The sequence below is a fragment of the Streptomyces sp. NBC_01446 genome (genome assembly GCF_026340095.1).
GTDB lineage: Bacteria > Actinomycetota > Actinomycetes > Streptomycetales > Streptomycetaceae > Streptomyces > Streptomyces aureus.
In genome coordinates this window covers 909,124-964,555 of the sequence record NZ_JAPEPO010000002.1, presented here as the reverse complement: position 1 = coordinate 964,555, position 55,432 = coordinate 909,124, and the positions used below count along the sequence as shown (strand labels likewise).

General features: G+C 69.4%; 56 protein-coding genes and 2 pseudogenes (2 of these 58 running past the window's edge). 25 read left to right on the top strand and 33 right to left on the bottom strand.

Annotation, left to right across the window (positions count from 1 at the left end; all coding sequences use genetic code 11):
• A protein-coding gene (locus OG456_RS42095; protein WP_266570771.1) for an NADP-dependent oxidoreductase crosses the window boundary here: on the bottom strand, window positions 1–266 show its beginning. The gene continues 667 nt to the left of window position 1, outside the view; 266 of the gene's 933 nt are visible here — the first part of the coding sequence; the start codon lies at window positions 264–266; its stop codon lies off the left edge, out of view.
• Between the two features lie 198 nt (window positions 267–464).
• Between OG456_RS42095 and OG456_RS42090 the strand changes: the two genes are divergently transcribed.
• Entirely contained in the window at window positions 465–1,406 is a 942-nt protein-coding gene (locus tag OG456_RS42090) for a GlxA family transcriptional regulator (protein WP_266570351.1), read from the top strand.
• A gap of 253 nt (window positions 1,407–1,659) precedes the next feature.
• Window positions 1,660–1,812, top strand: coding sequence for a hypothetical protein (locus OG456_RS42085; protein ID WP_266570350.1), 153 nt, complete (start codon window positions 1,660–1,662; stop codon window positions 1,810–1,812).
• Between the two features lie 24 nt (window positions 1,813–1,836).
• Here the strand turns inward: OG456_RS42085 and OG456_RS42080 are convergent, their stop codons facing one another.
• The 3 genes from OG456_RS42080 to OG456_RS42070 form a co-directional block, all read right to left on the bottom strand.
• On the bottom strand, window positions 1,837–2,592 hold the full coding sequence (locus tag OG456_RS42080; RefSeq protein ID WP_266570349.1) for a dienelactone hydrolase family protein: 756 nt from the start codon (window positions 2,590–2,592) through the stop codon (window positions 1,837–1,839).
• Window positions 2,593–2,605: 13 nt separating this feature from the next.
• Window positions 2,606–2,890 (bottom strand): hypothetical protein, encoded by a 285-nt coding sequence (locus tag OG456_RS42075; RefSeq protein WP_266570348.1) that lies wholly within the window; start codon window positions 2,888–2,890, stop codon window positions 2,606–2,608.
• Window positions 2,891–3,201: 311 nt separating this feature from the next.
• Window positions 3,202–4,656: a chlorohydrolase family protein gene (locus tag OG456_RS42070; protein WP_266570347.1), complete on the bottom strand. Its 1,455-nt coding sequence runs from the start codon at window positions 4,654–4,656 to the stop codon at window positions 3,202–3,204.
• A 352-nt stretch (window positions 4,657–5,008) separates the two neighbouring features.
• On the opposite strand from OG456_RS42070, the gene OG456_RS42065 reads away from it, so the two are divergent.
• From OG456_RS42065 to OG456_RS42040, 6 genes are all read left to right on the top strand, one after another.
• On the top strand, window positions 5,009–6,025 hold the full coding sequence (locus OG456_RS42065; protein ID WP_266570346.1) for an ABC transporter permease: 1,017 nt from the start codon (window positions 5,009–5,011) through the stop codon (window positions 6,023–6,025).
• 119 nt (window positions 6,026–6,144) lie between these two features.
• Window positions 6,145–7,863: an ABC transporter substrate-binding protein gene (locus OG456_RS42060; protein ID WP_266570345.1), complete on the top strand. Its 1,719-nt coding sequence runs from the start codon at window positions 6,145–6,147 to the stop codon at window positions 7,861–7,863.
• Between the two features lie 62 nt (window positions 7,864–7,925).
• Window positions 7,926–8,927, top strand: a complete 1,002-nt coding sequence (locus OG456_RS42055; RefSeq protein ID WP_266570344.1) for an ABC transporter permease — start codon at window positions 7,926–7,928, stop codon at window positions 8,925–8,927.
• Entirely contained in the window at window positions 8,927–9,943 is a 1,017-nt protein-coding gene (locus OG456_RS42050) for an ABC transporter ATP-binding protein (RefSeq protein ID WP_266570343.1), read from the top strand. The genes OG456_RS42055 and OG456_RS42050 overlap by 1 nt, the downstream gene beginning before the upstream one ends.
• Window positions 9,940–10,944 carry an ABC transporter ATP-binding protein gene (locus OG456_RS42045; RefSeq protein ID WP_266570342.1) on the top strand — a complete coding sequence of 335 codons (1,005 nt, stop codon included), beginning with the start codon at window positions 9,940–9,942 and terminating at the stop codon, window positions 10,942–10,944. The genes OG456_RS42050 and OG456_RS42045 overlap by 4 nt, the downstream gene beginning before the upstream one ends.
• A 73-nt stretch (window positions 10,945–11,017) precedes the next feature.
• Window positions 11,018–12,229 (top strand): amidohydrolase, encoded by a 1,212-nt coding sequence (locus OG456_RS42040; protein WP_266570770.1) that lies wholly within the window; start codon window positions 11,018–11,020, stop codon window positions 12,227–12,229.
• A 215-nt stretch (window positions 12,230–12,444) separates the two neighbouring features.
• Here OG456_RS42040 and OG456_RS42035 read toward each other — a convergent pair whose 3' ends face one another.
• The 4 genes from OG456_RS42035 to OG456_RS42020 all read right to left on the bottom strand — a co-directional run bounded on the left by OG456_RS42035 (window position 12,445) and on the right by OG456_RS42020 (window position 15,197).
• The gene (locus OG456_RS42035; protein WP_266570341.1) at window positions 12,445–13,083 is read right to left on the bottom strand and encodes a GntR family transcriptional regulator; all 639 of its coding nucleotides are present in this window, start codon (window positions 13,081–13,083) and stop codon (window positions 12,445–12,447) included.
• A 63-nt stretch (window positions 13,084–13,146) separates the two neighbouring features.
• The gene (locus OG456_RS42030) at window positions 13,147–13,845 is read right to left on the bottom strand and encodes an alpha/beta hydrolase (protein WP_266570340.1); all 699 of its coding nucleotides are present in this window, start codon (window positions 13,843–13,845) and stop codon (window positions 13,147–13,149) included.
• A 126-nt stretch (window positions 13,846–13,971) separates the two neighbouring features.
• A complete protein-coding gene (locus OG456_RS42025; protein WP_266570339.1) occupies window positions 13,972–14,520 on the bottom strand; it encodes a hypothetical protein in 549 nt (182 codons plus the stop codon).
• 359 nt (window positions 14,521–14,879) lie between these two features.
• Entirely contained in the window at window positions 14,880–15,197 is a 318-nt protein-coding gene (locus OG456_RS42020) for a hypothetical protein (RefSeq protein ID WP_266570338.1), read from the bottom strand.
• Here OG456_RS42020 and OG456_RS42015 point away from each other — a divergent pair.
• On the top strand, window positions 15,174–15,911 hold the full coding sequence (locus OG456_RS42015; RefSeq protein WP_266570337.1) for a bifunctional 2-polyprenyl-6-hydroxyphenol methylase/3-demethylubiquinol 3-O-methyltransferase UbiG: 738 nt from the start codon (window positions 15,174–15,176) through the stop codon (window positions 15,909–15,911). The genes OG456_RS42020 and OG456_RS42015 overlap by 24 nt on opposite strands.
• 65 nt (window positions 15,912–15,976) lie before the next feature.
• Here OG456_RS42015 and OG456_RS42010 read toward each other — a convergent pair whose 3' ends face one another.
• Complete coding sequence (locus OG456_RS42010; RefSeq protein WP_266570336.1) at window positions 15,977–16,174, bottom strand: hypothetical protein; 198 nt, start codon at window positions 16,172–16,174, stop codon at window positions 15,977–15,979.
• A gap of 106 nt (window positions 16,175–16,280) precedes the next feature.
• Between OG456_RS42010 and OG456_RS42005 the strand changes: the two genes are divergently transcribed.
• The 3 genes from OG456_RS42005 to OG456_RS41995 all read left to right on the top strand — a co-directional run bounded on the left by OG456_RS42005 (window position 16,281) and on the right by OG456_RS41995 (window position 18,362).
• Window positions 16,281–16,523 carry a hypothetical protein gene (locus OG456_RS42005; protein WP_266570335.1) on the top strand — a complete coding sequence of 81 codons (243 nt, stop codon included), beginning with the start codon at window positions 16,281–16,283 and terminating at the stop codon, window positions 16,521–16,523.
• 56 nt (window positions 16,524–16,579) lie between these two features.
• The gene (locus OG456_RS42000) at window positions 16,580–17,353 is read left to right on the top strand and encodes a type 1 glutamine amidotransferase (protein ID WP_266570334.1); all 774 of its coding nucleotides are present in this window, start codon (window positions 16,580–16,582) and stop codon (window positions 17,351–17,353) included.
• Window positions 17,354–17,573: 220 nt separating this feature from the next.
• Window positions 17,574–18,362, top strand: a complete 789-nt coding sequence (locus OG456_RS41995) for an SDR family NAD(P)-dependent oxidoreductase (protein ID WP_266570333.1) — start codon at window positions 17,574–17,576, stop codon at window positions 18,360–18,362.
• Window positions 18,363–18,412: 50 nt separating this feature from the next.
• Here OG456_RS41995 and OG456_RS41990 read toward each other — a convergent pair.
• Window positions 18,413–19,144, bottom strand: a pseudogene (locus OG456_RS41990) (hypothetical protein); the annotation flags it as partial.
• 435 nt (window positions 19,145–19,579) lie between these two features.
• Between OG456_RS41990 and OG456_RS41985 the strand changes: the two are divergent.
• Entirely contained in the window at window positions 19,580–20,173 is a 594-nt protein-coding gene (locus OG456_RS41985; RefSeq protein WP_266570332.1) for a DinB family protein, read from the top strand.
• A gap of 46 nt (window positions 20,174–20,219) precedes the next feature.
• On the opposite strand, the gene OG456_RS41980 is transcribed toward OG456_RS41985, so the two are convergent.
• The gene (locus OG456_RS41980) at window positions 20,220–20,999 is read right to left on the bottom strand and encodes an SDR family NAD(P)-dependent oxidoreductase (RefSeq protein WP_266570331.1); all 780 of its coding nucleotides are present in this window, start codon (window positions 20,997–20,999) and stop codon (window positions 20,220–20,222) included.
• Window positions 21,000–21,008: 9 nt separating this feature from the next.
• The gene (gene cpt / locus OG456_RS41975) at window positions 21,009–21,590 is read right to left on the bottom strand and encodes a chloramphenicol phosphotransferase CPT (protein ID WP_266570330.1); all 582 of its coding nucleotides are present in this window, start codon (window positions 21,588–21,590) and stop codon (window positions 21,009–21,011) included.
• Window positions 21,591–21,828: 238 nt separating this feature from the next.
• Between cpt and OG456_RS41970 the strand changes: the two genes are divergently transcribed.
• Together OG456_RS41970 and OG456_RS41965 are read left to right on the top strand one after the other, a co-directional pair.
• Window positions 21,829–22,923, top strand: a complete 1,095-nt coding sequence (locus OG456_RS41970; protein WP_266570329.1) for a MerR family transcriptional regulator — start codon at window positions 21,829–21,831, stop codon at window positions 22,921–22,923.
• A gap of 539 nt (window positions 22,924–23,462) precedes the next feature.
• Window positions 23,463–24,104, top strand: coding sequence for a DUF4232 domain-containing protein (locus OG456_RS41965; protein WP_266570328.1), 642 nt, complete (start codon window positions 23,463–23,465; stop codon window positions 24,102–24,104).
• 21 nt (window positions 24,105–24,125) lie between these two features.
• Here OG456_RS41965 and OG456_RS41960 read toward each other — a convergent pair whose 3' ends face one another.
• Window positions 24,126–24,308: a hypothetical protein gene (locus OG456_RS41960; RefSeq protein ID WP_266570327.1), complete on the bottom strand. Its 183-nt coding sequence runs from the start codon at window positions 24,306–24,308 to the stop codon at window positions 24,126–24,128.
• Between OG456_RS41960 and OG456_RS50940 the strand changes: the two genes are divergently transcribed.
• On the top strand, window positions 24,231–24,449 hold the full coding sequence (locus OG456_RS50940) for a DUF3556 domain-containing protein (RefSeq protein WP_354006146.1): 219 nt from the start codon (window positions 24,231–24,233) through the stop codon (window positions 24,447–24,449). The two genes, OG456_RS41960 and OG456_RS50940, sit on opposite strands and share 78 nt — an antisense overlap.
• Window positions 24,446–25,873 carry an NAD(P)/FAD-dependent oxidoreductase gene (locus tag OG456_RS41950; protein ID WP_266570325.1) on the top strand — a complete coding sequence of 476 codons (1,428 nt, stop codon included), beginning with the start codon at window positions 24,446–24,448 and terminating at the stop codon, window positions 25,871–25,873. Before OG456_RS50940 ends, OG456_RS41950 begins: the two co-directional genes overlap by 4 nt.
• A gap of 123 nt (window positions 25,874–25,996) precedes the next feature.
• Here the strand turns inward: OG456_RS41950 and OG456_RS41945 are convergent, their stop codons facing one another.
• The 3 genes from OG456_RS41945 to OG456_RS41935 all read right to left on the bottom strand — a co-directional run bounded on the left by OG456_RS41945 (window position 25,997) and on the right by OG456_RS41935 (window position 31,103).
• A complete protein-coding gene (locus tag OG456_RS41945; RefSeq protein WP_266570769.1) occupies window positions 25,997–28,267 on the bottom strand; it encodes an FdhF/YdeP family oxidoreductase in 2,271 nt (756 codons plus the stop codon).
• 283 nt (window positions 28,268–28,550) lie between these two features.
• Window positions 28,551–29,552 (bottom strand): cytochrome d ubiquinol oxidase subunit II, encoded by a 1,002-nt coding sequence (gene cydB, locus OG456_RS41940; protein ID WP_266570324.1) that lies wholly within the window; start codon window positions 29,550–29,552, stop codon window positions 28,551–28,553.
• A 12-nt stretch (window positions 29,553–29,564) separates the two neighbouring features.
• Entirely contained in the window at window positions 29,565–31,103 is a 1,539-nt protein-coding gene (locus OG456_RS41935; protein WP_266570323.1) for a cytochrome ubiquinol oxidase subunit I, read from the bottom strand.
• A 201-nt stretch (window positions 31,104–31,304) separates the two neighbouring features.
• On the opposite strand from OG456_RS41935, the gene OG456_RS41930 reads away from it, so the two are divergent.
• Window positions 31,305–31,523: a DUF1918 domain-containing protein gene (locus OG456_RS41930; RefSeq protein WP_266570322.1), complete on the top strand. Its 219-nt coding sequence runs from the start codon at window positions 31,305–31,307 to the stop codon at window positions 31,521–31,523.
• A 75-nt stretch (window positions 31,524–31,598) separates the two neighbouring features.
• Here OG456_RS41930 and OG456_RS41925 read toward each other — a convergent pair whose 3' ends face one another.
• A complete protein-coding gene (locus OG456_RS41925) occupies window positions 31,599–32,780 on the bottom strand; it encodes a hypothetical protein (protein WP_266570321.1) in 1,182 nt (393 codons plus the stop codon).
• A gap of 199 nt (window positions 32,781–32,979) precedes the next feature.
• Here OG456_RS41925 and OG456_RS41920 point away from each other — a divergent pair, with 199 nt between their 5' ends.
• The gene (locus OG456_RS41920) at window positions 32,980–33,159 is read left to right on the top strand and encodes a hypothetical protein (protein WP_266570320.1); all 180 of its coding nucleotides are present in this window, start codon (window positions 32,980–32,982) and stop codon (window positions 33,157–33,159) included.
• A gap of 28 nt (window positions 33,160–33,187) precedes the next feature.
• Here the strand turns inward: OG456_RS41920 and OG456_RS41915 are convergent, their stop codons facing one another.
• The 4 genes and pseudogenes from OG456_RS41915 to OG456_RS41900 form a co-directional block, all read right to left on the bottom strand.
• On the bottom strand, window positions 33,188–33,565 hold the full coding sequence (locus OG456_RS41915) for an NUDIX hydrolase (RefSeq protein WP_266570319.1): 378 nt from the start codon (window positions 33,563–33,565) through the stop codon (window positions 33,188–33,190).
• Window positions 33,566–33,689: 124 nt separating this feature from the next.
• Window positions 33,690–34,565 carry a geranyl diphosphate 2-C-methyltransferase gene (locus OG456_RS41910; RefSeq protein ID WP_266570318.1) on the bottom strand — a complete coding sequence of 292 codons (876 nt, stop codon included), beginning with the start codon at window positions 34,563–34,565 and terminating at the stop codon, window positions 33,690–33,692.
• 106 nt (window positions 34,566–34,671) lie between these two features.
• A pseudogene (locus OG456_RS41905) lies at window positions 34,672–34,791 on the bottom strand (cyclase); the annotation flags it as partial.
• Between the two features lie 326 nt (window positions 34,792–35,117).
• Window positions 35,118–35,666, bottom strand: coding sequence for a GNAT family N-acetyltransferase (locus OG456_RS41900; RefSeq protein ID WP_266570317.1), 549 nt, complete (start codon window positions 35,664–35,666; stop codon window positions 35,118–35,120).
• Window positions 35,667–35,715: 49 nt separating this feature from the next.
• Here OG456_RS41900 and OG456_RS41895 point away from each other — a divergent pair, with 49 nt between their 5' ends.
• On the top strand, window positions 35,716–36,306 hold the full coding sequence (locus OG456_RS41895; RefSeq protein ID WP_266570316.1) for a TetR/AcrR family transcriptional regulator: 591 nt from the start codon (window positions 35,716–35,718) through the stop codon (window positions 36,304–36,306).
• 15 nt (window positions 36,307–36,321) lie between these two features.
• Here the strand turns inward: OG456_RS41895 and OG456_RS41890 are convergent, their stop codons facing one another.
• The 7 genes from OG456_RS41890 to OG456_RS41860 all read right to left on the bottom strand — a co-directional run bounded on the left by OG456_RS41890 (window position 36,322) and on the right by OG456_RS41860 (window position 43,973).
• Window positions 36,322–37,308, bottom strand: a complete 987-nt coding sequence (locus OG456_RS41890) for a LacI family DNA-binding transcriptional regulator (RefSeq protein WP_266570315.1) — start codon at window positions 37,306–37,308, stop codon at window positions 36,322–36,324.
• Between the two features lie 196 nt (window positions 37,309–37,504).
• A complete protein-coding gene (locus tag OG456_RS41885) occupies window positions 37,505–38,296 on the bottom strand; it encodes an ABC transporter ATP-binding protein (protein WP_266570314.1) in 792 nt (263 codons plus the stop codon).
• Window positions 38,293–39,336 carry an ABC transporter ATP-binding protein gene (locus tag OG456_RS41880; RefSeq protein WP_323136444.1) on the bottom strand — a complete coding sequence of 348 codons (1,044 nt, stop codon included), beginning with the start codon at window positions 39,334–39,336 and terminating at the stop codon, window positions 38,293–38,295. The genes OG456_RS41885 and OG456_RS41880 overlap by 4 nt, the downstream gene beginning before the upstream one ends.
• Window positions 39,333–40,199, bottom strand: coding sequence for an ABC transporter permease (locus OG456_RS41875; RefSeq protein ID WP_266570313.1), 867 nt, complete (start codon window positions 40,197–40,199; stop codon window positions 39,333–39,335). Before OG456_RS41875 ends, OG456_RS41880 begins: the two co-directional genes overlap by 4 nt.
• The gene (locus OG456_RS41870) at window positions 40,196–41,128 is read right to left on the bottom strand and encodes an ABC transporter permease (protein WP_266570312.1); all 933 of its coding nucleotides are present in this window, start codon (window positions 41,126–41,128) and stop codon (window positions 40,196–40,198) included. The genes OG456_RS41875 and OG456_RS41870 overlap by 4 nt, the downstream gene beginning before the upstream one ends.
• On the bottom strand, window positions 41,125–42,741 hold the full coding sequence (locus tag OG456_RS41865; protein ID WP_266570311.1) for an ABC transporter substrate-binding protein: 1,617 nt from the start codon (window positions 42,739–42,741) through the stop codon (window positions 41,125–41,127). The genes OG456_RS41870 and OG456_RS41865 overlap by 4 nt, the downstream gene beginning before the upstream one ends.
• Window positions 42,738–43,973, bottom strand: coding sequence for an amidohydrolase family protein (locus OG456_RS41860; RefSeq protein WP_266570310.1), 1,236 nt, complete (start codon window positions 43,971–43,973; stop codon window positions 42,738–42,740). The genes OG456_RS41865 and OG456_RS41860 overlap by 4 nt, the downstream gene beginning before the upstream one ends.
• 78 nt (window positions 43,974–44,051) lie before the next feature.
• On the opposite strand from OG456_RS41860, the gene OG456_RS41855 reads away from it, so the two are divergent.
• Both OG456_RS41855 and OG456_RS41850 read left to right on the top strand, forming a co-directional pair.
• Window positions 44,052–44,738 carry a FadR/GntR family transcriptional regulator gene (locus OG456_RS41855; protein WP_266570309.1) on the top strand — a complete coding sequence of 229 codons (687 nt, stop codon included), beginning with the start codon at window positions 44,052–44,054 and terminating at the stop codon, window positions 44,736–44,738.
• A gap of 85 nt (window positions 44,739–44,823) precedes the next feature.
• Window positions 44,824–45,477 carry a GntR family transcriptional regulator gene (locus tag OG456_RS41850; RefSeq protein ID WP_116504812.1) on the top strand — a complete coding sequence of 218 codons (654 nt, stop codon included), beginning with the start codon at window positions 44,824–44,826 and terminating at the stop codon, window positions 45,475–45,477.
• Between the two features lie 20 nt (window positions 45,478–45,497).
• Here OG456_RS41850 and OG456_RS41845 read toward each other — a convergent pair whose 3' ends face one another.
• The 4 genes from OG456_RS41845 to OG456_RS41830 are packed head-to-tail and all read right to left on the bottom strand — an operon-like array spanning window position 45,498 to window position 50,755.
• The gene (locus OG456_RS41845) at window positions 45,498–46,814 is read right to left on the bottom strand and encodes a cytosine permease (RefSeq protein ID WP_266570308.1); all 1,317 of its coding nucleotides are present in this window, start codon (window positions 46,812–46,814) and stop codon (window positions 45,498–45,500) included.
• Window positions 46,815–46,845: 31 nt separating this feature from the next.
• Window positions 46,846–48,273, bottom strand: coding sequence for a DUF1116 domain-containing protein (locus OG456_RS41840; protein WP_266570307.1), 1,428 nt, complete (start codon window positions 48,271–48,273; stop codon window positions 46,846–46,848).
• Window positions 48,270–49,820, bottom strand: coding sequence for an acyl-CoA synthetase FdrA (gene fdrA / locus OG456_RS41835; protein ID WP_266570306.1), 1,551 nt, complete (start codon window positions 49,818–49,820; stop codon window positions 48,270–48,272). The genes OG456_RS41840 and fdrA overlap by 4 nt, the downstream gene beginning before the upstream one ends.
• Window positions 49,817–50,755 carry a DUF2877 domain-containing protein gene (locus OG456_RS41830; RefSeq protein ID WP_266570305.1) on the bottom strand — a complete coding sequence of 313 codons (939 nt, stop codon included), beginning with the start codon at window positions 50,753–50,755 and terminating at the stop codon, window positions 49,817–49,819. The genes fdrA and OG456_RS41830 overlap by 4 nt, the downstream gene beginning before the upstream one ends.
• 113 nt (window positions 50,756–50,868) lie before the next feature.
• Between OG456_RS41830 and OG456_RS41825 the strand changes: the two genes are divergently transcribed.
• Entirely contained in the window at window positions 50,869–51,798 is a 930-nt protein-coding gene (locus OG456_RS41825; RefSeq protein ID WP_266570304.1) for a carbamate kinase, read from the top strand.
• A 69-nt stretch (window positions 51,799–51,867) separates the two neighbouring features.
• On the opposite strand, the gene OG456_RS41820 is transcribed toward OG456_RS41825, so the two are convergent.
• A complete protein-coding gene (locus tag OG456_RS41820) occupies window positions 51,868–53,376 on the bottom strand; it encodes an MFS transporter (RefSeq protein ID WP_266570303.1) in 1,509 nt (502 codons plus the stop codon).
• A 314-nt stretch (window positions 53,377–53,690) separates the two neighbouring features.
• On the opposite strand from OG456_RS41820, the gene OG456_RS41815 reads away from it, so the two are divergent.
• On the top strand, window positions 53,691–55,181 hold the full coding sequence (locus OG456_RS41815; protein ID WP_266570302.1) for an NCS1 family nucleobase:cation symporter-1: 1,491 nt from the start codon (window positions 53,691–53,693) through the stop codon (window positions 55,179–55,181).
• A gap of 63 nt (window positions 55,182–55,244) precedes the next feature.
• A protein-coding gene (locus tag OG456_RS41810; RefSeq protein ID WP_266570301.1) for an aspartate/glutamate racemase family protein crosses the window boundary here: on the top strand, window positions 55,245–55,432 show its start. The gene runs 538 nt beyond the window's last position; 188 of the gene's 726 nt are visible here — the first part of the coding sequence; the start codon lies at window positions 55,245–55,247; its stop codon lies beyond the right edge, outside the window.

The window sequence follows — 55,432 nt, the reverse complement described above, 5'->3', positions numbered from 1 at the left end:
GGCAGCATGCCGAACACCTCGTCGCCCGGCTTGAACAGGGTCACACCGAGACCCGTCTCCTCGACGACGCCGGACACGTCCCAGCCCAGGACGAACGGCGGTTCGCCGAGGAAGATGCCGTGCGCCCGGTGCTTCCAGTCGGTCGGGTTGACGCCTGCGGCATGGACCCTGACAAGGATCTCGCTCAGTCCCGGCGCCGGGCGTTCGCGCTCGACCTCCTTCAGTACCTCGGGGCCGCCGAGGGTGTCCTGGCTGATGGCCCGCATGGTGGGTACGGCGGGCGTGACGGGCGTGGTGGATGCGATGGGTGCGGTGCTCTCTGAAGTGCTCACGGCTCCAGCGTGCCGTGGCCGATCGCCCGAGAAAATGGCATGACTGCCACCATTCGATAGAATCGTGCCATGAGTGGTGGCAGGGATGGCAGGGATGGCAGTGGCGTCGGTGGAGTCGGCGATCCTGGCGGTGTGCACAGGGTCGTGGTGCTGGCGCTCGACGGGGTGCACCCGTTCGAGCTGGGCATTCCGCGGCGGATCTTCGGTGCCGCGGACGGCCGGTACGAGATCCGCACCTGCAGTGTCGACGGGGGCCCGGTGCGCACGGACGCGGACTTCCTGATCACCGTCGAGCACGGCCCCGAAGCGCTGGCCGAGGCCGACACCGTGGTGATCCCGCCGGTCGACGAGTACCCGCCCAACGAGGCCGTGCTCCCGGGTCCGGTGGCCGCCGCGCTCGCGCACATCCCGCCCGGCACTCGCATCATGTCCATCTGCACCGGCGCCTTCGTCCTCGCCGCGGCCGGTCTGCTCGACGGCCGCCGGGCGACCACGCACTGGTACCTGGCCGACCGATTCCGACGCCTGTTTCCAAAGGTGAAGCTCGACCCCGATGTCCTCTTCGTCGAGGACGGCGACATCCTCACCTCGGCCGGTGCCGGAGCCGGTGTGGATGTCTGCCTCCACGTCGTACGCCAGGACCACGGCGCCGCCGTGGCCAACCATGTGGCGCGTAAGTGTGTGGTGCCGCCCTGGCGCGAAGGCGGTCAGGCGCAGTACATCGAGCAGCCCGTTCCCGAGGCGTCCGTCGCCGGTACGGCCGCCACCAGGGAGTGGGCACTCGACCACCTCGACCTGCCGCTGACGCTGGCCGAGCTCGCGGACCATGCGCAGATGAGTCTGCGGACGTTCGCCCGCCGGTTCCATGACGAGGCCGGGATGAGCCCCGGCCGGTGGCTCACCCAGCAGCGGGTTGCGAGGGCGCGTCATCTGCTGGAGTCCAGCGATCTGCCGGTGGACCGGATCGCCGGTGAAGTGGGCTTCGCCACGGCCGCGTCACTGCGACAGCATCTGCACGCCGCGATCGGCGTCTCACCGCTGGCGTACCGGCGCACGTTCCAGGCGGCGCGTTAGGTGTAGTGCCCCGGTGCGTTGATCTGGCCGGCCGGATGAGGCCTCGCGCGGTCATCGCCATGGAAGACGACACGGCAGGTGTGCCGGGTGCCGGTGCGTCAGGCGTGGCAGGTGCGTTGGGCAGCGGCGCGTCAGGATCGGGGGTGCGCAGCCAGGAGGAGGTCAGGCCCTGGCCGCGGTCACGGGAACAACCGTCCTGTTCGTCACGCACTCCGCCCAGGAAGCCCTCCTGCTCGGCTCCCGCGTCCTCGTCATGGCGGAGGCCCAGGGCCGTGTGATCGGCGAGGTGACGGTTCCGCTCCCGCGCGAGACGGCCACGGACGTGGCCGCACTGCGCGGAGACCCCAGCTTCGCGGCGCTGCGCGCCGAACTCGCCGAGGTCACACGCAGGACGGTCCCGGTCTGAAGGTCCCAGTCGCTCGACGCAGAATCAGAGGCTGCGGCCCAACAGGTCGAGCAGCGCGCTCCAGTGCCGTTCCGCGGCCTCGGCGTCGAACCGGTTGGTGTCCGCCATGGTGAAGCCGTGGTGGGCGCCCGTGTAGACCTCGGAGTGGTGGCGGACGCCCGCCGCGCTGAGCGCCTTGTCGAGGCGTTCGATCTGCTCGGGCGGCATGGACGGGTCCTCGTCGGCGTGGCCGAAGCAGAGCTCCGCGGTGATCCGGCCGGCGAGGAGGTGGGGGCTCGTGGGGTCGTCGGTGGCCAGGCCCGCGCCGTGGAAGCCGGCCGCCGCCGCGACCCTCTCGGGATGGCTGCCCGCGGTGAGCAGGGCCAGGCGGGCGCCCAGGCAGTAACCGGTGACGCCGACGGGTCCGGCGGCGGCCGCGGGGGAGTCGGCCAGCCACGACAGGAAGGCGGCGGAGTCGCGTGCCACCGCGTCCGCGGTCAGGTCGCCCATGAGGGGGACGATCTGCTCGAACAGCGCCGGCCGCTCGGCGTCGGTGATGAAGTCGGGCAGCGTCACGACCGGCGCCCGGCCGTGACGGTAGAACACGTTGGGGACGAGCACGGTGTAGCCGGCCGCCGCGAGACGGTCGGCCATCGCCCTGAGCTGGGGGCGCAGCCCGAAGGCATCCATGTAGAGCAGGACGGCCGGGTGGGCGGCGTCGTCGTCGGGGTGGGCGAGATAGGCGTCGGCAGTGCCGTCCCCGGTGGGGATCTCGACAGTCGTGCTGCGTGTGGCGGTCATGACGTGCAGTCTGTCAGGGAGTTGCCTGGGGGATCTCCTCCAGGCCGAGTCGGTACCAGTCGTTGTCCGACAGGACGTGCAAGTCCGGGCCCCGGCCGATCACTTGTGTGTGCTTCGGTAGGGGCCGACCGTTCGGCAGCACGATCCGGTACTCGTCCGTGATGCGGAGGTCTTTGCTGTCGAGGGTGCCCACGGACAGCCGGTCGTGGTGTGGTCCGTAGCCGCCGAGCAGCGCGACGCGTGAGTCCTTGACGGCGAGAGCCGTCGCTCCAGCGACGCTGTTGCGCCAGGACGCCACCGCGCCGTCACGGACGCGGACGATCGGGAAGTCCGTGTAGTAACCGCCCCTCCGGCGCTGGTCGTCGCGGCCGCGAGCCCGGGGAGTTCACGGGGCTTCGACCACAACGCAATGACCTGTGCGTCCGGACCGACAGACGCCGCGACCTGCTTCTCACCGGCTACGCCCGCGATGAGGGCGTGATGCCGGAGCTCCAGCGTGGGCAGCCGCAACATGGCAGCCCGGCTCTCCTTGTCCTCGTTCATCCCCACACCCCACCACGGGGCCGCGTGCCGCGCCAGCGACTATCGACGGGGGTGGGGCCAAGTGCCCTACCCCCGCGGAAACACCGGAGGGAAGAGTTCGTCCACCGGGCGACGGCGGTGGTCCCGCTCCGGATACGCCGCGCGCATGACGTCGAACAGCTCCTGCCCGGCGCGCCTCAGGGCGGGGAGGTCGACGCCGGGGATCGAGCCGTCGCGCATGACGACCTTGCCCGCGACCATCGTCAGGACCGCGTCGCGCGCGGTGCCGTTGAGTACGAGGGTGCGCAGCGGATCCTCGGTGACGCCCATGCGGAAGTCGTCGAGGGCGAACGCCGCGAGGTCGGCGGTGGCCCCCGCGGCCAGGCGGCCCAGGTCCGGCCGGTGCAGCGCCCTCGCGCCACCGGTCCAGAGCGCTTCGAAGTAGCCGGCGAGGTGGCCCTGGCCCAGGTCACCGGCCTGGATCTTGGCGACCTGGGTGCCCACGTCGATGCCGCGGATCAGGTCCGGCGGGAAGGAGTCCGTGCCGAGACACAGGTTCACTCCCTGCGCCCGGTAGGCGCCGAACGTGTGCAGGTTGTGGGCGTACCGGGCGTTGGTCAGCGGGCAGTGCACGATCGACACACCCGCGTCGGCGAGCACCGCGACATCTCCGGTGTCGGCTCCGAGCACTTCCGGGTGTACGTCCAGCACCACTCCGTGCGGCACGATCAGCCGGTCCGACAACAGCCCTGATTCGGCGATGAGTTGAAGCGGCGTACGCCCGTAGGTGTGCTGGATGAAGTCGCGCTCGGACATGCCCTGCAAGGCGTGCAGGCGTACCAGCGCGCCGCGTTCGTGTGCGGCCCGGGCGATGTCGCGCAGGAGGTCCGGGGTGAGTGTCTCGATCCGGCAGGGGAGCAGGACCCCGGTCACCAGCGGGTCGGCCAGTTGCGAGGCGTGGTCCAGGAAGCGCAGCGCGTCGGCAAGGCCGCGCCGGCCCGCCTCCTCGTCGAACTGCACGGTGCGCTTTCCGTCCGCGCCGATCACGTTGACGCCGGACCGGAACGACGGCCCGAGGAAGGCACGCAGACCCAGCTTCGTGGACACCTCGGCCATGGCCACGAAGTCCTCGAACGTCTCGGCCCAGTCGCTGTGCACCTCGGAGGCGATCGGCATGTAGCTGGTGACGCCGTGCAGGGCGAGCTGGGTCAGCGCGTACTCGCGCACCGTGCGCCGTTGCGCCGCGTCGAACACCGCCCGGGGCGCGGCGAAGTGGTCCGCCGACCAGGTGAAGCCCGAGGCCAGGTCCGGGGACGCCCAGGAGTCCAGGATCAGGTGGTCGATGTCGGTGAGGGCATCGAGGTCGACGAGGCCGGGAGTGATCACCGCGTCACCGAGGTCGATGTGTTCGTCGGCCTGGTGGCGGGCGAGTTCGGTGCGCGCACCCACGTCGACGATCGTGTCGCCGTCGATCAGCACGGCTCCGTCGGCGATCTCCACGTGCGAGATTCCGTCGTGGGCGATCACCCAGGAAGCGGTCACCAAGGTTCTCATCGACATCCCTCTCAGATTTGGTACACCAAGTAGGCGAACCAGTCACCGAAGTCGCGGGGCGCGGGTGGCTGCGCCGCACCGTCGCGCGGGTTGCCGGCGTCGGCCTCGCGCCACGCTCCGCATGACCATAACCCGCCGATGACAAGGGAAGTGAGACTGATTTGTGGGCTGCACAGCAGTGCTGCACCGGATGTCACATCACCCTGGTGGAAACCGTGATTCTTGGTATACCGTTCCGGCCACCCACACCCCCGAGCACCGAAGGATCGACGTGCCGGATCCGCATGAGTCGACGAGTCGAACGCGCCGCGCCAGCGCGCCGAAGCCCTCCGAAGGGCAGGTGGCCACCCTGCCTTCACCGGAGCCCGAGGCCGCACCAACCGAGCGCGAGCCGACCGCCGAGATCGCCACCGCGCGATCGCTGCTCGGCACGGCATGGCTTCGCATTCGGCGCAGCCGGATCGCCGTCGCCGCGCTGATCGTCGTGGCCCTGATGGTGCTGTTCGCCGTCCTGGCCCCGGTGTTGGTGGCCATCGAGGGCTCCGACCCGTTCAGCGCCCGGACCGGGCCCGAGTTCCTGGACGACTTCGACACGCCGGGCCTGCCGCTGTCGTACTACCGCTTTCCGTCCGGCGAGCACTGGCTCGGTCTCGAACCAGGGCTCGGGCGCGACATCTTCGCGCGCATGGCCTACGGCGCGAGGATCTCCCTCACCATCGCGCTGCTGTCGACCGTGGTGTCGGTGGTCCTGGGTACCGTGCTCGGCGCGGCCGCCGGATACTTCGGCGGCAAGGTCGACATGGTGATCAGCCGCGTGATGGACCTGTTCCTGGCCTTCCCGCACCTGCTGCTCGTCCTGTCGCTGACCCCGATCCTCCAGTCCCGGCTGCGGGGCACCTCCCTCGACTCGGGCAGCCTCGTGCCGATCGCCTCACTGGTGATCATCCTCGGCTTCTTCGGCTGGGCGTACCTGGCGAGAGTCGTGCGTGGCCAGGTGCTCTCGATCCGGCAGCAGGAGTTCGTCGAGGCCGCGCAGGCCTACGGTGCCTCCCACCGGAGCATCATCTTCCGGCAGATCATCCCGAACGTCATGGGGGTCGTGCTGGTCTACGCGACCATGATGATCCCCACCAACATCACCGCGGAGGCGGCCCTCTCGTTCCTCGGCGTCGGGGTCAAGGACCCCACGCCCTCCTGGGGCCAGATGCTCAACGCGGCCCAGTCGGGGAACTGGTACCTCTCCGATCCGTGGTTCCTGGCCGTCCCGGCCGGCGCACTGGTGATCACCGTGCTCGCCTTCAACCTGCTCGGCGACGCGGTCCGGGACGCCCTCGACCCCAAGTCCTCCCGAAGCTGATCCACCCACCTCTGAGCCTTTGCCCCACCTCTGAGCCTTTGCCCCACCTCTCATCCTTCGCTCCACCTCGGATCGGCCCAAGACGTGCGCCATCCGTTTCCCGTCCGCAAGGAGACGCAGTGAACAGAAGCACCAAGGCGGCGCTCGCCCTGACGGTGAGTGCCGGGCTGGCCCTCACCGCCTGCGGCGGCCCCAAGCCCACCCCCGGTGACGGAGCCGGAGCCAAGGCGGACGCCTACGCGCCGGTGACCGTCGGGAAGGGCTACGCCACCAAGGGCGGGAACATCAACGTCCTGATGTCCTCGGACTTCCAGACCCTGGACCCCGGCAACAGCAACTACGTCCAGACCGCCAACGTCGGGCAGCTGTACTACCGCACCCTGACCATGGCCAAGGAGACCGCCGGCCGGCCGCCGACCATCGTGCCGGACCTGGCCACCGACCTGGGCAAGGCCTCCGCCGACGGCCTCACCTGGACCTACACCCTCAAGAAGGGGCTGAAGTTCGAGGACGGCACACCGATCACCAGCAAGGCCGTCAAGTACGGCGTCGAGCGCACCTACGCCCGCGACGTCTACACCCAGGCACCGCAGGAGCTGAACTCGGCCCTGGCCGACGACGGCTACAAGGGCCCGTACGCCGGCGGCGACTTCAAGGCGATCGACACCCCGAACGACCACACCGTCGTCTTCCACCTCAAGCAGCCGTTCGCCGAGTTCCCCGCGCTGGTGTCGCGGTCGAACACGGCGCCGGTGCCGAAGGACAAGGACACCAAGCTCGACTACACCAATCATCCGGTCTCCTCGGGCCCGTACAAGATCAAGTCGTACGACCGCGGACGCTCGATGAAGCTGGTGCGCAACGACCGGTGGGACCCGGCCACCGACCCCAACAGGCCCGCCCTGCCTGACACGTTCACCTTCACGCTGTCCACCGCCCAGGCCACCATCAGCCAGCAGCTGCTCGCCGACTCGGACCCGACGGCGATCACGCTGGACAGCAACGGCGGACTGCAGGCGTCCGACGCGGCCGAGCTCAACGACCCCAAGGTCAAGAAGCGCACCGCGGCCGGTCTGCTGGGCTGCACGGACGTGCTCGACTTCAACACCGAGACCATCAAGGACCCCGACGTCCGCAAGGCGATGGCGCTCTCCATCGACCGCGGCTCCATCCAGGTCCAGTACGGCGGCGCACGCTTCGGCAAGGTGGCCCAGTCGTACATCAACCCCGCCCAGCGCGGTTACGTCGCACAGCACACCGACCTGGACCCCGCGGGCAAGCCGAAGCTGGACGAGGCCAAGAAGCTCCTGAAGGGCAAGAAGGTCCCCAAGAAGCTGGTCTACGGCTACGCGGACACCAACGCCCGCTACAAGAACGTCGGCACCGTGCTCCAGCAGAATTTCAAGAAGCTCGGCATCGACCTGCAACTGCGCCCGATCCCGGCCGCCAACTACTACACCGTGCTGGCCGGTGACCAGATGCCGGACATCGCCCGCAGCGGCTGGTGCGGCGGCGCGGACAGCGGTTCGGTGCGCACCACCGTCGACCCGAACGTGGGGCCGAGCCTGGACGGCAAGACCTACGGCTTCTCCAACATCCCGCGCTTCCACGACCCGAAGATCGCCCGCGCCATGTACGAGCTCCGCGGCACCAACGGGACCAGTGAGGAACTGGGCAAGAAGTGGGCCACCCTCTTCGACCGGACCATGCAGGCCTACCCGCTCGTCCCGCTGGTGCGCAGCTACACCAGCAGCGTGGTCGGCTCCAAGGTCCGAGGCGCCCAGATGGGTTACTTCTTCGGCGCCATAGACCTGTCGATCGTCGGCGCCGAGCACTGACGCACGCCGCACAAGAGAGGTAATCGAACGGTGAGTTCATCCCGAGCCGGCAGGTCGCACCCATGACCAGTTTCCTGATGCGGCGCTTCGTCGCGATGATCGTGCTCTTGTTTGTCATCAGCTTCGTGACGTTCAGTCTGTTCCAGCTCGGCCCCGCGGACCCGGCCGCGGCGGCCTGCGGTCAGGAGTGCACACCGCAGCGCATCGCCGAGGCCCGGATCGCGCTCGGGATGGACAAGCCGTTCCTCACCCAGTACTTCACGTACATGTCGGGGCTCGTGAGCAGCCACACCGTCGGCGCGCCCGGCGCCGAGACCCTGTGCAACTGGCCGTGCCTGGGCAAGTCGTTCCAGACCAACGAGGACGTCACCACGATCATCGGCCGGGCCCTGCCGTACACACTGTCGGTGGCCAGCGGTGCGATCGTGCTGTGGACCGTCGCCGGTGTCGGCCTCGGCCTGCTCGCGGCGCTGCGCAAGGGCCGGTTCGCCGACAAGCTGATCGTCGGCGGCGCCTCCGTCGGCGTATCGCTGCCCATTCCGGTGACGGGCCTGTTGCTGCTGCTCCTGTTCGTCAGCACGCTGGACCTGCTGCCGTTCACCACCAACGAGATAGCCACTCCGTTCGACGCGGCGGGTCCCGGCGGCTGGTTCCTGAACTACCTGCTGCCCTGGGTGGCGCTGGCCGTGCTGTTCAGCGCGCAGTACATCCGGGTCACCCGCAGCAACATGCTGGAGACCTTCGGCGAGGACTTCATGCGCACCGCCCGCGCGAAGGGACTGTCCCGGCGGAACATCGTGTTCAAGCACGGCGCGCGGGCCGGCATCACTCCGGTCGTCACCATGCTCGGCCTCGACATCGGCGGCCTGCTGGGCGGAGCCGTACTCACGGAGCAGATCTTCTCGGTGCCGGGTGTCGGATTCACCGCGGTGCACGCCGCACAGTCCGGTGACCTGCCGGTCACCATGGCCATCACCATGATGGCCGCGTTCTTCATCATTGTCGCCAACGTCGTGGTCGACATCGCCTACGCGGTGATCGACCCGCGAGTGAGGGTCGCCTGATGACCACGCCCGAAGCCGCCGCGCCCATGCTGGCCATCCGCGATCTACGGGTGAGCTTCCCGACCGACGACGGTGTGGTGCACGCCGTCAACGGGATGGACCTGACGCTGGCGCGCGGGGAAACCGTCGGAATCGTCGGCGAATCCGGCTCCGGCAAGACCGTCACGAGCCAGGCGTTGATGGGTCTGCTCAAGGACACCGCAGCCGAGGTCACCGGACAGATCCTCCTCGACGGACAGGATCTCAACACGCTCACCGAGACGCGGATGCGCGCCTACCGCGGCAAGAAGATCGCGATGATCTTCCAGGACCCGCTGTCGGCCATGCACCCCTTCTACCCCGTCGGTGCCCAGATCGCCGAGGCCTACCGGGTGCACAACGACGTCTCCAAGAAGGCCGCGGCGCAGGTCGCCGTCGACATGCTCGGCCGCGTCGGGATCCCCGACCCCAAGCGCCGCTGTGCCGCCTACCCGCACGAGTTCTCCGGCGGCATGCGCCAGCGCGCGATGATCGCCATGGCGCTCGTCTGCGAACCCGAGCTGCTGATCGCCGACGAACCCACCACCGCCCTCGACGTCACCGTGCAGGCCCAGATCCTCGACCTGCTCAACGAACTGCAGGACGAGACCGGGACCTCCGTGATCCTGGTGACCCACGACCTCGGCGTGGTCGCCGAGGTGTGTCACCAGGTCGTGGTGATGTACGGCGGGGAGTGCGTGGAGCAGGCGACCGTCGCGAAGCTCTTCGAGGACCCCCGACACCCCTACACCCAGGGGCTGCTGGCCTCGATGCCGTCGCTGGCGCAGCGGTCCGAACGGCTCAACCCCATCCCGGGCTTCCCGCCGTCGCTGTTGGCGCTGCCCAACGGCTGCCTCTTCGCCGACCGCTGTCCGAAGACACACCTGGTACCCGACGACGCCTGCGGTACGCGCCGCCCGACACTGACCGGCCTTGACGGGCACCCGTCGCGGTGCCACCTCGAGACGCTGCAACCGACCGGAGAGGTGGCCCGATGACGCCGCTGCTGGAGGTCACCGACCTGACCAAGCACTTCCCGACCCGCTCCCGTGGCTTCAGGCCCGGCGGCGGTGGGATCAAGGCCGTGGACGGCGTCAGCTTCTCCGTCGACGCCGGACAGACCCTCGGCCTGGTGGGGGAGTCCGGCTGTGGCAAGTCGACCACCGGCCGTCTGCTCATGCGCCTCCTCGAGCCGACGTCCGGGAGCGTCCGGCTCGACGGCCGGGAGATCGCCGAGCTGCGTTCCTCGGAACTCCAGGAGTACCGGCGCCGGGTGCAGATGGTGTTCCAGAACCCGTCGTCGTCGCTGAACCCACGCCAGTCCGTGGGCAGCGCGATCGCCGCACCGCTCCTCGCCCAGCGGATCACACCGGCCGGCGGCGTCAAGGCCAAGGTGCGGGACCTGATGGACCGGGTGGGACTGCGCCCCGACCACTACAACCGCTTCCCGCACGAGTTCTCCGGAGGCCAGAAACAGCGCGTGGGCATCGCACGGGCGCTCGCCCTGGACCCGCAACTCATCATCTGCGACGAACCGGTGTCCGCGCTGGACGTGTCGGTCCAGGCGCAGGTCATCAACCTCCTCGAGGACATCCAGCGGGACACCGGAGTGGCCTACCTCTTCATCGCCCACGACCTGTCCGTGGTCCAGCACTTCGCCGACCGCATCGCGGTGATGTACCTCGGCAAGATCATGGAATACGGCGACACCCCCCGGGTCTTCGGCGCTCCGGAACATCCCTACACGCGGGCGCTCCTGTCCGCCGTACCGCAGCCCGACCCGGCGGCGGACCGCAGCGGGCGGATCCGGCTGAAGGGCGATCTGCCCAGCCCGGCCGACCCGCCGCGCGGCTGCGTGTTCCAGTCCCGGTGCCCCGTGCATACGCAACTGGACCCGCAGCGGCGCCGGTTGTGCTCGGAGAGCGTGCCGAGCGGCGACATCGCCTGCCACCACGCCGACGTCGCGGCCGAGATGCTGGCCACGACGACATCCCGGTAATCCGGTCCCTGTCCACACGAACAGCAGCACCGCGCAACAAAGCACCACAAAGCACAGTAGAGAGGTGACAGCAGTGTTGATCCGTCACGTCCGTCCGTGGGGTGGCGAGCGCAGCGACGTCGTCCTGGCCGGCGACCGCATCGCGGCGATCCGCCCGCACGACCCGGCCGCGCAGCCGTCCGGCGAAGTGGTGGAGGGCCGCGGCCGGCTGCTCCTGCCGTCGTTCAGCGACGTGCACGTGCACCTGGACTCGACCCGGATCGGCCTGCCGTTCCGGCCGCACACCGGCGGGCCGGGAGTGTGGACGATGACGATGAACGACCGGGAGAACTGGCGCTCCGCGGAGGTACCGCTCGTGGAGCGGGTGGCCGGCACCCTGGAGCGGATGATCGCGCGCGGCACCACCCGCGTGCGGTCGTACGCCCAGGTCGACGTGGACTGCAAGCTCGAGAAGTTCGAGGCGGTGGTGGCCGCGAAGGAGAAGTTCGCCGGTCAGGCCGAGGTCCAGATCATGACGTTCCCGCAGGCGGGCATCCTCCGCGAGAAGGGCACTGCCGAATACCTGGAGGCCTCGCTGAAGGCGGGCGCCGACGTGATGGGCGGCATCGATCCCTGCACCCTGGACCGGGATCCCAAGGGGCACCTGGACGTCGTGTTCGCGCTCGCCGAGAAGTACCAGGTCGAGGTGGACATCCACCTGCACGAGCCCGGCGAGCTGGGCGTGTTCTCCACCGATCTGATTCTTGACCGCACGCGGGCACTGGGCATGCAGGGCAAGGTCACGATGTCCCACGCCTACGAACTGGGCTCGGTCTCCGAGTCGGTGAGCCGCCGCATCATCGACGAATTCGCCGAGCTCGACATCGCGATGGCCACCGTGGCGCCTTCGGCCCGCGGGCAGCTGTCGCTGGTGGACCTGACGGAGGCGGGCGTCCGCGTGGGCCTGGGCGAGGACGGCCAGCGCGACTACTGGAGCCCGTACGGCAACTGCGACATGCTCGACCGCACCTGGCAGCTGGCCTTCACCAACAACTTCCGCCGTGACGAGCTGATCGAGATGTCCCTGGCGGTCGCCACGATGGGCGGGGCGTCGATCATGAGCCACGACGTCGCCCGCCTTGCCGGGGTCGGCGACCGGCCCGGCCTTGCGGTCGGTGACCGTGCCGACCTGCTCCTTGTCGACGGCGAGACACCGTCGAGCGCGGTGATGGACCGCGGCACGGATCGCACTGTCCTGCACGACGGAGTGGTCGTCGCCGACCGACTGGCGCTGGTACGGGGCTGATCCGAGCCCTCGGACCGGCGGTCGAACCCGGTGCATCAGCCCTCCCCATGTCCCGACGTCGATCGGGGCGTCCGGGGAGGGCTGATGCGCGTCACGCGCCGGCGTGATCACCGACGTTGCGGGACTCCGTGATCGTCGACCGGAATGCCGGCATGACGGGTGAACTCAGGCCGCGAGGTGACTTCTGCGGGCACGGCACAAGGCCCGAGCTGTGGTCAGCGGCGCTTGTCGGCGATGGCGCGGCGGCTGTTCTCCAGGTGCTCGACGACGAGTTCCTCGACGAGTGCCACGTCGCGGTCCGCGACAGCGGCGTAGAGGGCCTCGTGCTCCAGCGCCATCGCGAGGAGGTCGTCGTGCCGGCCCAGCAGCCACCGCATCCGGCTGCGCAACGTACCTTCGAGTTCGCTCAGCAACTCGTTGGCCGCCATCGACGTCACCGTCTCGTGGAAGTCGGCTGCCGCGCGCCGGGCGCGAACCGCGTCGCCCGCCCTGGCGGCCGCGAGTTCCTCGTCGAGGTTCGAGCGGAGCCGCCCGAGGCCGACGCGGTCACCCCGCTGAGCGGCGAGACGGAAGGTCATCACCTCAAGGGCCTCCCGGACCTCGTTCAGATCGGCGATGTCCGTAGGTGTGAACTCCCTTACGACCGCCCACGTCCGCGGTCGCGGAGTGACCAGGCCCTCGGCGACGAGCACGCGCAGGGCATCGCGAACGGGTACGCGGCTGACCCCTATCTGTGCCGCCAGCTCGCGTTCGACGAGCTTGCTGCCGGGTTTGCGCACACCGTCGAGAATGTCGTCCCGGAGCTGCCGCGTAACCCGCTCCGACTCCGGCTCGAACTCCCCTGAACCTGCCATACCCCGAGTCTCGCACGGGAACGGAACCGTTTGGTGTGCGGTCGGGGTGAGGCGGCCGGCGCATCAACGTGTGCGGGCGAGCTCGATGAGGTGCTGTGCCGTGGCTTCGGGGTCGACGATCTGGTGGAGGTGTTCGCCCGGCAGGTGTGCCACGCGCAGGCCGCGCTCGCGCGCTTCGGCGGCGACATCCTCGTACTGCGGGGCGAAGAGCAGGTAGGAACACGGGTGGTCGTCCCACCCGTCCGGGACCGGGATGTGCTGCTCGTAGTAGGACAGGGGCAGAGTGGGCTGTTCCTCGACGACGGTCTGACGCACCGCCGGATCGGAGAACATGGGTGCCACGTCGGCCTCGTCCCACCAGTCGGTCCAGCGCGGCAGGGTGCCGTTCACGGCCATCGGGGTGAGGAACTCCAGCAACTCCGGTGGTGCGACAGGAGTTGGTCCGATACGGGCCGGCAGCGCGGCATCGACGAAGATCGAGCCGGCCACCGGGTGGTCGAGCGCCGCGCGGATCACGGGGAGGAACAAGCCGGCGTTGCTGTGTGCCACCAACGTGACGGGGCTGCCGTCCGGAACGTGCCGGAGGTCGTCACGGACGGCGCTGACGGCGCGGGGCCAGAAGGGCGGGACACCGGCGCCGACGTGCAGGAGGGACGGCACCCGCACCTGGTGACCCCTCGCCTTGAGGTGGTCGGCCACAGGGTGCCAGGTCGAGGGGCCCACGGAGGGACTGTGCACGAGAACGAAGACCGGCTGCTGCATGCGCCGATTCTGCCGCCGATGCCACGCGGACGTGAGGTCTTGGCTGACAGCAGAAGGCCTCGCAAGTGGCAGGCCGACGCGAGCGAACGCGGTACGGGGTCCGACGGAGAGCGAAGTGATGTGCCGTCAGGCGTACGTCCAGCGCCAGGCGTTGGAGCTGTACACGCACTTGATGCGTGTGCCGCCCTGGTTGGTGGTGGCGGCGCCGTGATCGCTGTTGCGGCAGAACTGGCCGGCCGAGTAGCAGTTGCCCGCGTTGGAGACGATCGAGCAGGTGCCGGTGGTGTCCTGGCTGCCGCTTCCGTTGGCTGTGTCGCTGCCTGTGTCGCTGCCCCTGTCGCTTCCGGTGTCGGCGGCAGGCCGGGCGGTCTTGGTCACAGTGATCGTGGGGCGCGGCTTCGCCTTGGCCTTGATGGTCTCCGTGACGGTCGGCGCGGGCTCCGGCGTGGCGGTCACGGTGGCGGTGACGGTCGGCGCGGGCTTGGCCTCGGCGGCGACGGTCGGCGCGGGCTTGGCCTCGGCGGCGACGGGCTGCTGATCGCCGTTCCCGGCGCCCACTATGAGCGCACCGGTGAGAAGCAGACCTGAACCGCCCAGCCATACTCGCTTGCGCTTACGCAGAGGTCTGGTGTCAACCGGGCGCGGCGCGGGCGGCGTTGTGTACGCGTTGGTCATGTTGTCCCCCCTGAGGTGTTACAGGTGGGATGAGGCTATTACGGCGGCGGGGCGTGTGAAGGAAATATGAACAACAGGTGATTGATTTGTGACTTCATGGTTGTGCGGCCCGCGAAGTCCAGCTCCCTTACGCGTGACGGCGACCTGCCCGAGCCGCTCGTGGCAGGCGCCGCCCGGCTCACCGCCACCGACGAGCATGGGCGGCGATGGCGCCCAGCACCTCCGGCATGTCCTGTTCCGGTGCGCCTATGAGTACTTCTGAGCCGCGGCCCGGGCCGTCGAGGACCTCGCAGACCGCGACGAGGGGGTGGGTCGGCTCGGTCTGCTGCGCACGGGGGTACCAGCGCTGCTGCTCTGCTCTACGCGCGTGCCTCTTCGTCTTGGTAGGGATGGATCGAGTGCCGGCGTACTGCGCGCGGGTCGCTGCGGTACGGCGGCCGTACGGTGATCACCCGCAGCGGGCCCGGCAGCGGCTTCAGCGCCACCTTCGCGGCCGGGTCGGGGGTCGTGCCGATGACGTCGGGTCCTACGTACAGCGGGCTCTTGATGCCGAGTTTCCGTGGGCCGGCGCCGGAGACACCGCCGTCCACCGGGTGCACTTCGACCGGCTGAACGAGGGGTTCACGGATCGCGCGCCCGATACCTTCGGTCGCATGGCAGATGAGGAATTTGAGCATCCACGGCTCGCCGCGGTCTACGACGCGCTCGATCCTGACCGCAGCGATCTCGACGCGTACGTGGGTATGGCGGAGGAGTTCGGAGCGCGTCGGGTGCTGGACATCGGCTGCGGGACGGGAGTGTTCGCGCTGCTCCTGGCCGACCGGGGGATCGAGGTCGTGGGGGTCGACCCCGCGCGGGCGTCCGTCGATGTGGCCCGGGGCAAGCCCGGTAGCGAGCGGGTGCGCTGGATCTGCGGCGACGCGACAGCGCTCCCGCCCCTGAGGACGGATCTGGCGACCATGACGGCGAACGTCGCGCAGGCCGTCGTCGACCCGGCGGTCTGGCGGCGGACGCTGCAAGGGGCGTACGAGGCACTGCGGCCCGGCGGGCGCCTGGTGTTCGAGACGCGGGACCCGGCCGGACGCGCCTGGGAGGAGTGGAACCGCGAGGAGTCGTACTCGAAGACGCGTATCCCGGGAGTCGGCGTGGTCGAGAGCTGGGTCGAGGTGACCGACGTGAGCGGGCCGTTGGTGACGTTTCGGTGGACGTACGTATTCGCCGAGGACGGTGAGGTGCTGACCTCCGATACGACCTTGCGGTTCCGTGAACGGCCGGAGATCGAGGCGCAGTTGGTCTCGCAAGGCTTCGTGGTCGACGAGGTTCGTGACGCCGCTGACCGTCCCGGCCGGGAGTTCGTCTTTGTGGCGCGGCGTCCGGAGGACCGGGGCTGAGCGCAGCGCCGTACGACAACACGGTTCGCACGTAGGCCTGCCCCGGCCCGGGACCGGCGCCGGATTCACACCTGGTCGAGCCACTCCGAGGCGGCATCGAGCAGATGCGTGATCCCGTCACGCAGCGCCGGATCCGCCACCGGGGCGAAGAACGCGGAGTGGTTGCCGTGCACGGTGGACGGCTGCTCGCCCGCCGGATCGGCCCCCTCCCAGCTGCTGGGCTCCGTACCGCCGAAGAACCGATGGAGACGCGGTCGGTCCACTTCCGCTGCGACTTCGCCCAGGGCGCCGCCGGCTGGCCGCTCACCGCCACCTACCGCACCGACCTCCCCGCCGACCGACTGACCGCGGCAGCGCACACTCGGCCTCATGCCCGAGGTCCGGCTGTGCAGCGCTGTCAGCGGGACAGCCGGCTTCCTGGTCATCGCCTGGCTACGCACGACGGAGGACGTCACGGGTTTCGAGGCCCACTTGTGTGAGCAGCTACCGGATCTGCGCGTGCTCGACCGCACGGTCACGCTCATCACTGCCAAGCGCATGGGCCGACTCCTCGACCCTCATGGCCGTGCGGTCGGCCACGTCCTCTGGGACGACCTGTCCACCACTCTCTGAGGGAAGGCAGTGCTGTGTTTCCTGCATCAGGATGTACGGATCGAGGAGGGGCGGCGGTGGGCGCTGCGCGGGTGCTCGTCGTCGAGCACGAGGACGGAACGGGTCCGGCCCAGGTCGGTGAACGCATAGTCGGGCAAGGGCTGTTGACAGACATGTGCCGCCCTTGGGCAGGAGACGCACTGCCCCGAAATCTGGACGACCACGACGCGCTGCTCGTCCTCGGCGGTTCGATGGGCCCGCACGACGATGAACGCGCGCCCTGGCTGCCTGACGTACGTGAACTGCTGCGCCAGGCCGTGGCTCGCGACCTGCCCACGCTGGCGATCTGCCTGGGCATGGAACTGCTGACTGTGGCGTGTGGCGGCGAAGTCCGGCGCGCCGCGCTCCCCGAGGTCGGCCTCTGCGAACTGACGCCATTCCAGGAGGCCGCAGAGGACCCGCTGTTCGGACCCCTCACGAATACGGGTGGACGGTTGCGCGCGGTGCAATGGCACTGGGAGGAATCCGGCACTCTCCCCGACGGAGCAGTTCCACTTGTCACCAGCGAACGCTGCGCCCACCAGTCCTACCGGATCGGCACTTCGGTCTGGGCAGTGCAGTTCCACCCCGAGGTCCTGGCGGACGACATCCGCACCTGGGGAACCTCGGACGTCGGCCCACTGCGCGCCCTCGGGCTCGAACCCGCCGGTGTCGTGGCCGAGGTGGCTCGGGCGGAGACAGAGTTGCGCGCGCTGTGGGGTGCGTTCGCCGAGCAGTGGGCCGCGATCGTGACCGATCCTGCTACGGCCGTGCCGGCCCTGCCGGCCGTGCCGCCGCCTGGGCAGCGATGACGTTCCGCCGGTGACGGTGACGGTGACGGTGACGGTGACGGTGAGGGTGAGGGGGAGGGCGACGGTGACGTTGAGGGTGAGGGTGAGGCCACCATGACCCCCATTTGGCACCACATGGCGTTGCCGCGCGTCGCGCCGCGTGCGCCGCCGGAATCCGTATCGTGGAACGCCGTCCCGTTCGTGCGGTGGTCGGTCGCCGCTCGGCGCAGAAAGGCGTCTCATGGAACTGAAGCTCCAGGGCAGAACCGCGGTGGTGACCGGTGCGAGCAAGGGCATCGGCCTGGCCATCACCAAGGCCCTCGTGGCGGAAGGGGTCCGCGTGACGGCCGGGGCGCGCCACATGGGCGGTGAACTGGCCGACCTCGCCCGCACAGGGTCCGTACAGGCCGTCGAGGTGGATCTGGGGACTCCGGAAGGGCCCGCCGCGCTGGTCGAGGCGGCGGCATCCGCCTTCGGGCCGCCCGACATCCTGGTCAACAACGTCGGTGCCGTCCGGCCACGCACCGAGGGGTTCTCATCCGTCACCGACCAGGACTGGACGACCACCCTGGACATCAATTTCCTCTCCTCCGTGCGCGCCACCCGCGAGGTCCTGCCACTGATGCTCCAGCACGCCGCCGGGTCGATCATCACGGTGGCGTCCGTCAACGCGCGCCTGCCCGACCCGCTCGTGATCGACTACTCCGCGGCGAAGGCGGCCCTGCTCAGCTTCAGCAAGTCGCTGTCCAAGGAGCTGGGACCGCGCGGCATCCGCGTCAACACGGTCAGTCCGGGTCCGGTCGCCACGGATATGTGGCTGGGCAAGGACGGTGTGGCGGCAACTGTCGGTCAGGCCGGGGGACTTGAGGCGGACGCGGTCACCGAAAACGTCGCGCGGGGCGCCGCGACCGGCCGCTTCACCCGGCCCCAGGAGGTTGCCGACCTCGTACTGCTCCTGGCCTCCGACCGGACGGCCAACGTGACCGGCTCCGATTTCGTGATCGACGGAGGCCTGATCACCACGGTGTGATGCGATCCGGTGCATCGGGCCTTGGTTCGCCAAGGTCTACGCCGACGGTCTCAGGGGGCGATTCCCACGCCGTCGATCCGGCTCCAGGACTTCTCCTGGGTGGCAGTCATGGCCGGCCAACGCAGGCCACTCGAACGGGAGTTGACCCGTGACGCGTAGGAATGGGGGGAGAAACCCGGGTCGTGGAAGCAGCCTGTGCCGTACCTGTGGTCGAACGCGGAGCACGAGGCCGCGATCGCATGCGGAGTCGGCTTCTTCCCGGTCCGCACCCAGGCGTCCAGTGCGGACATGGAGTTGGCGTACTCGGAGTTGCTCAGCTCGCTGTGCTCGCTCTCCCGAGTGAACGTCTGCACCAAGTTCCGTTCCCTGTGGGCGCCTTGGAGACTGGCCCGGTAGGCGGCCTCGTGCTCGACGAACGCGGTCGGGTCGTCGATCGCGTGCATGGTGAGAACGGGGATGGTCACCCTGCCGGTGAGGTCGCTGTCGTAGGAGAGGTCGCGTACGGCGCTCGGGTCGGCCGAGAACCGCTCGACGCCGGCGTTGAGCGCCCGGTCGTCGTGGGAACCGGAATATCGTACGCCCTGATTGCTGAACGGATTGCGGCCGCCGAGCCGGCTGTGCACGATGTCGCGGAAGGTGAACGTCGCGAACCGCAGGTGTGACTCGAGCGTGCGCTCGGGGATCTTCGTGACCGCGAGGATGTCGTCGAGGTTGCGCTGCTGCGCCGCGGTCCGCTCCTCGGGCTCGGAGGCATACCCGGTGCATTCCTGAAGGCGCGCCCGTCACGTCTTGGGGACGGCGATCGCGTAGTAGGCGCCGTTCGGGTCCTGGCCGGTGTAACAGGCCGCCTTCCCCGTCAGATCAGTGGGACAGGCGGTGGACACTGGTCCACTCCGGGCCGCGGCCGATGAAGCGGAAGTCGTCGAACCCGAAGCCGGCACGGGGAGCGCGCAGGCGCCGAGAGCCGCGATGCCGGCAACCATCGCCGCGCGTCGGTGAAGCCGACGGGCGCCGGACCTCCTGCGGAAACCCGATGCGATGCGTCTGGTCGTGCCCATGGGCCTGCTCCTCGTCCCCCGGCGCGCACCGTTGCGCGGCGGGGGAGATGCTAGGTACGGCGGAGCCGAAATCCCATGACGTGATCAGTAGCGTTCATATTGTTCGCCGACGGAGGCTGAACGCCGGAACAACGCTCGTGCGGGCGGCAGACTGGCCCCATGACCCTTTCGGATCCGAAAACCGACCTTCACTTCTATCTGCAGTCCGCCCGCGACGCCCTCTTGTGGAAGCTCGACGGGCTCTCCGAGTACGACGTCCGGCGCCCGTTGACGCCGACCGGAACGAACCTGCTCGGACTGGTGAAGCATGTCGCCAGTGTGGAGTTGGGATATCTCGGCGACACCTTCGGGCGGCCGTCCGGTGAGCCGCTGCCCTGGGTCGAGGAGGGCGCCGAGCCCAACGCGGACATGTGGGTCACCGCCGACGAGTCGCGTGAGTTCATCGTGGAGCTGTACCGGCGGGCGTGGGCGCATGCCGACGCGACGATCGACGCCCTGCCACTGGACACCGTCGGCAAGGTGCCGTGGTGGCCCAGCGGCAGGGACGAGGTGACGTTGAATCATGCCGTCGTACGCGTCATCGCCGATACGCACCGCCACGCCGGGCACGCCGACATCGTCCGGGAACTCGTCGACGGCTCCGTGGGGATGAACAAGGACAACGACAGCATGCCGTCCGACGACCCGGCGTGGTGGGAAGAGCATCGCGGCCGCCTGGAACGTGCGGCGCGGGAAGCCGACCGTGATGCGTAGGCGCGGTCGGCTTGTTCTGTACGGCAATTGAGCCCGCGCGGCGCCTCTAGTGAACCGAGAATCCGCCGTCGACGAAGATTGCCTGACCGGTGACGTAGGCGGACGCGCGGCCGGCCAGGAACACCGCCGCTCCGGCGAAGTCCTCGGCCAGGCCGTTGCGCCCCACCATCGTGCGGGCGGCCAGCGCGGCCACCTTCTCCGGGTCGGACGACAGACGTGCATTGAGAGGCGTCATGACGAAGCCCGGCACGAGTGTGTTGCAGGTGACGCCGTGGGGCGACCACGCCTCGGCCTGCGAGCGGGCCAGCGCCTCCAGGGCGCCCTTGGAGACCCCGTACGCGCCGCTCTGGACGAACGCCCGGTGCGCCTGCTGGGAGGTGATGTGGATGATCCGTCCGAAGCCCCGCTCGGCCATGCCGGGTCCGAACCGCTGGCCCAGGAGGTGGGGCGCCTCCAGGTTCACCGCCATGGTGGTGTCCCACACCTCGTCGCCGAGCTCGTTCATCGGCGGCCGCAGGTTGATCCCGGCGCTGTTGACCAGGATGTCGGGCTCGCCGAACACCCCGGCCGCCTGCTCCGCCGCCGCGCGCACCCCGTCGCGGGTGCTCAGGTCCGCGCTCACCCAGTCTGCCCGGCAGCCGTCCGCCGTCAACTCGTCGACAGCGGCGGTGAGTTCCGCCTCCTTGCGTGCCACGATCACCACGCTCGCCCCCGCGCGGGCGAGCGCTCCGGCGATGGCCTTGCCGATGCCGGAGCTGCCGCCGGTCACCACGGCGGTCCGGTCGTCGAGTGAGAACAGTTCGGAGAGGTAGTTGTGCGAGGTCATGATCGCACCCTAAACGGCGCCTTCATGGAGACCGTGCTCAGGCCGTCCCACAGAAGATGACGTGACCTGGGCGGCGATTGTGCGCGCGCACTGCAGGGACTCCGTGTGGGTGGTGTCCACCTCCAGGTCATAGACAACGCCCCGGTGGACCGTCTCCGCCTGCGATGCGGCCATTCCCTGGGCCCGGTCCCCGCGAAGGATCTCGCGGCCTGCGGCGACCTTGCTGTCGCACCTGACCCCCACCCACAGCACGTCCAGCCCGCCCAGAGCCTGCTGCCACCGCTGTTGGGACTCGGCTCCGCCGAGGAAGACGTCATCGATGATGATCCGGGCGCCCGCTCCGGCCGTCGCGGCGACCCCCTGCATCCATGCCGCCTCCAGCTCCCGGAAGACCGATCCGACACCGACTCCGCCGTCTTCGGCGATGTCGAGTCCGTCGCCCGATTCCCGCATGGACGCGGGCATCGCCTCGATCAGCGAGTCGATCCCGAAGGCGAGCCACGGATCCGGCAGCACCGCCTGCAGAGACCGGGCGATTGCGGACTTGCCCGCACTGGACCCACCGTTCAACACGATCACCTGAGTCGTCACCGGGTCAGGGTAGGTGCACCCATCACGGCGCCCGAAACGAATTTCGGCAAGCACCTTACCGAGCAGCGGCCTCAAGGCCTGATCGCAGGCTCACGCGTAGCCATGGGTGAAAGGCTGTCGACCAGGTGATGGGTCGTCCCTGCCGACTGAGCCCGCGCGACAGTTGACCTTCACCTTGGGGGAAGCCACAGCATCGGTGGGGCCGGGCGACGTGCTCGGCATGAGGAGGAGAGCGAGCATGGGGCTGCTGACCATCGGCGCGTTCGCGAAGGCGTCCCGGCTGTCGCCGAAGGCGCTTCGTCTGTACGACGAGCTCGGCCTGCTGAACCCTGCTCGTGTCGACCCGGTGACCGGCTACCGCCTCTACGCACCGGACCAGCTCGACCAGGCCCGACTCGTCGCCTGGCTCCGGCGTCTGGGAATGCCCCTGGCCCGCATCCAGCACGTCCGCACGCTGGATGCGGCCGGGGCGGCGCAGGAGATCCGCGCGTTCTGGGCCCAGGTCGAAGCCGACACCGCCGCACGGCGGGACCTGGCCACCTTCCTCATCGACCATCTGTCCTGGAAGGACCCCACCATGCCCACGACCGCCAAGCCCCTGGGAATCCGTTACGCGGCCCTGTCCGACACGGGCCTCGTCCGTGAGAGCAACCAGGACACCGCGTACGCCGGGCCCCGCGTGCTCGCCGTCGCCGATGGCTACGGCAGCGGTGGAGCCACCGCCAGCGCCGCGGCTGTCGACGTACTCAAGCGCTTCGAAACCGACAGCGTCCCCGCAGGTGAACTCCTCAACGTCCTCGAAGACGCCGTCGAAGACGCCAAGCGGGCCGTGCACGGCCTTCCGCCGACCGGCTCCTCGTCCGACGAGGCCTCACGGGCAGAGGCCGGGACGACACTGACCGCGATGCTCTGGACCGGAGCGCAGCTGGCCCTCGTGCATATCGGTGACTCGCGCGTCTATTTCCTGCGCGCCGGAGAGCTGTTCCAGATCACGCACGATCACACGCTCGTCCAGTCGATGGTCGACGAAGGGCGCATCAGCCCCGAAGAGGCCCTCTCCCACCCCCAGCGGTCGCTGCTGACGCGGGCCCTTGGGCAAGGAGCCGACGAGACCCCGGACATGCGCCTGCACGATGCGCAGCACGGAGACCGGTATCTGCTCTGCTCCGACGGACTGTCCACCGTCGTGCCGGGCGAAGCCATCCTGCGCGTGCTCGCCGAGACCAGGGAGCCCGACGAGACGGTCCGCGCCCTGGTGGCCCTCGTCAACGGCATCGGAGGTCCCGACAACGTCGGCTGCGTGGTCGCGGATGTCGCGGAGCTCCAGCCGTGAGTTGAACCGACGTCATGGAGGAGCCTCTGCGGTGAAGCGCATCTGACGCCACGGATCCTTCGGAGTGTCCCCGAGCAGGGCCGCGAGTGCGTGGTGGACCAGGTCGCGAGGCTGGTCGTCCGCGCCGCGGGCCTGCTCGGTCTCTCCGGCCGCATCTCGGTTGTCACGAAGCGGCTGGTCGGATACGACGACGAGTTGCTCGCCAGGATTGCGTCCTGGTCCTCAAGGCCGTCTCGGCCGGCCATGTCCTCACCGGCCTGACGCTCGCGCCGACGACCCCGGTACGCGACCTGCTCACGGACGCGGGCGGGCTGTGCGAGGCCGCTCAGGAGGAGGCGGAGCCCACGGTCCGCCCGCATGCGTCTGTAACAGGCATGTATTAGAGGGTGGTTGAACGGAACGGTCCCCGTGCCGCCAGGGTCTCAATGATCGGCAAGTGATCAACTGGTGATCAGCAACCGATCTTCAACCGATCTGCAAGTGATCAGTACGGCTCGCTCAAGACGAGTGAGCGGACACACCCTGAAAGGGATCCCCCCATGCGCGTCCAGAAGTTCTCCCTCCTCGCCGTCGCCGTCGCCGCGTGCCTCTCGCTCACCGCCTGCCAGAGCGGCGGCGACTCCTCGGCCGGGTCGGACGACTCCTCCTCTTCCGCCCAGAGCTCGGGTTCGCAGAGCTCCGGTTCCCAGGACTCCGGCGGCGGGAGCGCAACCACCGGCAAGGGCACCGGCACGGCGGGATCGGACGCGAGCACCGGGGGCTCCTCCGGAGCGGCCTCGGGCACGGGTACGGGTTCCTGCCAGACCTCCCAGCTCGCCTTCAGCAGCTCCGGCGGGATGGCCGAGGGCACGCTCATCGTGAACCTCAAGAACACCGGTTCCGCCACCTGCACTCTCAAGGGATTCCCCGGTGCCGACCTCAAGGGCAAGGACGGCACCGTCAGCGCCGAGCGCAGCAAGCTCGCCCCGCCGAGCGTCAGCGTCAAGGCGGGCGAGGAGACCCGCTTCACGCTGCACTACCCGTCGAACGACTCCGGCGGCTCCGGTGTCACCTTCACCAGCCTCGTCGTCACCCCTCCCAACGAGACGCACTCCCACACCCTGCCCGTGAGCATCAACGTTCCCGTGTCCGACGGCTCCGGCCCTGCCATCACGGTCGACCCCGTCGGCACCGGCAAGTGAGCGGCGGGCGCGAGCGATTCGTCACGTGAGGACCGCGCAGCCCGGCTTGCGCCGGCCACCCGGCGTCGCCGCCACGAAGTCGCGTACGGCCGGGAGGTCTCCGGCCGTCGGGCGGCAGGTCGTCCCATCCACCGGCAGACTCGGACCTATGAGGTCCACGACACCGCCCTCGGCCTGCTGGAACGCGGTCACGTCAAGGTGCACGACATGGTGACCCGGGGGCCCTGGCCCACCGACGGCCCGGACTGCCCGGTCTGCGAGGTGCGGTCCCTGCACCCGCTGCGGCCGGTGCCCGACGCGGACGGCTCCGTCGTGGGTCCGCCACCCATGGGCACGGCGTCATGACGTCCGCCGTCATCGTCGGCGGCGGGCCCAACGGGCTCGCCGCCGCGGCCCTGCTCGCGAAAGCGGGCCTCGAGGTCACACTCTTGGAAGCCGCGGACGAGGTCGGCGGCGGCACCCGCAGCCACGAGGCCATCCTGCCCGGCCTCCTGCACGACCACTGCTCGGCCATCCACCCCATGGCCGTCACCTCGCCGGCGCTTCGCTCACTCGACCTCGAACGGCACGGCCTGCGCTGGAAGTCGGCGGACATCGACTGCGTACACCCGCTGGACGACGGCAGCGCGGGGGTGCTGATGCGGTCCGTCGAGGACACCGCCCGCATGCTCGGCGCCGACGCCGGACGGTATCGGGCACTCTTCGAAACGCCGGTGCGCCACTGGGACGCGCTCGCCCAGGACGTCTTGCGCCCCCTGCTGCGGATCCCGACGCACCCGCTGCTGCTCGCCCGCTTCGGCCTGCCGACCCCCCTGCCCGCCACCGTCCTCGCACGGCTCTTCAGAACCCCCCAGGCGCAAGCCCTGTGGGCCGGTGTCGCGGCGCACGCGTTCCGCCCGCTGACCCACCCGTTCACCTCGGCGATCGGCCTGGGCATCCTCACAGCCGGTCACACCGCCGGATGGGCCGTCGCCGAGGGCGGGTCACAGTCCATCGCCCGCAGCCTCGAGATCGTACTGGGCGAACACGGCGGCACGATCCACACCGGCGTGCGCATCACCCGCTCCTCGCAGATCCCGCCGGCCGATGTGACCCTCCTCGACCTCGACCCCGGCCAGATCGCCCGCATCTACGGCGACCGTCTTCCCGCCCGCGTGCGATCCGCCTACCGGCACTTCCGCCGCGGCCCCGGCGCCTTCAAGATCGACTTGGCCGTCGAAGGCGGCGTGCCCTGGACGAACGCGGACGCACGACGCTCCGGCACCGTCCACCTCGGGGGGCCGCTCGCCGACGTGGCACGTGGGGAGCGGGACGTCGTGGCCGGACGGATGCCGGAGCGCCCCTTCGTCCTGGTCGGCCAGCAGTACCTGGCCGACCCCACCCGCTCGGTCGGCGACGTGCACCCTGTCTGGGCCTACGCCCACGTCCCGTACGGCTACGACGCGGACGCCACCGAGGCGATCCTCCGCCAGATCGAGCGCTTCGCCCCCGGCGTACGTGAACGCATCGTGGGACGGCACGTCACCCGGCCCGCCGACTTCGCCGCGGCCAACCCCAACTTCGTCGGGGGCGACATCATGACGGGAGCGCAGACGGTCCCGCACCTCCTCCTCGGCCCGCGCCCCGCGCTCGACCCCTACGGCACCGGCCTGCCCGGCGTGTTCATCTGCTCCGCCGCCACCCCGCCCGGCCCCGGCGCACACGGCATGTGCGGCGCCGGCGCGGCGAGGTCCGCGCTGCGGCACCTCGGAATCCGACAAGCCGTGTGACGCAGCGTCACGAGGTGAGGGCCGACGGACTCTGCTCCCGCCGGTCCTGTCCGCTGCTGCCGAACGCGGCGGAGCCCCGGCCGGTCGTCAGCCCGGCCGAGGCCCCGCCTATGTACGTCCCGCTCAGGTGGCCGCCTCGATGGTCACCTTGACGTGCTTCATGATCGGCTGGTCGCTCTGCGTGCTGTAGTCGACGAGTGCGCACAGCACGTTCATCTCGGGCATGTACCCGGCCGCGCAGCCGCGCGGGATGTCGTACGGGATGGCGAGATAGCCGTTGAGGTAGCGGTGGCTGCCGTCCCTGGCGGTGCTGGTGATGTCGACGGGGTCGAACTCGGAGATGCCGCGCTCGCGCATGTCGTCCTTGTTCATGAAGACGAGCTCACGCAGGTTCTTGACGCCGCGGTAGCGGTCGTTGTCCGAGTAGATGGTGGTGTTCCACTGGTCGTGCGAGCGCATGGTGCCCAGTGCCAGGGTGCCGGGCGCCGGTACGACGTCGGGGAGGGCGGCGTCGGAGAACTCCGCGCCACCGGACGGGGTGAGGAAGACCAGTTCGCGGGCGGGCTGCTTGAGGCGGAAGCCCAGGGGCAGGCGCACGCGGCGGTTGAAGTCCTCGAACCCGTCGAGGACCTGGGACATGGTGTCGCGGATCCGGTCGTAGTCCTCGATGTACCACTCCCACGGCGTGGGGCTGGCGGGCAGGGCCGCGCGGGCCATGCCGGCGACGATCGCGGGCTCGGACAGCAGGTGCGGCGACGCGGGGCGCTTCATGCCGATGGACATGTGCACCATGCTCATCGAGTCCTCGACGGACGTGCTCTGGATGCCCTTGCGCTGGTGGTCCTTCTCGGTGCGGCCGAGGCACGGCAGGATCAGCGCCTGGCGGCCGTGCACGAGGTGGCTGCGGTTGAGCTTGGTGCTCACCTGGACCGTGAGGTCGCAGTTGCGCAGGGCCTCGAACGTGACCGGCGAATCCGGTGCGGCGAGCGCGAAGTTGCCGCCCATGCCGACGAACACCTTCACGTCACCCCGGCGCATGGCCTGGATGGTGCCGACGGTGTCCAGGCCGTGCTCACGCGGCGGGTCGATCTTGCAGTACTCGGCGAGGCGGTCGAGGAACGCGTCGTCAGGTCGGTGATCGATGCCGCAGGTGCGGTTCCCCTGGACGTTGCTGTGGCCGCGTACGGGGGAGGGGCCGGCCCCTTCACGTCCCAGATTGCCACGCAGCAGAAGGAGGTTGATGATCTCGCGGACGGTGTCGACGCCGTGCTCGTGCTGGGTCACACCCAGGCACCAGCTGACAATGCTGCGGTCGGCATCGCAGTACACGCGCGCCGCTTTGAGGATGTCGTCGCGGCTGACCCCGGACTGCCTCTCCAGCTCCTCCCAGGACGTGTTCTCGCACAGCTCCCGGTAGGCATCGAAGCCGGTGGTGTGGCGGTCGATGAACTCCTGGTCCAGGGCCTTGGGGTCCAGCTTGGACTCTTCCAGCACCGCCTTGGCCATGCCGCGCAGGAGCGCCAGGTCGCCGCCGATCCGCACCTGGAGGTTCAGGGTGCTGGTCTTCGTCGTCTTGAACAGCGCCATGTCCATGAAGTCGTGCGGGACGATGGTGCGTGTGGCGGCCGCTTCGACGAGCGGGTTGATGTGCACGATCTGCGCGCCGCGGTGGTACGCCTCGGCGAGCGCGGTGAGCATCCTGGGCGCGTTGGAGGCGGCGTTGACGCCCATGATGAACAGCGCGTCGGCGCTCTCCCAGTCCTTGAGGTCGACGGTTCCCTTGCCGGTTCCCAGCGAAGCCTCCATGGCGCGGCCGCTGGCCTCGTGGCACATGTTCGAGCAGTCGGGCAGGTTGTTCGTGCCCAGCTCACGGGCCATCAACTGGTAGAGGAACGTGGCCTCGTTGCCGAGCCTGCCGGACGTGTAGAAGGAGGCCTGGTTCGGGTTCTCGAGGCCACGCAGTGTGCTGCCGACGAGCTCGAACGCGTCCTTCCAGCTGATCGGGACGTAGTGGTCCGTGTCGGGGTCGTAGACCATCGGCTCGGTCAGCCGGCCCTGGTCCTCGAGCTTGAAGTCGCTCCACTCGAACAGCTCGGTGACCGTGTGGGCGGCGAAGAACTCGGGCTCGACGCGCTTGCGCGTCATCTCCCACGTGACGTGCTTGATGCCGTTCTCGCAGATGTCGAGCTTCAGGCCCTTGGTGTCGTCCGGCCACGCGCAACCGGGACAGTCGAAGCCTGTGTTCTCGTGGTTCATCCTCATGATCGCGCGTGGGCCGTCCACCAGCTCACGCTCGCGCACGAGGAACTGGGTCACGCTCTTCGCGGCACCCCAGCCGGCGGCCGGGTGGTGGTAAGGGTGATACTCCGGATCCTCCTTGGCGATCGGTCCCACCCTGGGTTCCAGCTCTTCCGGCGCCTCGCTGTCGATGCTCAAGACACTCAACCCTTCGACCATGCGATTACGGGCATAAGGCCGACAAATGGTACGTTTAGTCAGGCTATGCCGGTTGATCAATGGGCGCCACCGGCCCGGAGGCATCGTCGCCCGCGGCAACCAGGGCGTCCGCCTGCCGCGAGGAGGGCCGCGCCCACCCCGCCGAGGATCACGGAGCCGGCGAGGAAGGCTCGGGTGGTGCGGGCATACGCCGGTAACCGGGGATCGACAGGTCGCATGGTCAGTGGCCCGCCGGAATGTGCTGGACGCCGATCCGCCGGCGGAAGACCCAGTACGTCCAGCTCTGGTAGATCAGCACGATCGGCGTGAACACCGCCGCGACGATCGTCATCACCTTCAGCGTGTACGACGACGAAGCGGCGTTGGAGACCGTCAGCGACCAGTCGGGGTCGAGCGTCGACGGCATGACGTCCGGATACAGGGCCAGGAACAGGGTCGCGAACGCCGCCACGACGGTCAGCCCCGACAGTGTGAACGCCCAGCCGTCGCGGCCGAGCCGGGTCATGACGAGCGCCCCGACCAGAGCCACGAACGCCACGACCATCACACCCAGGCTCCGGCCGTTGCCCGAGTCCGCCTGCGTCCAGAGCAGGAAGGCGATCAGCAACAGGCCCGCCACGGCGCCCAGTTGGGTCGCCTGGGTCCTGGCCCGGTCACGGATCTCGCCGAGCGTCTTCAGCGCCGCGAACACCGCGCCGTGGCAGACGAAGAGCGCCAGCGTCATGAAGCCGCCGAGGATCGCGTAACCGTTGAACAGATCCCCCAGGCCGCCCACGTACGACTTGTCCGCGTCGATCGCGAGGCCGCGGACCACGTTCGCGAAGATCACGCCCCAGAGGAAGGGCGGCAGCAAGGAGGTCCAGAACGTGGCCTCCTCCCAGTTGCGCTGCCAGCGCGCACCGGACTGCTTGGCGCGGTACTCGAAGGCCACGCCCCGGACGATCAGGCAGAACAGGATGATCAGCAGTGGAATGTAGAAGCCGCTGAACATCGTGGCGTACCAGTCCGGGAAGGCCGCGAAGGTGGCACCAGCTGCCGTGATGAGCCAGACCTCGTTGCCGTCCCACACCGGGCCGATGGTGTTGATCAGGACTCGGCGCTCGGTGCCGTTGCGGGCCAGCAGCTTGGTGAGGACACCGACGCCGAAGTCGAAGCCCTCGAGGAAGAAGTAGCCGATCCACAGGACGGCGATCAGGATGAACCAGAGATCGTGGAGGTGCATGACGATTCGTCCTCAGTACGCGTGGGCAAGGGGCTGGTCGGCGTCCCCTGCGGAGGGCCCGCGCAAGGTCGGGTCCTTGGTCGGCGGCTGCTCGCCTGAGTCCGGGCCGGCCATGGCGTACTTGGCCATGAGTTTCACCCAGATCGCCGCGAGAACCGCGTAGAGCGCGGTGAACGCGGTCATCGAGCCGATCACCGTGCCGGTGTTCACGTTGGGGGAGTCGGCTTCGGAGGTGCGCATCAGTTGGTAGACCACCCAGGGCTGGCGGCCCATCTCGGTGAAGATCCAGCCGAAGCTGTTGGCCACCAGCGGGAAGGCCATGGTGAGGATGCCGACCCGCCAGCTCCACTTGGTGAAGAAGGCGTTCATCTCGACCTTGTTCGTGAGCATCAGCATGGGTGGCTCGTCGTCGTCGGTCTTGCGCGCCTGGGTCAGCCAGAACTTGCGCCGGGTGGTCCACAGCCCGATCAGGCCGACCACGAAGCTGGTCATCCCGAAGAAGATCATGAGGCGGAAGCCCCAGTACGTGATGAAGATGTTCGGGATGTAGTTCTCCGGTTCACCGCCGAATTCGGCCGCCTCCTGACGGGCCCTGTCGTTGATGCCGGGGACGGGGGAGTGGAAGTTGTCCTTGGCGAGGAAGGACAGGAGGCCCGGGATCTCCAGCGCGACCCTGTTGTGGCCCTCGGAGACGTCGCCGATCGCGAAGATCGAGAAGGGGGCGGGAGCCTGCGTGTCCCAGAGCGCCTCGGCGGCGGCCATCTTCATCGGCTGCTGATCGAACATGACCTTGCCCAGCCGGTCACCGCTGATTGCGGTGCCGAGGCCCGCGACGACCGCGATGATCAGGCCGACCCGCAGTGAGGTACGCATCGGCGCGATGTTCCGGCGGTTGGTCTCCCTGCCGCGCTTGGCGCGCAGCAGGTGGTATGAGGAGATGCCGATCACCAGCGCGGAGCCGGTGAGGAACGCCGCGGTCACGGTGTGGAACATCTGGGTCTGCGTGGTGTTCTGCAACAACACCCGGCCGATGTCGGTGAGTTGGGCCCGTCCGGACTCCTTGTCGATCCGGTAGCCGACGGGGTGCTGCATGAAGGAGTTGGCCGCCAGAATGAAGTACGCGGAGAGCAAGGTGCCGATGGCGACCAGCCAGATGCACGCGCAGTGCAGCTTCTTGGGAAGTCTGTCCCAGCCGAAGATCCACAGACCGATGAACGTGGACTCGAAGAAGAAGGCGATCAGCGACTCCATCGCCAGAGGTGCGCCGAAAACGTCGCCGACGAAGCGCGAGTAGTCGGACCAGTTCATGCCGAACTGGAATTCCTGGACGATGCCGGTGACGACGCCCATCGCGATGTTGATGAGAAAGAGCCTGCCCCAGAACTTCGTGGCGTGGAAATACTTTGCCTTGCCCGTCCGCACCCAGGCCGTCTCGAAGCCCGCCACGACGGAGGCCAGACTGATCGTCAGCGGGACGAAGAGGAAGTGGTAGACGATGGTGATGCCGAACTGCCATCGCGCCATGGTCTCTTGAGCGACTGCTAGTACCACTGCACCTTCTCTCGACCGGATCTCCCCGCATTCGGGCAAAAACTATCTTTAGCACAAAGCGGCATCGAGGCCGGTGGAGCTGGGGCCAGGTGAAGGTGAGCAATTTCCGCTCCGCTTGCGGATCGGCAGCCACCGGGATTGAGTGGAATCGATGCCCCACATCAGAGGCGTCGGAAGCTGTGAGCATTAGAGGCTGATCACATGAAAGCCAAGAAGGGCGACTATCTGACCCTGCACAGCGTCAAGGGTGACCGGACCGTGAGGGTCGATGAGATCATCTCCGGTACGAATCGGGATCTCTACCAAGTGACCTTCGCGGACGGCCGTACCGCCGTCGTCGCGCCGGGTCCGAGGGTGGAAATGACACGCGGCGAGCGCCATACACACGTGATTGATGTTTCCGGTTCCCCGTATCTCTAGATTGCTCGAAGACAGACACGCGAGACGGGAGCCCTCACCGAGGGCTCCCGTCTCGCGTGCTTTGGCCGGTGGGGATCAGTACCGCAGCAGCGCCGCCACGCCGCCGGCCTCCTGGAGCGTCCCGTCGGGCACGAACAGAACCTGGGCGTCGGCCGCGATCGCGTTGTCCACGAGTCGCTCGACGATGTCGGTGGCCACACCAAGTGCGTGCGCCGACGGTTCCATGTCCTTCTTCGGGTCCGGCAACGTCACCGGCTTCGGTACGTCCACGAGCTCCAGTACGCGGTCGGCCTCGGTGATGCGGCCCGCCAGCGCCAGCCCCTCTTCCAGCACGAGGCGGCGCACGCGCTTGTCGGCGACCGAGGTCCACACCTCCGGCGCGCCGCCGACGTACTTGCCCTGTCCACGCGCTTCGCTCAGCTCGGAGACGGCTTCGGCGACCTGCTGCGCGTAGAAGTCTGCGAGGACCGGCTGAAGCCGCTTCTCCAGATCCTGGGCCGATTCCTTGTCCATGCCCGTGAGCGGCAATGTCCCGGCAATCAGATTCCCGTAGCGGGTGATGCTCTTGAACGTCGAGAGGATCTTGTCGCCGCCGATGACGAACAGCGGCAGTCCGTCGTGCTCCTCGAAGGACTGCCCCAGCCGTTTGTCCACGGTCCGCAGGAACTGCTCGACCCGCTCCTCATGCCCCTCGTACGGCGTGGCGTGGGGGATGGACCCGGGAATCGCATCCTCGGGCGACGGGATCTGCGGCTTGTCCGGCCACCCGTTCTTCTCCACTTCCTGCAGCCGTCGTACAGACCCGTGGTACAGACGGCACATCTCCTGGTCGAGGACAAGAACCAGGTACGGGCGGGAACGCTGCTCGGCAGCCACCAGGTACCGCGTCAGGAATGCGGTGCCGAATTCCACGCGGGGTTCCACCGGTGCGAGCGATGTCATCCGCCATACCTGAACCGGCTCGTTCACGGCCACATAAACGACCATGGCGTCGTCCGGATGGAAAGGATCGGTCGCGCGCTCGATCTCCGCGGGATCCAGCAGTTGATCCCGCAGCTCCAACCTCGTCTCCCGCTCCACGTCCGGGTCGTCCACCAGCCGCCGCTTGGCCTCGGTGACCAGGTCGCGGATGAGGATTCGGTCCTTGTCGCTGAAGGGGAAATCCGGATCGGTGGGCGTGACCAACGTGATCGCGGGATACGGCCGCTCCTTGCTCAGGGCGGCACGGATTTCGGGAGTCAGATCGGAGGTATGCACGATGTCAGCGTCGCATTGATCACCGGGACACGCAGGGCGGATACGGCCGACCGACGGGTAACGCGTCCCGAGTCCTGCGGGATGGGTTCAGCTCGACCCGTCGTCATCGTCAGGAGCGGCGTACCGTGAAATCTACGGAATGCGCGACCGGGGACATCCGGACCCGCGAAGCCGACGTGAGATGGCGAGGTGCCGAGTCATGAGCAAGAACTCACCGGCGAAAGGGCACCACGGCATAGGCGCCCGAGGGCAGGGAAAGCTGCTGTACTTCCACTCGCAGATCCCGCAGGCAGCCGTCAAGCAGGCGAAGGACCAGGTGCCCGGTAAGTCCCAGCAGCCCCACGATCACCGCAAGGCCAACGGCCGCTGGGCCCCGTGACGAGGTCCGGCCCATACGCGTGGAGGGTTCACACGGGCGTGTGGCCCTCCAAGTAGTTGCGGACGACTCCGCGCGGCGTGATGTCGACCGCCTCCGCGACCGGAACCCAGCGGATCTGCTCCGGCGCGAGCCGCGCTCCGTCCGAGGGGTCCTCGGTCAGCAGCCGGCACAGAACAGCCGGCCCCGAGTCTGCTTGCGCCGCCTCCGGTTCGAGCGTCGATGAACCGTCGACGAGGTAGCCGGTGAGCTCGTACACGAGTCGTGCGGCGGTAGCCTCCGCCGACTCGGCGGGCTCGGGAACGCCGGACGGCAGTGCCCTGCCGTTCGGCTGTTCCACCAGGAGCAGGCGTCCGTTGTGGATGACGACCGCCTGAACCACTCCTTGGGCCGCCTGCTCCAGCGCCATGATCCGACCGCCCTTTCCCTGTTCCGCGTAATCCGTGCGCCCGCTGTGCGGGCCTTGCCTTCCTACCCCACGAAGGTCAATTCACGCTGACGGCACCGGATCAGGGCTCAGGGCGGGGCCGGATTCAGACGCGGTCGGCAGCGATCATCAGGTACTGGAAACTGCCGTTCTTGTACGCGGTGAGGAACGTGTCCTCGATGCCGGTGACCAGATGGTCGGCCTGCTTGCGCAGTTCCCAGTAGGGCAGCGCGGCCTCGGTGAGGTCCTCGACGTGCACGGGGACCAGGCGGTTGCGCGCCATGGCGCGGAAGTACTCCGACCGTGGGTGGATGTCGCAGATGTAGTGGGCGTTGATCAGGGACACCTCGCGCGACGCCTGGCCGTAACTGTCGTTGTAGCAGCCGGTGATGACCACGTAGCGGCCGCCGCGGCGCAGCAGCCGGGCGTGTTCGGCGAAGAGCAGCTCCAGCTCGACGTACATGGTCGACTCGTTGTTCCACGACGCGGCGAACGCGCCGGTCGGCAGACCGGTGTCGAGCATGTTGCGGTGGTGGTAGCGGACCTGGCCGTCGATGCCGCGTTCGGCGGCCTGGGCGTTGGCGAAGTCCGCCTGCTTGGCCGAGATGGTGACGCCGTCGACCTGGCAGCCGTACCGCAGATGCGCCACCACACTGCCGCCGCCGCGTCCGCAGCCGGCGTCGAAGACCCGGTCTGTGGGGGCGAGTGGCCCGAGGCGGTCGGCGAGGAAGTTCGCCTGGGCGTGTTCGAGCCGGTGCAGTTCGGCGGTGAGCCGGTCGTTGCGCCGCGCGGGGTCGGGCTCGTCGAGCACCGAGTTGTCCGCGGGGCCGATCCCGTAGTGGTGGTGGTACAGGTCGTCGATCTTGCCGAGTTCGAGGTTGACCGGGTTTTCCTCGGCGTTCCAGTATTCGGCGACACGGGACTGGTACGTGGACTGGGTCGGCACCGGTGCGGCCGAGGTGACGTGGGGAGCGGTGGTCAACAGGTACTCCTCGCAGTGCATCTGACGGTCGATCGGGTCAGTCGGGTCAGTCGGGTGGAGCGGGTGGAGCCTTCGGGGGGTCCGAGTGGCTGGGCCGGAGCGCGGGCTACCAGTAGTTCGGCAGGTGGTAGCGGTGGCTGTTCGTGGCGTGCCACTCGTGTTTGCCGGCCACCCAGGTGCTGAGCCCCTGGACGTACCGCTCGACGAGGGGTGACATGGCGGACAGGTTTCTTCGTCGCTCGCGGGTCCGGAGGCGCTGTCCGACACGGACACATTCCCTCCCAGGAGGTGAACGAGGGTGGGCGAAGCGATCGGTGGTACGAAAGCTCCTCGTTGCACCCACAAGGCAAGCAGCCGGGAGTGGTGGCCAGGTACGGCGCGAAGGGGGCGATTTCGCGTCCTGGAAGTGCAAACCTGCCGAATGAGGCAGGCGGTCGAGCCGAACATGATCGCGCGCCGTCCCGCACCACCGGAACGTGTGCGCGGTGAGCGAGGGGGCGCCGCGGTGGGGTGGCTACTGGGTTCGCCAGTCCCGGGCGTGCGGTGTCGTGGTTACTGGGCGGCGCGCCACTCCGGAGCGAGGATCGCCCAGAGCTGTGTGCCGTGACGGGTGCCGTCGTACGGCCAGGACTCGCGCTGAACGCCTTCGAGTGTCATGCCGAGCCGTTTGGCCACCGCGGCGCTGCGTTCGTTGTCGGCCCGGCAGTGCCACTCGGCGCGGTGCAGGCCCCGTGCGGTGAAAGCCCAGTCCAGCAAGGTGCCGCACGCCGGTGTGATGAGGCCATGGCCCTCGGCTCCCGGCTCCAGCCAGCAGCCGATCTCGCAGGAACCGGAGGCGGCGTCGAAGTCCACGAACATGACGCCGCCGACGAGCGTGCCGTCGAGCCAGATGCCGTAGAGGCGGCCGCCGTCCGCGGCCTGGCGCTCGGCGTACCGGCGCAGTGTGGCCCGCGCCCCGTCGACGTCGACGGTGATGAACCCCGCCCCGACCCACGGCCGGATGTGCTCGCGAGCCCGGTCCAGGTGGGCGGCGAACTCCTCGGCGTGCCATATCTCGAGCGGGGCGAGACGGGCGTCGTCCCGCAGGGGGAGAGAGAACATCAGGGACCTCATTCACACAACAAGCGTTTTGGCTATGTACCGTAGCAGCATGCCACGTACCAAGGGGGACCATGAGGCCCGTCGCCGCGACGTCTCCGAGGCGGTCTGGCGGGTGCTGGTCGCGCACGGATTCGGCGGCCTGACCATGCGCGCCGTCGCCGCCGAACTCGACGCGTCCACCGGCCTGCTCACCCACTACTTCCCGGCCAAGCGCGACCTGGTCGCGTACGCCCTCGACCTGCTCGAGCAGCGGACCGTCTCGCGCCCCCGGCCTGCCGCGGGGGAGGGCCTGGCCGCACTGAAGACCGCCCTGATGGGCATCCTGCCCCTGACGGGGGAGGCCACTGACAGCAACCGGATCTGGGTGTCCTCCTGGGACACCGCGCTCGCGGACCCCGGGCTGAGCGACGACTACGCCGGCAAGTACGCGCGAAGCCGCGACAAGCTGCGCGACCTGGTCGAGGCCGCTCAGGAGGCTGGCGAACTTCCCGATGGGGACCCGGCGCGCATCGCGGCCGGCGCCCAGGCGTTCGTGCTCGGCCTGGTGGTGCAGGCCCTGTTCGACCCCGAGGCGTTCCCGCCCCGCCGCCAGACAGAGCTTGTGGACGACTACCTGGACGCGCTGACCGGCACCGGGTGAAGTGGCACTGGGGCTCTACCTGGGCGCGGACGCCGCGGGCGGAGCCGTCGACGCGCGCAGGACCGGCCGGGACGGCAGGCGGGAGGTGACCGTGACGTGGTGGCCCGCGAGCAGGTCGATGAGGCGCGTGACGGCCAGTGCGCCCACCTCCTCCACCGGGACGTCGAGCGCGCTCACGGGAGGCGTCGTGGACCTGAGGCTGCTCAGGTGGTCGGCCGCGGCCAGACTGACGTCCTCGGGCACCCGGCGATTCGCCGCCGCGAGTCCGTGCAGCAGCCCGAGCGTCAGATAGCTGTTGTAGGCGAGCACGGCCGTGGCGCCGCGGGGGAGGGCGCGGGCGGCCTCTATCCCCGCGTCGAACGTGGGCGGCAGCGGGCCCAGGACATGCAACCGGGCCTTCGCCTGCTCCGCGCGCTGCGTCAGGACCGCGGACCGCTGCCCGTCGGCCCAGGAACCGGCGGGGCCCGAGAGGTAGGCGATGTCCCGGTGTCCCTGGTCGAGGAGATGGTCCATGAGCTGGGCCAGACCCGTCGCCGTGTCGGCCACGACTGCGGGCAGCTGGCCCACCTGGCGGTCGACCAGTACCAGGGGGAAGCGTCGCGCGCGTTCCCGCAGCGCGGCGTCGGTGCCCACCGGCGTGACCATGATCAGCCCGTCGGCCTGCTCCGCGAGCCGGTCGGCGAGCTCCGCCTCACGCGTGGGGTCGTACTCCGAGACGGCGATCAGGAGGTGATGGTCGGTCTTCTCGGCGGTCTGCTGGGCGCCCATCACGAGCGGCGCGAAGAACGGGTTGGAGAGCGTCGGCACGACCAGGCCCACCAGCCCCGTCCGCCCGGTGGTGAGCGCGCGGGCGGCGGCGTTGGGGTGGAAGCCCAGGCGCTGTGCGGCGTCCAGCACGCGCAGACGGCTGGGTTCCGCGACCAGCTCGGGGCGCTGCAGCGCCCTTGAGGCCGTGGCCTTGGACACCCCCGCCGCGCGCGCCACATCCATCAGCGTCGCCATCGCCGCCCCCTGCCTGACGTGCCCGCCGAGCGTGCGCGGGCCCGCTCGCCGTGTCCCCCGCGCTGAAGATCACTGACCGGTCGCTGGTGGACGTCGTGCGGCGCGCGCCGGTGGGGGCGACGGTCGGTTCCTGAACGGGACCGGGGGAGTGGCGGGCGCCGCCTTCGAGGTCCGGCCGCCACTCCCCTGACGACGCTCAGGCCGGTTGCCTGCGAGTCGGCTTCCAGCCCGGGCGTGGTACCGCCGCGCGCAATGCCTGGGTGTACTCCTCCTGGGGGTCGCGCAGCAGGTCGCGGGTGTCTCCGCGCTCGACGATCCGACCGCCGGACATCACGACGGCGAAGTCGCTGATCTGGTGGACCACGGCGAGGTCGTGCGAGATGAACACGTAACTGATGCCGCTGCGTTCGCGGATGTCGGCGAGCAGATTGAGGATCTGCGCCTGGATGGACACGTCGAGCGCCGCCACCGCCTCGTCCAGTACGAGCACCTCCGGCTCGACGGCTATGGCGCGGGCGATGGCGACGCGCTGCCGCTGCCCGCCGGAGAGCTGGCGGGGGAGCATGCTCGCATGCCGCTCGGCCAGTCCGACCGCTTCGAGCAGCTCCAGGGCCCGCCTGCGCCGTTCGGCGGGAGTCAGCGGGAAATGAAGCGCGAGGCTGGTCTCCACGACGTCGCCGATCCGCTGGAGCTTGTCGAGCGACGAGTAGGGGTCCTGGAACACGATCTGGATCTCCCGGGCGCGCCTGCGGCGTTCCGCCGATGACACCCGCCCGCCGCGACGCGGCCGGCCGCACACGCTGATCGATCCGCCGGAGGGGGTCTCCAGGCCGACCAGCATCCGCGCGACCGTCGTCTTGCCGGAGCCGGACTCGCCGACCACCGCCAGCGACTGGCCGCGCGAGAGCGTGAAGGAGACGTCGTCGACGGCGACCGCCTGCCCGAACTCCTTGCGCAGACCAGCCGCCTCGATCACGAAGTCGCTCATGACTCTCCCTGCAAGGTGAGTTCGCCGGCCCGCGTGCACGCCACGCGCGCCCCCTCCAGTTCCACCACGGCCGGGCGCCCGTCCGCGCAGTACGGCCGCGCATGCGCACAGCGCGGGGCGAACGCGCAGCCGTCGTCCGCCTCGAAGGCGGCAAGCGGCCTGCCGGGGATGACCGGCAGCCGGTGGACGACCTGATCGATGCTCGGCCGCGAGAGCATCAGCCCGGAGGTGTACGGGTGCCGGGGCGTGGCCGTCAGCGCGCCGGCGGCCTGGGTCTCCACGATCCGGCCCGCGTACATGACGGCGAGCCGGTCGCAGGTGGCCGCCGCCAGCTCCAGGTCATGGGTGATCAGCAGCATGGCCATGCCGCGCTCCCGCCGCAGCTCGTCGAGGATGGCCATGACCTCGGACTGCGTGGTGACGTCCAGGGCCGTGGTCGGCTCGTCCGCCAGCACCAGATCGGGCTCGACGGCAAGGACCGACGCGATCATGACGCGTTGCAGAAGCCCGCCGGACAGCTCGTGCGGATACTGGCGCATCCGGCGCTCGCCGTCTGCGATGCCGACGTCCGACAGGAGCCGCACCGCCCGCGCCCTCGCCTCCGGGGCGGGCACGCCCAGGTTGGCGATCATGGCTTCGGTGAGGAAGTCGCCGATGCTGCGCACCGGATTGATGTGGGCCCGCGGATCCTGGAAGACCATCGCGATGCGCCGGGCCCGCAGACCGCGCAGCGCCCGCCGCTCCATGCCGGTCACCCGGATCCCGTCGAAGACGATGTCACCGGTGACGCGCGCTCCCGGCGGTGTCAGTCCGAGGATCGTCCGCGCCGTCATGGACTTGCCCGAACCGGACTCGCCGACCAGGCCCACGGCTTCGCCCCGGCCGATCGACAGGTCGACCTCCTCGACGAGGGGCCGCCAGTCCCGGCCGGCCGGGACCGCCAGTCCAAGCCCTCGCAGATCGAGCAGACTGCCCCCGGACAGGCCCTTCTCCGCCTGACTCTCCTCCGGCTGATCCCTCTCGCGCTTCAGGAGACTCACCGCTGGTCACCTTCCTTGCCGAGGCGGTCGCCGAGCACGATCACCGCGGCGACCACCAGCACGATCAACAGGCCCGCACCCAGCGCCTCCAGCGGCTGTCCGCGCGTCGCGCTGTCGAGTCCGCTCTTGACCATCAGCCCCCAGTCGGCGGTCGGCGGCTGCACGCCGAGCCCCAGGAAGGAGATCGCCGCGAGGTCGATGACCGCGAAGCCCAGGGCGGACACCGACTGGGCGACGATGATCGGCCGCAGATTGGGCAGCAGGTGGCGTACGCAGATGGCGAACGCCGACCGGCCCTGGACCCAGGCCGCCGCCACATAGGGCATGTTGCGCTCCCGCAGCGCCGCGCTGCGCACCACCCGGGCCACGTACGGGGTGTAGGCGACGGCGAGGCCGAGGACGACGCCGGTGACGCCGGGGCCGAGTACGGCCACGGTGATCAGGGCGAAGACGATGCCCGGGACCGCGAACAGCACGTCCAGCAGGCGCGAGACGACCGCGTCCACCTTGCCGCCCGCCCACGCCGCGGTGACCGCCAGCGCGGTGCCGACGACGGTCGACAGGCAGATGATGAGGACCGGCCCGCTCAACGTCGTACGGGCGCCCCACATCAGCCGTGAGAGCACGTCCCGGCCGAGGGCGTCGCCGCCCAGGGGGTGCGCGGCCGAGGAACCGGCCAGCGAGTTGAACAGGTCCGGCTGGTCGGGGTCATAGGGAGCAAGGACGGGTGCCAGCAGCGTGACCGTCAGCACCACGGCGATCAGTGCCGCCGCGGCGACACCAGGTATACCGAGGGCACGCGCCGCACGGGACGGGCTGAACCGCCCGAGTGTCCCGCGCACGCGGGTGGCCACGGCGGTCATCGGGACATCCGCGGGTCGAGGGCTTTGTAGCACAGGTCCACCACGAGGTTGATGAGGACGAAGGCGGCGACGAGAACGAGGACGACGGCCTGTACGACCGCGAAGTCGCGCTGCAGGATCGCCCGTACGAACAGGGAACCGAGGCCGTCGAGGGCGAACACGTTCTCCACCACGACCGAGCCGGCGATGAGACCGGCCACGGTCAGACCGGTGACGGTGATCACCGGGATCGACGCATTGCGCAGCACGTGCCGGCGGATCACGAGTGCTTCGGCGATGCCCCGGCTGCGGGCGGTCTCCACATGCTCGCGCCCCAGCTCCTCGCGGACCGAGGCGCGGGTGATGCGGGCGAGGAAGGCGGCGCTGCCGAGGCTGAGGGTGATCGCCGGGAGCGTCAGGTGATACAGCCGACCGAACAGGCCTTCCCCCGGCCCGAACACCGGGAACCAGCCCAGGCCCAGGGCGAACACGATCACGAGGAGCACACCGATCACGAACGTCGGAGTGGCGAGGAACGCCGAGGAGACCGCGCTGATGACGGCGTCCACCCGGCCCCGGCGCAACCCGGCCAGCACACCGCCCGCCACACCGACCACGACGATCAGGACGGTGGAGTAGCCGACCAGGAACGCGGTGGTCGCGGCGCGGGCGGCCATCAGGCCAGAGACGTGCTGCCGGTACACCAGGGAGCTGCCGAAGTCACCGCGCACGGCGTCACCGAGCCACGCCGCGTAGCGGACCAGGAAGGGGTCGTCGAGCCGGTACTGGGCCCGGATGGCGGCGATCTGCTCGGGCGTGCCGCTGCGGTTGCCGAGCAGGAACGCCATCGGTCCACCGGGTACGAGGTAGAGCAGTCCGTAGACGAGGAACGAGGCGACGACCAGGACCACGGCCAGCGCGATCAGCTTCCGTAGCAGGTAGGTGATCATCTGGCCCCCAGCCCTGCGGCCCACGGGTAGTACAGGTAGGGGAAGGACGGCACGGCGCCGGTGACCCGCTTGTTCATGTAGAGGATCACGGGCAGGTTGTTGAGCGGCATCCATACGACGTCACGGGTCACCTTCTCCTGGATCCCGGTGACGAGCGAGGCCCGTGCTGCCGGATCGCCCTCGGCCCGCGCCTTGGTGATGGCTGCGTCAACTGCCTTGTAGTCGCTGAAGTTTGTCCGCCCGCCGTTGCGGAACACGGTGTAGATGTCCAGCGGATCGGGCACGTTGCCGTACCAGGTGCTGAGGAAGGCGTCGATGCCCTTGCGCGCCTTGGGATCGCTGTAGAGGTTGCCGTACTGCTCGACCGGGACGACCCTGATCTCGATGTCGAGGCCGAGCGCTTCGCCGGTGGCCTTCAGCAGGTTGGCGGTCTGCTCGTGCACGGCCGAACTGCCCTGGACGCCGATCACGATGGGCTTCGTGGGTGAGCCCGCCTGGACGAGAAGCTCCTTGGCCTTCGCGAGATCGGTGGTCTCGGGCGGAAGGGCCTCGTAGGCCTTCTGATACGTCTTGCGCTCGTAGCCCCAGTAGTCGCTGCCCGTCAGCGCTCGCTGGGGGGAGGCCGTGCCCTGGAAGACGACCTTGGAGATCGCCGCGCGGTCCAGCGCGAGCGACAGGGCCTGGCGCACCCTCGGGTCGGCGTAGGGGCCGGACTTCGCCGAGCCGAGCAGCGCCCAGAAGGTGAGGGAACGGCCCAGGGTCACCGACCCGGTGGTGGATTTCTGGAGCTGACCGAGACCTGCGGGCGGCAGATAGAAGTACTGCCCGTCGACCTCGCCGGAGCGCAGGGCGTTGACGGCGGTCGTCTCGTCGGCGATGAACCGCAGGACCAGGGACTCGGACTTGGCCTTGAGCGCCTTGTCCCAGTAGTGGTCGTTGCGGTTGAGCGTCATCGAGTCGCCCGACTTCCAGTCATGGAACGTGAACGGCCCGGTGCACATCACGCCGCTGGACGGCGAGCCGAGCGACTTGCCGGCCTTGTCGAGGAACTTCTTCTGCACGATGGCACCGGCGCCGGTGGCCATCGCCTGGTTGAACAGGGCATCGGGCTGCTTGAGCGTGACCGTGACCTGCGTGGAGCCGGTGGCGCGGACCGACTTGACGGTGTTGAAGTAGTCGCCCCACCAGGTGCCGAGCTTCGGGTCGAGGTGTCGGCGCAGGCTCGCCGCGACGTCGTCGGCGGTCAGCGGATCGCCGTTCCAGAACGTCACGCCCTTGCGGATCGTGTACACCCAGGTGGTGGGAGTCGGGTTGGCGGCCTTGACGGCCAGACCCGGCTTGATCTTGAAGTCCGGGGTCAGCCGCAGGAGGCTCTCGCACATGTTGGCGAGGGCGGTGTTCTCCGCGTAGTTGAACGAGCGGATCGGGTCCAGGGTCTGCGGCTCGTAGGGGAGGTTCCACGTCACTTTGCCGAGCCCCTTGGCAGCGGCGGGGGTGGTGGTCTTGAGGTCGAGCTTCGCCGGGGCGGCGCCCTGCTGCGGTTGTCGAGCTCCGGAGGTGCAGGCGGCGAGCGTCAGGACGAGCCCGATCACGGGGAGAGCGCGGCGCATCATCGGGAGGCCCTTTCGACGAGTCGGTCGCCCGCGGCGCGCTGTTGCCCGCCGTCGACCAGCTGTCCATCGCGGGCGATCACACGGCCCGCGCGGACGACGAGGGACGGGACGGGCCGGTCCACGACGACCTGCGCCACCGAGTCGCCGGGAAGCAGGACGAAGTCGGCGGGGTCACCGACGCGCAGCTCCGTCCGCTCCAGGCCCAGGAGCGCGGCGCCCCCGTGGGCCACGACGGCGTAGCACGCGGCGAGTTCGGCGTCCGTGCGGGCGTCCGTGCGGTACGCGAGGAGATGGGCCCGCGTGATCATGTCGCCGTCGCCGAACGGGGTCCACGGGTCGCGTACGCCGTCGGAGCCCGCCGCGACCAGCACTCCGAGCTCGCCCAGCGGATCGAAGGGGACGACGGGGTCGGCTCCCAGGGCGCAGGTCGTCAGGGACACGCCAGCGGCGGCGAGGATCTCGCCGACCCGCGTCAGCTCGTCGCCGGCGAGATCGGCGACGCAGAAGGCGTGGCTGACCGTGACGCGTCCCTGCATGCCGAGCGTCACCGTACGGCGGGCGATCTCGGTGACCTGCTCGATACCGGACGGGCCGCCGTCGTGCAGGTGGATGTCCAGCGGCACGGCCGCCCTCTCGGACAGGCCGAACAGGACGTCCAACTGCCCGTGCAGGTCCCCGTCCACGCCCACCGGATCCAGTCCGCCGAGCACGTCGGCGCCCTCGGACAGGGCCTTCTCGAGAAGCCCGGCTGTTCCCGGCTCGGTGAGCAGGCCGAGCTGGGGGAAGGCCACCACCTGCACATCGAGCAGGTCGGCGCGCGAGGCCGCGGCGGCACGGACGCCGTGCACATTGGACAGCCCGTGGACGGGCGCGACGTCGACATGCGCACGCATGGCGCGGGTGCCGCGGGTGATGGCACGGTCCATGAGTGCACCGGCGCGGTACTCGACCGGCGTCGGCATGGCGGCTCGCGCGGCCACATCGCCGTCGATCAGGTCCCGCAGGCTCGACGCGGGAGCACGGCTGAGCCAGGTCTGGCCCCAGGTGGTCTTGTCGGGATGGATGTGCGCGTCGACCGGCGAGGGCAGGGCCAAGGCGCCGCCGCCGTCGACGACTTCGTACTCTTCAGGCAGGGCGGGAGGGGTGATGGCGGCGATACGCCCGTCGGCGACCAGAACGTCGCGGGGCTGCCCGCCGTCCAGACGTATGGCTGTGAACAAGATGTGCGTCATGACGGCATTACTCCTTCGTTGGAGACGAACCGACCGTTAGAGTTATCAGGTCATCAGATGACTAGAGAAGGGGTTGGGATGAAAAACGTGGAACGGGGTCCGTCGCTCGTCGACACCGTGATCGCCGCGCTGCGACAGGAGATCGCGACGGGCACCTGGCGGCTCGGCGACAAGATCCCGTCCGAGAGCCGGCTCGCCGAGACCTTGGGTGTCAGCCGCCTGTCGGTGCGCGAGGCCGTGCGCGTCCTGGTGCACTCGGGCCTGCTGATGACCCGTCAGGGCAACGGGACCTTCGTGACGGCCACCGACGAGGCCGAGGTCGCGCTGCGCCGCCAGCTGGACCGCGCCGCCGCCCAGGACATCATCGACGTACGCCGCGGCCTGGACATCGTCGCCGCCCGGCTCGCCGCGACGAGGCGTACGGCGGACGATCTCCAGCAGATGCAGAAGGCCCTGGACGACCGGGCCGACGCGAGCCGGAACGCCGACGTGGACGCCTTCGCGGATGCCGATGTCGACTTCCACCTCCGCATCGCCGAGGCCTCCCACAACCCCGTGCTGCAGAACCTCTACCGGGGCATGAGCGACGCCCTGCGCGACAGCGTCAAGGCCGACCAGTGCATGAAGCACACCCTCAGCGGCAACGACACGTCGCACGAGGACCTGCACCGGGCCGTCGAGGAGGGGGACGCAGGCGCCGCGGCGGCCACCGCGGTCGCCATCCTCGACCAGCAGGAGACCGGCTCCGATGCTCCGGCCGGCTGACCGTGGCCCGGACTCCCGTCCTCTGCCTTCCGCCGAGGGTGGGGTACGGCCCAATGACCTGCGCCGCGGTGCGAGAATAGTGGTCATGGCAGGGGATGACACTTTTGAACCCGAGTCGGAGCGGGTCACGCGCACGCTGCGCGATCAGATTCTCGACGGTGTGCGGGCGCCGGGCAGCAAGCTCGTGGAGCGGGAACTGGCGGCCGAGCTGGGGGTGAGCCGCCTGCCCGTCCGTGACGCCCTCAAGGACCTGGTGAACGAGGGTCTTGTCACCCCGCGCCCGCGGAGCTGGGCGGTGGTCCGTGAGTTCACCGCCTCCGACGTCGAGGACCTCGACGAGGTCAAGGCCGCCCTGGAGATGCTGGCGTTCCGTCTCGCCGCCCAGCGGCGCACCCGCGCGGGACTCGCGCGGCTGCGGGCGGACCTGGACGCCGAGCTGAGGGCGGCGGCCAAGGGCGATGCCGTGCCCGCGCGCCGGGCCGCCGCCGACTTCCACGAGACGGTGACAGCGCTCGCCGACAACGAGCTCCTGAACGAGCTCGGCCGCACCCTGAGCAGCCGCATGCGATGGCTGCTCGGCCAGCACGACGACATCTCCGGCGTCGCCAAGGAGCACGAGGAGCTGTACGAGGCGATCGAGGCCCGGGACGTGCCGCGCGTCGAGGAGCTGGCCCTCAAGCACCTGGCGACCGGCCGCAGCGAGGCCGCCGCGCACCGCAGGCGCACCCCGGAGCAGTAGCCGCACACCCGCGTCCGCCATCATTCGCCCCGGCTTCGTGCGGGCATCCCCTCCAGTACGGCATAGGCGACCAGGGCGACGAGCAGGCCGGTGACGGCGTCGGAGAACTGCGGCGCGTACCAGTGCACGAGCCCCCCGGCGGCCGCTCCGGCCGCCCACGCGGCGAACGCCGTGGGACGCACCGCCGCCTCGGCCCGCCCGTCGAGCCGGCGGCGCAGCAGCACCTGGTCGGCGATCAGTACGCCGCCGAGCGGTGGGACGAACACGCTGAGCACGACCAGCCAGTCGAGGAAGTGGTCCCACACACCGGCGAGGGCGGCGACCGTGCCGACGGCCCCCAGGACGAGCGTCATCACGCGCATCCTCGTACGGGTCAGATGCGACCAGCTGAGCGCGCCGTTGTAGAGACAGTGGCTGCAGACGGAGCCGAGGTTGACGAAGACGAACACCGCGGCCAGTACGTCGAGGGCGACCCCGTGACCGCCGGTGAGGATCGGGAGGAAGTTGCCGCCGACCGTGCCCGCCGAGGCCACGGCGCCGGCCGCGACGACGATGCCCCCGGTGATCTGGGCGACGAGACTCGCCACGGGGAAGGCGGTGGCCGTCGCGATCACGGCCTGCCTGCCGTTCTTGGACCAGCGGGTGAAGTCGGCCGTCATCGTTCCGGAGTCCGCGAACGTCGCCATGATGAGGGAGACGGCGGCGCCGAAGGTGAGGGCGCTGTTCCCGCCGACGCCCTTGTAGTCGAGGACGGTCGCGAGGTCGTGGTCCCTGGAGACGATCACCAGGGCTATCAGGCCGACGAGGATGAACAGCGGGGCGGCGACCGCGCCTAGCCAGGACAGGGCGCGGATGCCGAGGAACGTGATCGCGACGAAGGCGACCCCGGCGACGGCGGCGACGAGTTGCTCGTGCCAGCCGAACGCCTGGTGCAGGGTGGCCCCCGTCGCGCCGGTGTTGAAGGCGAACCACCCGACGACGACCGTCGCGAGGAACCCGGACGCGACGACGTACCCGACCCTCCCGAACGTCTTGGTCGCCTGGAGCGAGAAGCTCTCGCCCGTGCTGCCCGCCCGGTGACTGAGCAGACCGACGTAGACCAGCATCACGAGGTTCGCGGCGACGATCGCGGCCAGACCGCGCCAGAAGCCCATGAGCGCGACGACGATCCCGCCGGGCACGGCGTTGGTCAGGATCATCGGGAACCCGAACCACACGGCCGACACGGTGAGAAGGGACTTGCGGCTCTCCGTCGGAACGGGCGTGTGCTCGTACTCCGGGTCCAGCTCGAGGCCCGCGTGGGCCGTTTCCGCCGGGGCGGCATCGCGTCTGTTCATGATGGGTCTCCGTGGATTGGCCGGCGCGCCGTCAGGCGACCGTGCGGGCGAGAGCTCTGGCGGCCTGCTCGAAGACTGCGGCGGGCGGGTGCGTGATGCCGGCGCCGATCATCCCGATGCCCGCTTCCTTGTGGGCGATCGCGGTGTTGATGACCGGCAGGATCCCGGTGGCCAGGACCTTGCGGACGTCGATGCCGGTGGGGATGCCCTCGAAACCCAGGGCGGGGATGGTGACGTTCGGGTTCCGGGTCGTCGTGATCTCGCCCATGTCCCGGGTGAAGGCGACGGCCTCCTGCACGGTTCCGCCGACGAGCGCGACGATGGCGGGCGCGGTCGCCATGGCGAACCCGCCGAAGCCGTACGTCTCACTGATCGCGCTGTCACCGATGTCCAGCCCGGCGTCCTCGGGCTTGAACCCGGCGAACATCGGCCCGATGACCGGCTGGGCCGGGCCCGTGAGCCACTGGTTGCCGGGCAGGCCGCTGACGCGGAGGCCGAACTCGACGCCGTTACGGGCCATCGTCGTCACGATCGTCGAACCCTCGATGCCATGAGCGGCGTCCATGGCGGCCTTGGCCATGGCGAGCCACGTGGGTCCGGAGAAGTAGTCCGAGCCGGCGATGAAGTCGAAGACCTCCTTCTTCTGCTCGGTGGTGAAGCTCGTCTGGAGCAGGGCGGGAGTGAGTGCCTGCGTGAGGAGCAGGGTGCCCGCGATGTTGCGGTTGTGGCACTCGTCGCCCATGTGCAGCGCCTGGGACAGCAGAAGTCGCAGGTCGACGGGGCCGCCGATCTCCATGGCCTCCTTGAGTACGGGGCCGAGGACGTCGCGCATCCAGACGAGGCGCTCGATGACGCTCTCGTCGTTCGCCCCCATGCGAAGGATCTTCGCCATCTGCTCGGAGAGGTTGGTGAAGGCGGTGTTGCCATGGGTCTCGTTGCGGACGATGTGCATGTACATCGACGCGGACGTGACACCGGCCATCGAACCGACGCAGTCGTGTTCGTGGCAGGGCGAGAAGGTGATCTCGCCGGATGCCGCGAGCCGTTCGGCGTCGTCGAGGTCACGCGCCAGGCCCTCGAAGACGAGGGCGCCGGTGACGGCCCCCTTCATCGCACCCGCCATTCGGTCCCAGGCGATCGGCGGGCCGGCGTGCAGGATCGTCGTCGGGGTCATCCCGGGCACGACGTCGATGGCCCTCCCGAAACCGACCAGCATCGGCCGTGCGCCGACGATGCGGTCGACGGCTTCGGCATTGGCCGCATCGGTCCGCGCGGCGACGCGCGGGTCCTCCAGCGCCTCGAGTGCCGCGAGAACCTCGGGGCTGCCGCCGCCGGGCGGAGTCCAGTCGAGGGTCGTGACCCGTGCGCCCTGGGCGGTGAGGTCCCGGTCGAACATGGCCAGTCCGACGTTGACGACGCTGAGGTCGCTGGTGAAGAGGCTGGTGGCCTGAGTGCTCATGCGCGGTGTGCCTTCCGGGCGGTCTCACGGGCGAAGTGGCCCGTCTCGGTGCTGCTGCGGGTGACGGTGACTCCGGCGGCCTCCAGGGCCGCGACCTGCTCGGCGAGGGCCGGGGTGTCGAGGTCGGTGCCCAGGACGTAGCCCACGATCTCCAGGTCCCGGCCCGCGTCGGAGGCGATCTTTTTGGCCTGCGCGATGGCGGGGAGCGTGACCCCGACCGGGTCCTCGTGGGCGCCGAACCCGAGGACGAAGTCCATGAGGATGACGGCTACTTGGGGGTCCTCGGCCTCCTGGACAAGGCGCGCCAGGCGCAGCGACGGGTCGATCATCGGGTGCGGACGGCCGTTGGTGAAGTCGTCGTCGCCGAAGTCGAGGAAGGTGTGCCCGACGCTGGGACTGCCGGCCGTCAGGCGCCGCCCGGGGTCCTTCTGGATGTTGCTCCACACGTTGTCGCTGACTTCGAGCAGCGCGTACATCGACTCGTCGCACAGGGTTCCGCCGCAGAACAGGCCGCGAACGTAACGCTGTTCAGGAGCGAGCCGGGCGCAGACCTCGTCGACCTGCTTGGCGGCCAGTTCGTCGACGGCCGCGTGGACGTCGACCCCGAGGCGGACGGCCTGGAGCGCCGCGTCCTGGGTGCTCGCGGCGAAATGCCCGCCGGCCGCGGTCACGGCCTCCTCGGATCCGCCGACGAAGTAGACGACCACGGGCTTGCCCGCGCCCGCGATCTCGGCCAGCACCTTGTCCTGCACCGCGGGAGCGGGCGGCTTGGACACGAGGACGATCACGCTGGTCCCGGGATCGTCGGCCAGCGCCCGGATCCCGTCGATCATCATGATGCCGCCGACCTGCTCACTGAGATCGCGGCCGCCCGTGCCGATGAGCTGCGAGACGCCCGCACCCAGCGCGTGGATCCGGACACTGACCTCCTGCGCGCCGGTGCCGGACGCCGCGACGACACCGACGGTGCCGGGCCGCACGGCGTTCCCGAAGCACAGCGCGACATTGTTGATGATCGCGGTGCCGCAGTCGGGCCCCATCATGAACAGGCCTTTGCTGTGCGCCAGTTGCTTGAGGCGGACCTCTTCCTCGATGGGGACGTTGTCGCTGAAGACCATCACGTGCAGGCCGTTCTCCAGCGCCTTTCGTGCTTCCCGGCCCGCATACGCGCCGTTGACCGCGACGATCGCGAGGTTCGCCTCGGGGATGGCGCGCGCGGCGCTGTCGACCGTCCGGTACGTGACCGTGTCCGCACCACCGCTCGCGCCGGGCGCCTTCTGCACGAGGAGCTCCTCGACCTCCGCCAGGAGCGCTGCCTGGTCGGCTTCCTCGCCGGCCTCCACGACGATCACGAGATCCCCGGTGCCCGCGGCACCGAGATCCGCCGTGAGGAGGCCGAGGTTGCTCAGCACCCCCTTGTTCATCTCGGTGCCCATGGCGACGAACGCCTGCTCCACGCCGGGCAGTTGGTTCGCCCGGGTCGAGATGGACATCAGGGACACCGAGTCGAAGTAGGTGTTCTTCTTGACGACTGCTGTGATGCTCACAGCGAACCTCGCAGTTCTTTCTCCAGGCGAAGCCCGGTCACGAGACCGGACAAGATGTCGGTGCCGGACGTGTGACCGATGGCCAGCACGTGCCGGACCGGGGTGCGGATGGATTCGGCTGCCCGCGCCTGGCTCCACCCGGAGGGGTGGGCCAGAGCGTGCAGGACGTCGAGCAGTGAGGCGCGGGCTCGTCCCGCCAAGGCCTCGTCGAGCGTGGTGACGCTCAACCGCGTGGTGCGGCCGGAGTGTTCGAGCAGGACGTCCTGAAGCGCCCGCCCGAACGCGCCGAGCCCGCTGCCGTGGAGCGAGGACAGCAGGGCCAGGGCGGTCAGGAAGTCGTCGCCCGCGGGCGTCAGTCCCGGGCCTAGTCCGAGAAGTGACAGGACGCCGCGGCGTATGCCGGCGTCGTTCGCGGACTTGACCGCGCGCACGAGGGCGTCGCGCCCGTCGGCGAGTGCCCGGGTGACGGCTGCCTCCATCGACGATGCGGTGGGAGCCGGGCCGAGCATGCCGCCGCGTGAGCCGTGCGCCTGTATCAGCCGGTCGAGCGCCGTGGCGGCGGCCGCGAGGTCGCCCGGGCCGAGCGCCGCGAGCGACGGCAGAATGGGATGCCATTCACTTGCGCCCTCCGTATGCACCCGCAGGCGTGCGTCCGCCGTGTGGAGGGTGAGGACACCCGGCGCGAACTCCACGGCCTGCCCCGCCGAGATGCCCCTCTCCGACCAGCTGTCCGCATCGGTGACGAGGGTTCGGGGAGCGTCGTCACCGCCTCGGGCGGAGAGGGCGATGAGCCTCTCGCCAGGCGTCAGTACGTTGACAGTCCGCTGGAACACGCTTTCGACGACGCCGTGGCCGCGGAGCGCGCGCAGGTACGCGATCAGTGCGGCGTCGCCGGATACGGCGCGCAGCCCGGTGGCTGTACACAGAGAAGTCACTGCACCCTCCTCGCCCTCACCGTGCCCGTCGGGCGTGATGGGTTCCCTTCAACATTCGCTCACTGGTATACCATTTGACAATGGGGAAGCGAACAAGTCTGTGGAGGGAATCCATGCGCATCGTCGTGGCTCTCGGAGGCAACGCGCTGGCCCGTCGGGGGGAGCCGATGACGGCCGACCATCTGCGGGCGAACGTGAGGTCCACATGCGAGGCGCTCGCCGGCCTCGCCCGTCAGCACGAGCTCGTGATCACTCACGGGAACGGACCCCAGGTGGGTCTTCTGGCTCTGCAGAACCTCGCCTACCAGGATGTGGCGGCGTACCCGCTGGACATCCTCGGCGCGGAGACGCAGGGCATGATCGGTTACGTCATCCAGCAGGAGCTCTCCAACGCTCTCGCCGGGGAGCGCGAGGTCGCGGCGATCGTCACGACCACCGAGGTCGACGAGGCGGACCCGGCCTTCGAGCGCCCGACGAAGCTGATCGGTCCCCAGTACTCCGCGCAGGACGCCGCTGAGGCGGCGGCCGAGTACCGGTGGACGATCGCGCGCGACGGTGCGGCGTTCCGGCGCGTGGTGCCGTCCCCCGCCCCGCGGCGCATCGTCCAGGCATCGCTCGTGCGGATGCTCCTGGAGAACGGCCGGCTCGTCGTGTGCGTCGGTGGCGGAGGCGTACCCGTCAAGATCGACGGCAAGGGCCGCCAGACCGGCATGCAGGCCGTGGTGGACAAGGACCTCGCCAGCGCGGCACTCGCGGCCGAGCTCAAGGCGGACATGCTGGTCATGCTCACGGACGGCGACTACGTCAGTGAGAACTGGGGGACTCCCGAGCAGCGGGACATCCTGACGGCATCGCCGGAAGCGATCGCCGAACTGTCCTTCGCCGAGGGGTCCATGAAGCCGAAGGTCGATGCCGCGGTGCGGGTCGCGAAGGCCGGCGGATGCGCACTCATCGGGCCGCTCGAACGGATCGACGACCTACTGGAGCGCCGGGTGGGCACGGAGATCCGGGCCGACGTGCCGGAGGGGATCGTCTTCGCCTGAGTCGAGGCCGTCCGGCTACCCGCTGGGGGAGTCGGACCACACCCTCCGCTTTTCCTCGATCTCGCCTCGTCAAGCGCCGCGACTTCCGCTTCCCTGCCCATTTTTTACTTCACTCGAATTACGAGGGGGAGTATTTGCGCGTGCATATACGCGGGTAGATCGGTGGCCGGCCAGCGTGGTCGTCGCGACCGCGGCAAGCAGGAGCAGGACGAGGGGGATCCAGATGGCCGAGGTGAAGCCGTGCAGGGTGGCGGCCCGCGGGCTCCCGTGGAAGGCCGCTGCCGCGCTCGCGGCCACCGTGTTGAACACGGCCGATCCGATGGAGCCGCCCATCTGCTGCGCGGAGTTGACTGTCGCCGAGGCGATGCCCGAGTCCTGTGCGGGTACGTCAGAGGTGGCGCCAGTCATGATCGCCAGGAAGCTGCCGCCCATGCCGACGCTGAAGGTGATCAGCGCGGGCAGGACGTTCGCGGCGTAGGTGGAATCCGGGTCCAGGAGCGTGAGCTGGAACAGTCCGCACGCGGAGACGCACAGACCGGCCGTCATCATCACGCGCGGGCCGAACCTGGGCAGGAGGCGTGTGCCGAGCTGGGTGGCGGTCGCGGTGGTGACGAGGCTGATGGGCAGGAAGCCCAGGCCGCTGGCCAGCGCGGACCAGTCCAGCACGGTCTGCAGGTAGTACGTGAGATACAGCGAGACGGACAGCTGGCCCGCCATCAGTGCACCACCGGCCAGCAGTGAGGCGACGCGGCGGCGGTCGCGCATCAGCCGCGGCGGCAGGAGCGGGGCGGCGGCCCGGGTCTGCCACCAGGCGAACGCCGTCAGAAGGGCGGCCCCGGCCAGCAGCACGCCGAGCACGCCGGGGGACGTCCACCCGTGAGCCTCCGCCTGGCTGCACGCGTACACCAGCGCGGTCAGGCCGCCGCACCCGAGCACCGCACCCGCGATGTCGATACGGCCGGTGAGGCGCTGGGCGCGATCGCGCGGAGTCCCCAGCGTGCCGAGCAGTGCGAGGAGGGCGATGGGTACGTTGACCAGCAGGCACCAGCGCCAGCCGAACCACTGCGTGAGCAGCCCGCCGAGGACGACTCCGAGGGAGGCTCCGGCGCCGCCGAGAGCACCGAAGACGGCGATGGCCTTCCGGCGCTCGCGCAGGTCGGTGAAGGTCGTGGCCACCAGGGCGAGGGCCGAGGCCGCCAGCAGGGCGGCGAAGGCGCCCTGCACGGCGCGGGCGGCGAACAGCGCCTGCGCCGTGGGAGCTGCCCCCGCCGCGGCGGAGGCGACCGCGAAACCGAGCAGACCCGAGGCGAAGACGCGCTTGCGCCCCGCGTGGTCGGCGATGCGGCCGGCGAGCAGGAGCAGCCCGCCGAACGCCACCGTGTAAGAGGTGACGACCCACGGGCGGTCGCCGTCCGCCATGCCCAACTCCGTCTGCATGGACGGCAGGGCCACGTTCACGATGGTGCTGTCCAGCAGGATCATCAGCTGGGCCAGACCGAGGACGCACAGGGCCCACCAGCGGCGGGGATCCGGGAGCTGCTCCTGAGGGGCGCTGGGTGATGGCGGAGGGGCATGCATGGACATTTTGTATACCAAAATGTGGCTGAACGTAAAGGTCACGCCTGTCGAGTGAGCCTGCCCGCTTCATTGGTATGCAGAATCGCCGTGCGTGGGTGCGCGAGGCGGCGGATGGCGGACCGAGGGGTCTGCGCCGGCCGGAAACAATTTGCTCACGCAATCGTCACTGCGTGAGAGTTGTCACGACGGGGTGTTGCTCGGTGTCGCATAAATTCTGGGCAGCGACCTATTGACCGCCCCTACCGCCCCCCGTAATCTGCCGTTCCGAAACAAGGAAAAGTTATTCCGCAATACGGAAACGCCGGGAGTGTGTCATGGCCGCCGTGCACGAGAAGCCACCCACCGCTGCGGTCGACGGGGAACCCCGGACGAGTCCCGGGCTGTACAGCCCCGACCTCGCCCCCACGAAGAAGGAAGGGCGCCGCTGGGGCGCCTACAGCGTCTTCACCCTCTGGGGCAACGACGTGCACAGCCTCGGCAACTACGCCTTCGCGATAGGCCTGTTCGCCCTGGGGATGAGCGTCTGGAACATCCTGGTCGCCTTCGCGGTCGCGTCGGCGCTGCTCTTCCTGCTCCTGACCCTCTCGGGATACATGGGCAACAAGACGGGTGTCCCGTTCCCCGTCATGAGCCGCATCGCCTTCGGCGTCAAGGGAGCGCAGATCCCGGCCATCGTCCGTGGTGTCGTGGCCATCGCGTGGTTCGGCATCCAGACGTACCTGGCGGCGTCCGTGCTGGGCGCGCTCGTCAAGGTGCTCTTCCCCGGGCTGCGCTCCCTCGACGAGAACTCGATCCTCGGACTCTCCACCCTGGGCTGGGCGACGTTCCTGACCCTGTGGGTCATTCAAGTCGTCATCGTCAGCTACGGCATGGAACTCATCCGCAAGTACATGGCGTTCGCGGCACCGACGATCCTCATCACGATGTCCGCCCTGGCGATCTGGATGTTCATCCGCGCCGACGGCTCCATCTCCATGTCGACCGGGCACGCGCCGCACGGCCTCGACATGTGGCGTCAGATCTTCGAGAGCGCCGCCCTCTGGGTCGTCATCTACGGCACCTTCGTGCTCAACTTCTGCGACTTCACACGCTCCGCCAAGAGCCGCCGGGCGATCGTGCGCGGCAACCTCGTCGGCATCCCGGTGAACATGCTCTTCTTCGCCGTCATCGTCGTCGTGCTGAGCGGGGCCCAGTTCAAGCTGAACGGCGAGGTCATCACCGGGCCCGAGGACATCGTGCGCTCGATCCCCAACACGTTCCTGATGGCGGCGGCGTCACTCGCGTTCATCACGCTGACGATCGCGGTGAACCTCATGGCGAACTTCGTGGCGCCGATCTACGCCCTCGTCAACCTGTTCCCGCGCACGCTCAACTTCCGCCGCAGCGGCGTGGTGAGCGCCGTCATCGGCCTGGTCATCCTGCCGTGGAACCTCTACGACAACCCGACCGTGGTGAACTACTTCCTCGGCGGCCTCGGAGCACTGCTCGGCCCCATCTTCGGCGTCGTCATGGCGGACTACTGGCTGGTCCGCAAAACCCGCGTGAACGTCCCCGACCTCTACACCGACGACCAGCAGGGCGACTACTTTTACCAGCGCGGGTTCCACATGAGGGCCATCGCTGCCTTCGCGCCCGCCGCGGCCGTCGCCGTCGTCATCGCACTGGTCCCCGCCTTCAAGTCCGTCTCCGGGTTCTCCTGGTTCATCGGCGCGATCCTCTCGGCCGTCGTCTACCTGGTCCTCGCCGACCGCAAGAAGGCGACCCGGGATGTCGACGGTGAGGCCATCGCGGTCGACGCCGCCTGAATGCTCCGCACCACCCTCGTACCACCATCGGCCCAGGCCGGACCCGGCAAAGAAAGCCCAGAAATGCGCATCCTCGTCGTCAACGTCAACACCACCGCCTCGATGACCGAGAGCATCGGCGCCCAGGCCGCCGCCGTCGCCTCACCGGGGACGGAGATAGTGCCCCTCACTCCGTCGTTCGGCGCGGAGTCGGTGGAGGGCAACTACGAGAGCTACCTCGCGGCCGTCGCCGTGATGGAGGCGGTCCGCTC

Coding starts and splice junctions, on each gene's coding strand:
- OG456_RS41850 (WP_116504812.1), top strand. CDS start 44,824: ATGGCAGGGGATGACACTTTTGAACCCGAGTCGGAGCGGGTCACGCGC.
- OG456_RS41825 (WP_266570304.1), top strand. CDS start 50,869: ATGCGCATCGTCGTGGCTCTCGGAGGCAACGCGCTGGCCCGTCGGGGG.
- OG456_RS41930 (WP_266570322.1), top strand. CDS start 31,305: ATGAAAGCCAAGAAGGGCGACTATCTGACCCTGCACAGCGTCAAGGGT.
- OG456_RS41860 (WP_266570310.1), bottom strand. CDS start 43,973: ATGACGCACATCTTGTTCACAGCCATACGTCTGGACGGCGGGCAGCCC.
- OG456_RS42050 (WP_266570343.1), top strand. CDS start 8,927: ATGACCACGCCCGAAGCCGCCGCGCCCATGCTGGCCATCCGCGATCTA.
- OG456_RS41995 (WP_266570333.1), top strand. CDS start 17,574: ATGGAACTGAAGCTCCAGGGCAGAACCGCGGTGGTGACCGGTGCGAGC.
- OG456_RS42025 (WP_266570339.1), bottom strand. CDS start 14,520: ATGACCAACGCGTACACAACGCCGCCCGCGCCGCGCCCGGTTGACACC.
- OG456_RS41895 (WP_266570316.1), top strand. CDS start 35,716: ATGCCACGTACCAAGGGGGACCATGAGGCCCGTCGCCGCGACGTCTCC.
- OG456_RS41970 (WP_266570329.1), top strand. CDS start 21,829: ATGGGGCTGCTGACCATCGGCGCGTTCGCGAAGGCGTCCCGGCTGTCG.
- OG456_RS41900 (WP_266570317.1), bottom strand. CDS start 35,666: ATGTTCTCTCTCCCCCTGCGGGACGACGCCCGTCTCGCCCCGCTCGAG.
- OG456_RS42035 (WP_266570341.1), bottom strand. CDS start 13,083: ATGGCAGGTTCAGGGGAGTTCGAGCCGGAGTCGGAGCGGGTTACGCGG.
- OG456_RS41875 (WP_266570313.1), bottom strand. CDS start 40,199: ATGACCGCCGTGGCCACCCGCGTGCGCGGGACACTCGGGCGGTTCAGC.
- OG456_RS42020 (WP_266570338.1), bottom strand. CDS start 15,197: ATGCTCAAATTCCTCATCTGCCATGCGACCGAAGGTATCGGGCGCGCG.
- OG456_RS41885 (WP_266570314.1), bottom strand. CDS start 38,296: ATGAGCGACTTCGTGATCGAGGCGGCTGGTCTGCGCAAGGAGTTCGGG.
- OG456_RS42085 (WP_266570350.1), top strand. CDS start 1,660: ATGGCGGAGGCCCAGGGCCGTGTGATCGGCGAGGTGACGGTTCCGCTC.
- OG456_RS41865 (WP_266570311.1), bottom strand. CDS start 42,741: ATGATGCGCCGCGCTCTCCCCGTGATCGGGCTCGTCCTGACGCTCGCC.
- OG456_RS42080 (WP_266570349.1), bottom strand. CDS start 2,592: ATGACCGCCACACGCAGCACGACTGTCGAGATCCCCACCGGGGACGGC.
- OG456_RS42045 (WP_266570342.1), top strand. CDS start 9,940: ATGACGCCGCTGCTGGAGGTCACCGACCTGACCAAGCACTTCCCGACC.
- OG456_RS41845 (WP_266570308.1), bottom strand. CDS start 46,814: ATGAACAGACGCGATGCCGCCCCGGCGGAAACGGCCCACGCGGGCCTC.
- OG456_RS42015 (WP_266570337.1), top strand. CDS start 15,174: ATGGCAGATGAGGAATTTGAGCATCCACGGCTCGCCGCGGTCTACGAC.
- OG456_RS41980 (WP_266570331.1), bottom strand. CDS start 20,999: ATGACCTCGCACAACTACCTCTCCGAACTGTTCTCACTCGACGACCGG.
- OG456_RS41915 (WP_266570319.1), bottom strand. CDS start 33,565: ATGGCGCTGGAGCAGGCGGCCCAAGGAGTGGTTCAGGCGGTCGTCATC.
- OG456_RS41855 (WP_266570309.1), top strand. CDS start 44,052: ATGAAAAACGTGGAACGGGGTCCGTCGCTCGTCGACACCGTGATCGCC.
- OG456_RS41920 (WP_266570320.1), top strand. CDS start 32,980: ATGAGCAAGAACTCACCGGCGAAAGGGCACCACGGCATAGGCGCCCGA.
- OG456_RS41840 (WP_266570307.1), bottom strand. CDS start 48,273: ATGAGCACTCAGGCCACCAGCCTCTTCACCAGCGACCTCAGCGTCGTC.
- OG456_RS41815 (WP_266570302.1), top strand. CDS start 53,691: ATGGCCGCCGTGCACGAGAAGCCACCCACCGCTGCGGTCGACGGGGAA.
- OG456_RS41950 (WP_266570325.1), top strand. CDS start 24,446: ATGACGTCCGCCGTCATCGTCGGCGGCGGGCCCAACGGGCTCGCCGCC.
- OG456_RS41890 (WP_266570315.1), bottom strand. CDS start 37,308: ATGGCGACGCTGATGGATGTGGCGCGCGCGGCGGGGGTGTCCAAGGCC.
- OG456_RS42055 (WP_266570344.1), top strand. CDS start 7,926: ATGACCAGTTTCCTGATGCGGCGCTTCGTCGCGATGATCGTGCTCTTG.
- OG456_RS41985 (WP_266570332.1), top strand. CDS start 19,580: ATGACCCTTTCGGATCCGAAAACCGACCTTCACTTCTATCTGCAGTCC.
- cydB (WP_266570324.1), bottom strand. CDS start 29,552: ATGCACCTCCACGATCTCTGGTTCATCCTGATCGCCGTCCTGTGGATC.
- OG456_RS42005 (WP_266570335.1), top strand. CDS start 16,281: ATGCCCGAGGTCCGGCTGTGCAGCGCTGTCAGCGGGACAGCCGGCTTC.
- OG456_RS41820 (WP_266570303.1), bottom strand. CDS start 53,376: ATGCATGCCCCTCCGCCATCACCCAGCGCCCCTCAGGAGCAGCTCCCG.
- OG456_RS41870 (WP_266570312.1), bottom strand. CDS start 41,128: ATGATCACCTACCTGCTACGGAAGCTGATCGCGCTGGCCGTGGTCCTG.
- OG456_RS42030 (WP_266570340.1), bottom strand. CDS start 13,845: ATGCAGCAGCCGGTCTTCGTTCTCGTGCACAGTCCCTCCGTGGGCCCC.
- OG456_RS41965 (WP_266570328.1), top strand. CDS start 23,463: ATGCGCGTCCAGAAGTTCTCCCTCCTCGCCGTCGCCGTCGCCGCGTGC.